This window comes from Ensifer sp. Root1252 (genome assembly GCF_001425885.1).
GTDB classification, from domain to species: Bacteria; Pseudomonadota; Alphaproteobacteria; order Rhizobiales; family Rhizobiaceae; genus Ensifer; species Ensifer canadensis.
This window is the reverse complement of sequence record NZ_LMDT01000007.1, coordinates 1-55,037: the sequence shown is the minus strand read 5'-3', so window position 1 is coordinate 55,037 and position 55,037 is coordinate 1. Positions and strand designations below refer to the sequence as shown.

At 58.5% G+C, this 55,037-nt stretch carries 59 protein-coding genes, 6 pseudogenes and 1 riboswitch (1 of these 66 running past the window's edge); of the genes and pseudogenes, 33 read left to right on the top strand and 32 right to left on the bottom strand.

The window, feature by feature from the left end:
* Positions 1-105: the beginning of a Crp/Fnr family transcriptional regulator gene (locus tag ASD02_RS09500; protein ID WP_082555513.1), read on the bottom strand. 522 nt of this gene lie to the left of the window's left edge; the window shows 105 of its 627 coding nt (coding positions 1-105); its start codon is at positions 103-105; the stop codon falls past the left edge of the window.
* A gap of 403 nt (positions 106-508) precedes the next feature.
* On the opposite strand from ASD02_RS09500, the gene ASD02_RS09495 reads away from it, so the two are divergent.
* From ASD02_RS09495 to ASD02_RS09485, 3 genes are read left to right on the top strand one after another with little or no spacing between them, the layout of a single operon-like run.
* Positions 509-1,294, top strand: a complete 786-nt coding sequence (locus ASD02_RS09495) for a hypothetical protein (RefSeq protein ID WP_057220647.1) — start codon at positions 509-511, stop codon at positions 1,292-1,294.
* 48 nt (positions 1,295-1,342) lie between these two features.
* Positions 1,343-2,368, top strand: a complete 1,026-nt coding sequence (locus tag ASD02_RS09490) for a DUF1214 domain-containing protein (RefSeq protein ID WP_063978334.1) — start codon at positions 1,343-1,345, stop codon at positions 2,366-2,368.
* A complete protein-coding gene (locus tag ASD02_RS09485) occupies positions 2,365-3,720 on the top strand; it encodes a DUF1254 domain-containing protein (protein WP_057220598.1) in 1,356 nt (451 codons plus the stop codon). Before ASD02_RS09490 ends, ASD02_RS09485 begins: the two co-directional genes overlap by 4 nt.
* Before the next feature lie 554 nt (positions 3,721-4,274).
* Here the strand turns inward: ASD02_RS09485 and mgtA are convergent.
* Positions 4,275-6,827: a magnesium-translocating P-type ATPase gene (gene mgtA, locus ASD02_RS09480; protein ID WP_057215059.1), complete on the bottom strand. Its 2,553-nt coding sequence runs from the start codon at positions 6,825-6,827 to the stop codon at positions 4,275-4,277.
* 417 nt (positions 6,828-7,244) lie between these two features.
* Here mgtA and ASD02_RS38085 point away from each other — a divergent pair, with 417 nt between their 5' ends.
* Both ASD02_RS38085 and ASD02_RS38080 read left to right on the top strand, forming a co-directional pair.
* Positions 7,245-7,391, top strand: a complete 147-nt coding sequence (locus ASD02_RS38085) for a hypothetical protein (RefSeq protein ID WP_156407993.1) — start codon at positions 7,245-7,247, stop codon at positions 7,389-7,391.
* Positions 7,392-7,920: 529 nt separating this feature from the next.
* The gene (locus ASD02_RS38080; RefSeq protein WP_156407992.1) at positions 7,921-8,088 is read left to right on the top strand and encodes a hypothetical protein; all 168 of its coding nucleotides are present in this window, start codon (positions 7,921-7,923) and stop codon (positions 8,086-8,088) included.
* A gap of 41 nt (positions 8,089-8,129) precedes the next feature.
* On the opposite strand, the gene ASD02_RS09475 is transcribed toward ASD02_RS38080, so the two are convergent.
* Positions 8,130-10,784, bottom strand: coding sequence for an erythromycin esterase family protein (locus ASD02_RS09475; RefSeq protein ID WP_057220597.1), 2,655 nt, complete (start codon positions 10,782-10,784; stop codon positions 8,130-8,132).
* A 427-nt stretch (positions 10,785-11,211) separates the two neighbouring features.
* On the opposite strand from ASD02_RS09475, the gene ASD02_RS09470 reads away from it, so the two are divergent.
* From ASD02_RS09470 to ASD02_RS09430, 9 genes are all read left to right on the top strand, one after another.
* Positions 11,212-11,532, top strand: coding sequence for a helix-turn-helix transcriptional regulator (locus tag ASD02_RS09470; protein WP_057215054.1), 321 nt, complete (start codon positions 11,212-11,214; stop codon positions 11,530-11,532).
* Entirely contained in the window at positions 11,529-13,550 is a 2,022-nt protein-coding gene (gene hyfB / locus ASD02_RS09465; protein ID WP_057220596.1) for a hydrogenase 4 subunit B, read from the top strand. Before ASD02_RS09470 ends, hyfB begins: the two co-directional genes overlap by 4 nt.
* Positions 13,541-14,497: an NADH-quinone oxidoreductase subunit H gene (locus tag ASD02_RS09460; RefSeq protein ID WP_057215046.1), complete on the top strand. Its 957-nt coding sequence runs from the start codon at positions 13,541-13,543 to the stop codon at positions 14,495-14,497. Before hyfB ends, ASD02_RS09460 begins: the two co-directional genes overlap by 10 nt.
* Positions 14,497-15,162: a hypothetical protein gene (locus ASD02_RS09455; protein ID WP_057215043.1), complete on the top strand. Its 666-nt coding sequence runs from the start codon at positions 14,497-14,499 to the stop codon at positions 15,160-15,162. The genes ASD02_RS09460 and ASD02_RS09455 overlap by 1 nt, the downstream gene beginning before the upstream one ends.
* Positions 15,159-16,622: a hydrogenase 4 subunit F gene (locus tag ASD02_RS09450; RefSeq protein ID WP_057220595.1), complete on the top strand. Its 1,464-nt coding sequence runs from the start codon at positions 15,159-15,161 to the stop codon at positions 16,620-16,622. The genes ASD02_RS09455 and ASD02_RS09450 overlap by 4 nt, the downstream gene beginning before the upstream one ends.
* A 16-nt stretch (positions 16,623-16,638) precedes the next feature.
* Complete coding sequence (locus tag ASD02_RS09445) at positions 16,639-18,153, top strand: NADH-quinone oxidoreductase subunit C (RefSeq protein WP_057220594.1); 1,515 nt, start codon at positions 16,639-16,641, stop codon at positions 18,151-18,153.
* A gap of 12 nt (positions 18,154-18,165) precedes the next feature.
* Positions 18,166-18,699, top strand: coding sequence for an NADH-quinone oxidoreductase subunit B family protein (locus ASD02_RS09440; protein ID WP_057220593.1), 534 nt, complete (start codon positions 18,166-18,168; stop codon positions 18,697-18,699).
* A 12-nt stretch (positions 18,700-18,711) separates the two neighbouring features.
* Entirely contained in the window at positions 18,712-19,758 is a 1,047-nt protein-coding gene (locus ASD02_RS09435) for a DUF4365 domain-containing protein (RefSeq protein ID WP_057220592.1), read from the top strand.
* 333 nt (positions 19,759-20,091) lie between these two features.
* The gene (locus ASD02_RS09430) at positions 20,092-20,586 is read left to right on the top strand and encodes a YbgC/FadM family acyl-CoA thioesterase (protein WP_244494193.1); all 495 of its coding nucleotides are present in this window, start codon (positions 20,092-20,094) and stop codon (positions 20,584-20,586) included.
* Between the two features lie 322 nt (positions 20,587-20,908).
* Here the strand turns inward: ASD02_RS09430 and ASD02_RS09425 are convergent.
* Both ASD02_RS09425 and ASD02_RS09420 read right to left on the bottom strand, forming a co-directional pair.
* Positions 20,909-21,121: pseudogene (locus ASD02_RS09425) on the bottom strand (alkylphosphonate utilization protein).
* Positions 21,118-21,327, bottom strand: a complete 210-nt coding sequence (locus tag ASD02_RS09420; protein WP_156408389.1) for a hypothetical protein — start codon at positions 21,325-21,327, stop codon at positions 21,118-21,120. The pseudogene ASD02_RS09425 and the gene ASD02_RS09420 overlap by 4 nt, the downstream one beginning before the upstream one ends.
* A 104-nt stretch (positions 21,328-21,431) precedes the next feature.
* Between ASD02_RS09420 and ASD02_RS09415 the strand changes: the two genes are divergently transcribed.
* The 4 genes and pseudogenes from ASD02_RS09415 (at position 21,432) to ASD02_RS09405 (ending at position 23,327) form a co-directional block, all read left to right on the top strand.
* On the top strand, positions 21,432-21,704 hold the full coding sequence (locus tag ASD02_RS09415) for a helix-turn-helix domain-containing protein (RefSeq protein WP_057220590.1): 273 nt from the start codon (positions 21,432-21,434) through the stop codon (positions 21,702-21,704).
* A 146-nt stretch (positions 21,705-21,850) separates the two neighbouring features.
* A pseudogene (locus ASD02_RS09410) lies at positions 21,851-22,579 on the top strand (YoaK family protein); the annotation flags it as partial.
* 124 nt (positions 22,580-22,703) lie between these two features.
* Positions 22,704-22,793, top strand: a pseudogene (locus ASD02_RS39650) (IS6 family transposase); the annotation flags it as partial.
* A 330-nt stretch (positions 22,794-23,123) separates the two neighbouring features.
* A complete protein-coding gene (locus ASD02_RS09405; RefSeq protein WP_057220589.1) occupies positions 23,124-23,327 on the top strand; it encodes a cold-shock protein in 204 nt (67 codons plus the stop codon).
* A 463-nt stretch (positions 23,328-23,790) separates the two neighbouring features.
* On the opposite strand, the gene ASD02_RS09400 is transcribed toward ASD02_RS09405, so the two are convergent.
* Positions 23,791-24,330, bottom strand: coding sequence for a nucleotidyl transferase AbiEii/AbiGii toxin family protein (locus ASD02_RS09400; protein ID WP_244494192.1), 540 nt, complete (start codon positions 24,328-24,330; stop codon positions 23,791-23,793).
* A gap of 186 nt (positions 24,331-24,516) precedes the next feature.
* A complete protein-coding gene (locus tag ASD02_RS09395) occupies positions 24,517-24,936 on the bottom strand; it encodes a UPF0158 family protein (protein WP_057215011.1) in 420 nt (139 codons plus the stop codon).
* Here ASD02_RS09395 and ASD02_RS39645 point away from each other — a divergent pair.
* The 3 genes and pseudogenes from ASD02_RS39645 to ASD02_RS09385 form a co-directional block, all read left to right on the top strand.
* A pseudogene (locus tag ASD02_RS39645) lies at positions 24,826-25,161 on the top strand (transposase); the annotation flags it as partial. The gene ASD02_RS09395 and the pseudogene ASD02_RS39645 sit on opposite strands and share 111 nt — an antisense overlap.
* Positions 25,162-25,199: 38 nt before the next feature.
* Positions 25,200-25,432, top strand: a pseudogene (locus ASD02_RS39640) (integrase); the annotation flags it as partial.
* A 215-nt stretch (positions 25,433-25,647) separates the two neighbouring features.
* Complete coding sequence (locus ASD02_RS09385; RefSeq protein WP_057220586.1) at positions 25,648-25,968, top strand: hypothetical protein; 321 nt, start codon at positions 25,648-25,650, stop codon at positions 25,966-25,968.
* Between the two features lie 2 nt (positions 25,969-25,970).
* Here ASD02_RS09385 and ASD02_RS09380 read toward each other — a convergent pair whose 3' ends face one another.
* Positions 25,971-26,447 (bottom strand): transposase, encoded by a 477-nt coding sequence (locus tag ASD02_RS09380; protein ID WP_156408386.1) that lies wholly within the window; start codon positions 26,445-26,447, stop codon positions 25,971-25,973.
* 23 nt (positions 26,448-26,470) lie between these two features.
* Between ASD02_RS09380 and ASD02_RS38940 the strand changes: the two genes are divergently transcribed.
* Positions 26,471-26,641 (top strand): hypothetical protein, encoded by a 171-nt coding sequence (locus ASD02_RS38940; RefSeq protein WP_162250515.1) that lies wholly within the window; start codon positions 26,471-26,473, stop codon positions 26,639-26,641.
* 490 nt (positions 26,642-27,131) lie between these two features.
* Positions 27,132-27,467 carry a hypothetical protein gene (locus ASD02_RS39165; protein WP_057220585.1) on the top strand — a complete coding sequence of 112 codons (336 nt, stop codon included), beginning with the start codon at positions 27,132-27,134 and terminating at the stop codon, positions 27,465-27,467.
* A 167-nt stretch (positions 27,468-27,634) separates the two neighbouring features.
* Here ASD02_RS39165 and ASD02_RS09365 read toward each other — a convergent pair whose 3' ends face one another.
* From ASD02_RS09365 to ASD02_RS09345, 4 genes are all read right to left on the bottom strand, one after another.
* Positions 27,635-28,804: an NnrS family protein gene (locus ASD02_RS09365; protein ID WP_057220644.1), complete on the bottom strand. Its 1,170-nt coding sequence runs from the start codon at positions 28,802-28,804 to the stop codon at positions 27,635-27,637.
* A gap of 291 nt (positions 28,805-29,095) precedes the next feature.
* A complete protein-coding gene (locus tag ASD02_RS09360) occupies positions 29,096-30,244 on the bottom strand; it encodes a cytochrome P450 (protein WP_057220643.1) in 1,149 nt (382 codons plus the stop codon).
* A gap of 586 nt (positions 30,245-30,830) precedes the next feature.
* Positions 30,831-31,115, bottom strand: a complete 285-nt coding sequence (locus ASD02_RS09350; protein WP_057214996.1) for a cytochrome C oxidase subunit IV family protein — start codon at positions 31,113-31,115, stop codon at positions 30,831-30,833.
* Between the two features lie 3 nt (positions 31,116-31,118).
* Positions 31,119-31,658 (bottom strand): cytochrome c oxidase subunit 3, encoded by a 540-nt coding sequence (locus tag ASD02_RS09345; protein ID WP_057220583.1) that lies wholly within the window; start codon positions 31,656-31,658, stop codon positions 31,119-31,121.
* A gap of 344 nt (positions 31,659-32,002) precedes the next feature.
* On the opposite strand from ASD02_RS09345, the gene ASD02_RS09340 reads away from it, so the two are divergent.
* Entirely contained in the window at positions 32,003-32,413 is a 411-nt protein-coding gene (locus tag ASD02_RS09340; protein ID WP_234908049.1) for a pseudoazurin, read from the top strand.
* Positions 32,414-32,534: 121 nt separating this feature from the next.
* Here ASD02_RS09340 and ASD02_RS09335 read toward each other — a convergent pair whose 3' ends face one another.
* The 8 genes from ASD02_RS09335 to ASD02_RS09295 all read right to left on the bottom strand — a co-directional run bounded on the left by ASD02_RS09335 (position 32,535) and on the right by ASD02_RS09295 (position 39,071).
* Positions 32,535-32,720: a hypothetical protein gene (locus ASD02_RS09335; protein WP_057258463.1), complete on the bottom strand. Its 186-nt coding sequence runs from the start codon at positions 32,718-32,720 to the stop codon at positions 32,535-32,537.
* A 124-nt stretch (positions 32,721-32,844) separates the two neighbouring features.
* Positions 32,845-33,207, bottom strand: a complete 363-nt coding sequence (locus ASD02_RS09330; RefSeq protein ID WP_057220582.1) for a YcgJ family protein — start codon at positions 33,205-33,207, stop codon at positions 32,845-32,847.
* A gap of 326 nt (positions 33,208-33,533) precedes the next feature.
* On the bottom strand, positions 33,534-34,301 hold the full coding sequence (locus ASD02_RS09325; protein WP_057220581.1) for an ABC transporter ATP-binding protein: 768 nt from the start codon (positions 34,299-34,301) through the stop codon (positions 33,534-33,536).
* Positions 34,298-35,362 carry an iron ABC transporter permease gene (locus ASD02_RS09320; RefSeq protein WP_057220580.1) on the bottom strand — a complete coding sequence of 355 codons (1,065 nt, stop codon included), beginning with the start codon at positions 35,360-35,362 and terminating at the stop codon, positions 34,298-34,300. Before ASD02_RS09320 ends, ASD02_RS09325 begins: the two co-directional genes overlap by 4 nt.
* A complete protein-coding gene (locus ASD02_RS09315; protein WP_057220579.1) occupies positions 35,359-36,465 on the bottom strand; it encodes an ABC transporter substrate-binding protein in 1,107 nt (368 codons plus the stop codon). Before ASD02_RS09315 ends, ASD02_RS09320 begins: the two co-directional genes overlap by 4 nt.
* 39 nt (positions 36,466-36,504) lie before the next feature.
* Entirely contained in the window at positions 36,505-37,197 is a 693-nt protein-coding gene (locus ASD02_RS09310) for a helix-turn-helix domain-containing protein (RefSeq protein WP_057220578.1), read from the bottom strand.
* A gap of 948 nt (positions 37,198-38,145) precedes the next feature.
* A complete protein-coding gene (locus ASD02_RS38065; protein WP_156408385.1) occupies positions 38,146-38,436 on the bottom strand; it encodes a hypothetical protein in 291 nt (96 codons plus the stop codon).
* Positions 38,437-38,798: 362 nt separating this feature from the next.
* The gene (locus ASD02_RS09295; RefSeq protein ID WP_057220576.1) at positions 38,799-39,071 is read right to left on the bottom strand and encodes a DUF6522 family protein; all 273 of its coding nucleotides are present in this window, start codon (positions 39,069-39,071) and stop codon (positions 38,799-38,801) included.
* A gap of 169 nt (positions 39,072-39,240) precedes the next feature.
* On the opposite strand from ASD02_RS09295, the gene ASD02_RS09290 reads away from it, so the two are divergent.
* Positions 39,241-39,690 (top strand): group III truncated hemoglobin, encoded by a 450-nt coding sequence (locus tag ASD02_RS09290; RefSeq protein ID WP_063978333.1) that lies wholly within the window; start codon positions 39,241-39,243, stop codon positions 39,688-39,690.
* 49 nt (positions 39,691-39,739) lie between these two features.
* Positions 39,740-40,171: an Rrf2 family transcriptional regulator gene (locus ASD02_RS09285; RefSeq protein WP_057215310.1), complete on the top strand. Its 432-nt coding sequence runs from the start codon at positions 39,740-39,742 to the stop codon at positions 40,169-40,171.
* Between the two features lie 152 nt (positions 40,172-40,323).
* On the opposite strand, the gene ASD02_RS36865 is transcribed toward ASD02_RS09285, so the two are convergent.
* The 5 genes from ASD02_RS36865 to ASD02_RS09270 all read right to left on the bottom strand — a co-directional run bounded on the left by ASD02_RS36865 (position 40,324) and on the right by ASD02_RS09270 (position 41,993).
* Positions 40,324-40,467 (bottom strand): hypothetical protein, encoded by a 144-nt coding sequence (locus ASD02_RS36865; RefSeq protein WP_156408384.1) that lies wholly within the window; start codon positions 40,465-40,467, stop codon positions 40,324-40,326.
* A 53-nt stretch (positions 40,468-40,520) separates the two neighbouring features.
* On the bottom strand, positions 40,521-40,856 hold the full coding sequence (gene tnpB, locus ASD02_RS09280; protein ID WP_057220574.1) for an IS66 family insertion sequence element accessory protein TnpB: 336 nt from the start codon (positions 40,854-40,856) through the stop codon (positions 40,521-40,523).
* A complete protein-coding gene (locus ASD02_RS40545) occupies positions 40,837-41,031 on the bottom strand; it encodes a hypothetical protein (protein ID WP_082555499.1) in 195 nt (64 codons plus the stop codon). The genes tnpB and ASD02_RS40545 overlap by 20 nt, the downstream gene beginning before the upstream one ends.
* 143 nt (positions 41,032-41,174) lie before the next feature.
* Positions 41,175-41,387: a hypothetical protein gene (locus ASD02_RS09275; protein WP_057220573.1), complete on the bottom strand. Its 213-nt coding sequence runs from the start codon at positions 41,385-41,387 to the stop codon at positions 41,175-41,177.
* Between the two features lie 144 nt (positions 41,388-41,531).
* Positions 41,532-41,993 carry a hypothetical protein gene (locus tag ASD02_RS09270; RefSeq protein WP_057220572.1) on the bottom strand — a complete coding sequence of 154 codons (462 nt, stop codon included), beginning with the start codon at positions 41,991-41,993 and terminating at the stop codon, positions 41,532-41,534.
* A 543-nt stretch (positions 41,994-42,536) separates the two neighbouring features.
* On the opposite strand from ASD02_RS09270, the gene ASD02_RS09265 reads away from it, so the two are divergent.
* A complete protein-coding gene (locus ASD02_RS09265) occupies positions 42,537-42,833 on the top strand; it encodes a hypothetical protein (RefSeq protein WP_057258462.1) in 297 nt (98 codons plus the stop codon).
* A 29-nt stretch (positions 42,834-42,862) separates the two neighbouring features.
* Here ASD02_RS09265 and ASD02_RS09260 read toward each other — a convergent pair whose 3' ends face one another.
* Both ASD02_RS09260 and ASD02_RS09255 read right to left on the bottom strand, forming a co-directional pair.
* Positions 42,863-43,252, bottom strand: a complete 390-nt coding sequence (locus ASD02_RS09260; protein WP_057220571.1) for a hypothetical protein — start codon at positions 43,250-43,252, stop codon at positions 42,863-42,865.
* A riboswitch (TPP riboswitch) is annotated at positions 43,227-43,398 on the top strand. Its footprint overlaps the gene before it by 26 nt.
* Before the next feature lie 493 nt (positions 43,399-43,891).
* Positions 43,892-44,182, bottom strand: a complete 291-nt coding sequence (locus ASD02_RS09255) for a hypothetical protein (protein WP_057220642.1) — start codon at positions 44,180-44,182, stop codon at positions 43,892-43,894.
* A gap of 885 nt (positions 44,183-45,067) precedes the next feature.
* On the opposite strand from ASD02_RS09255, the gene opgC reads away from it, so the two are divergent.
* Positions 45,068-45,493, top strand: a complete 426-nt coding sequence (opgC, locus tag ASD02_RS09245) for an OpgC domain-containing protein (RefSeq protein WP_057220569.1) — start codon at positions 45,068-45,070, stop codon at positions 45,491-45,493.
* 182 nt (positions 45,494-45,675) lie between these two features.
* Here opgC and ASD02_RS38060 read toward each other — a convergent pair whose 3' ends face one another.
* On the bottom strand, positions 45,676-46,038 hold the full coding sequence (locus tag ASD02_RS38060; protein WP_156408382.1) for a hypothetical protein: 363 nt from the start codon (positions 46,036-46,038) through the stop codon (positions 45,676-45,678).
* 70 nt (positions 46,039-46,108) lie between these two features.
* Between ASD02_RS38060 and ASD02_RS38055 the strand changes: the two genes are divergently transcribed.
* Both ASD02_RS38055 and ASD02_RS09230 read left to right on the top strand, forming a co-directional pair.
* A complete protein-coding gene (locus ASD02_RS38055; protein WP_156408381.1) occupies positions 46,109-46,270 on the top strand; it encodes a hypothetical protein in 162 nt (53 codons plus the stop codon).
* Positions 46,271-47,020: 750 nt separating this feature from the next.
* A complete protein-coding gene (locus ASD02_RS09230; RefSeq protein ID WP_057220565.1) occupies positions 47,021-47,224 on the top strand; it encodes a hypothetical protein in 204 nt (67 codons plus the stop codon).
* Positions 47,225-47,666: 442 nt separating this feature from the next.
* Here ASD02_RS09230 and ASD02_RS36850 read toward each other — a convergent pair.
* Positions 47,667-48,181: pseudogene (locus ASD02_RS36850) on the bottom strand (helix-turn-helix domain-containing protein); the annotation flags it as partial.
* Positions 48,182-48,715: 534 nt separating this feature from the next.
* Between ASD02_RS36850 and ASD02_RS09220 the strand changes: the two are divergent.
* Entirely contained in the window at positions 48,716-49,051 is a 336-nt protein-coding gene (locus ASD02_RS09220; protein ID WP_057220563.1) for a hypothetical protein, read from the top strand.
* Positions 49,052-49,289: 238 nt separating this feature from the next.
* Here ASD02_RS09220 and ASD02_RS09215 read toward each other — a convergent pair whose 3' ends face one another.
* Positions 49,290-49,736: an SMI1/KNR4 family protein gene (locus tag ASD02_RS09215; RefSeq protein WP_156408380.1), complete on the bottom strand. Its 447-nt coding sequence runs from the start codon at positions 49,734-49,736 to the stop codon at positions 49,290-49,292.
* A gap of 366 nt (positions 49,737-50,102) precedes the next feature.
* On the opposite strand from ASD02_RS09215, the gene ASD02_RS09210 reads away from it, so the two are divergent.
* Positions 50,103-50,288: an Rrf2 family transcriptional regulator gene (locus tag ASD02_RS09210; protein ID WP_057220561.1), complete on the top strand. Its 186-nt coding sequence runs from the start codon at positions 50,103-50,105 to the stop codon at positions 50,286-50,288.
* Between the two features lie 258 nt (positions 50,289-50,546).
* Positions 50,547-52,034: an FAD-dependent oxidoreductase gene (locus tag ASD02_RS09205; protein WP_057220560.1), complete on the top strand. Its 1,488-nt coding sequence runs from the start codon at positions 50,547-50,549 to the stop codon at positions 52,032-52,034.
* A gap of 331 nt (positions 52,035-52,365) precedes the next feature.
* Here ASD02_RS09205 and ASD02_RS09200 read toward each other — a convergent pair whose 3' ends face one another.
* Both ASD02_RS09200 and ASD02_RS09195 read right to left on the bottom strand, forming a co-directional pair.
* On the bottom strand, positions 52,366-53,295 hold the full coding sequence (locus tag ASD02_RS09200; RefSeq protein ID WP_057220559.1) for a nucleotidyltransferase and HEPN domain-containing protein: 930 nt from the start codon (positions 53,293-53,295) through the stop codon (positions 52,366-52,368).
* Positions 53,296-53,774: 479 nt separating this feature from the next.
* Positions 53,775-54,860, bottom strand: a complete 1,086-nt coding sequence (locus tag ASD02_RS09195; protein WP_156408379.1) for a TRAP transporter large permease subunit — start codon at positions 54,858-54,860, stop codon at positions 53,775-53,777.
* Between the last annotated feature and the right edge of the window lie 177 nt (positions 54,861-55,037).

The window sequence follows — 55,037 nt, the reverse complement described above, 5'->3', positions numbered from 1 at the left end:
ATACATTCCGCCAGGCGCATCGCCATATCGATAGATGATTTGATCGGGAGCGAACTTCAGCAAATGCGCGTGGCGCAGCAGCTCCGTCCGAAATTGCTCGGTCATACTCGCGAGCCAAGGGCCCTGGCTCAGGACCTGTTCTGCCTTTTCCCGTGTCAACTCCAACTTGGTCCCTCCACATGCCACGATCTGGACAGAACGTCTTTCGCTGATCGAACACAAAATTTCGTAAACTGTCTGGATCCGGACAATCTTTCGTCATCGCATATGCAGAGTGGGCTCATCGCCAACGGTCGACGGGGTTACATACAGCTTGAGCTCTTCAATTGCGTCACACTACCGCAGCAAGGAAATACCGCGCCCTTCCGGTGTCTTCACCATGAGCATTCGACGCGGAGAGCAATCCTACGCCGACCAGCCTCCGGAATGGTTCGCAAATCGGTCGACACTCCTGTTACCGAAAGCGCAAACCAGAGCGCAAGCTATGCTCAATGGCGGAGCCAGGTCGATGAAAGCTTGTCTACTAGCGGCGGCAGTGTTGATCACTGTCATGCAGGCTTCGTCCGCGAACGCTGCGGACCTTCAGCAGCCATTCATTGTCCCCGAAGCCAAGGCGTCAAGTGAGGGCTGGACCTTTGCGGCAAGCCCTTATTTTTGGGGCGCCGGCATCTCTGGTGATATCGGGCAGTTCGGTCTACCCGCAGTTCATCTTGAGTCCGATTTCGGCGACATCCTGAAGGATCTCGACGTCGGGTTCATGGGGATCGGCGAAGCGCGTTACGATCGGTTCAGCGTCTTTGGTGACGTCATCTACACCAAGGTGTCGTCGGAGGCTGCCACTCCGCTCGGTGTCGTCACGAGACGGGTCGACACTACGTCGGAGACATTCGCCGGACTCATCGGTGCGGGTTATGCCGTCTTTCAGGATGGCCGCAGCAACGTCGACGTCGTGACCGGGGTGCGCGTCTGGCATGTGAGTACAGAGCTCTCTTTTTCCGGCGGGCTTCTAGGTGGGATTTCGGGCCGTGACAGCGCCACATGGGTGGACGCCATAGCGGGCATTCGCGGTCGGTATTTCCTGACGGACCACTTCTATTTCAGCGCCTGGGGTCTGGTCGGGGCCGGACAGGCGGATCTTGACTGGGATCTCGCCGCCGGCGTCGGTTACGAGTTCAGCGACAGGATCTCAACCATCGCTGGCTATCGCGCACTCGGCGTCGATTACAACCACGACCGCTTTATCTTCGACGCGGTGCAGCAAGGTCCGATCCTCGGACTGGTCGTGCGCTTCTAACGTTCGTCGGTCAGTCCGCATCTTCAAATTCAACTTTGGTGGGTTTCCATGTCTCTTGCAAAATTGAGCCTCTCGACGATTGCGGCGGCAGCACTGCTTGCTGCGCTTCCGGCTTCTGCCGACCCAATCTTCGTCAACAGCGACAACTTCGTGCGCGCTGAGAGCGACCTGTACTTCTCCGGCATCGCCGCGAACGGTGGCTTCGGGAAGTTCGATCACACGCGCGAAATGGCACCGCTCGACAAGCAGACAATCATCCGTTTGAACCGGGACACTCTTTATTCTTCCGCCGTATTCGATCTCGATGCGGGACCTGTGACGATTGACGTGCCGGATACCGACGGCCGATTCGTGTCGCTTCTGGTGATCGACCAAGACCATTATGCCCATGGCGTATACTATGGGGCTGGCTCGTACACCTTGACGCGCAACGACATAGGTACCCGCTACGTCGTGGCTGCCTTTCGCTTTTTCGCTGATCCTAATAGCGCCGAAGATATGAAGAAGGTTCATGCGCTTCAGGATGCGGTTACGGTCAAGCAACCAGCAGCAGGTAGTTTCGAGATCCCCGAGTGGGACGGCAAAAGCCGGGACAGGACCCGCCGCGCGCTCTTGGATCTCGGCGCGTTGCTCCCGAACACCGCGAAGATGTTTGGATCGCATGACGAAGTAGATCCGGTCCGGCATCTGATTGGAGCAGCACTTGGATGGGGTGGAAACCCGGACAAGGACGCGCTCTATCTCAACGTGACGCCGGAAAAGAACGATGGCAAGGGCATCTATCGGCTGACTGTGAACGATGTTCCCGTAAAGGACTTCTGGTCGGTGACGGTCTACAACAAGGACGGCTTCTTCACGCCTAACGAGTTGAATGCCTACTCGCTGAACAACGTGACCGCGAAGAAGAGCGCCGACGGGTCGATCACGATCCAGTTCGGAGGCTGCGATGGCAAAGTCGCCAACTGCCTGCCGACGCCTGAAGGATGGAACTACATGGTCCGCCTGTATCGGCCCCAGATGCAAGTCCTCGACGGAAGCTGGAAATTCCCGGTTGTGGAGGACGTGAAAAGATGAAGCGCCGCACCTTTTTGCAAGGCACCACTGCACTGATGCTGCTGCCGTCACTTCCGGCTTTCGCGCAGGATGACATCAGGGCGATCGCCCGTGAGGCGTATATTTACACCTATCCGATGGTGAAGAACTACCTCACCATGTATCAATACGCGCTGGAACCGGGCGGCAGCCAATATAAGGGGCCACTCAACACTCTGGTCAGCATCGCCAGGGTCTACACGCCTGAAGATACTGCAATCATCACGCCGAATTCCGACACGCCCTATTCCTTCATCGTCTTCGATCTGAGAGCTGAACCTGTCGTCGTGACGATGCCGCCGATCGAGAAGGACCGCTACTATTCGCTGCAACTCATCGACCTCTACACCAACAACGTTGACTATCCGGGTACCCGGGTCGACGGCAATGGCGGCGGTGATTTTCTGATCACCGGCCCCGGCTGGAAGGGCGATATACCGAAGGGCATCAAGCGCGTGATCGAAATGCCGACCACGCTCGCCATAGGCATCATCAGGACGCAGCTCTTCTCGCCCGACGATCTCGAGAAGGTGAAAGAGATCCAGGCGGGTTACAAGGCCGCGCTGCTGTCAGCCTATGCGGAAACGCCGCCTTCGGTTCCGCCGCCATCCGGTGATTGGGTACCCATCTCGGACGAGTTGATGGTTACAAAATACTGGTCGCTTGCCGCCTTCCTGTTGCAGTTCGCTCCACCTTATTCGGGTGATGAGGCGCAGCGGGCAAACCTTGCCAAGCTTGGTATCCGTGAAAGAGCAGCGTGGCCCGGAGCAGAAACTGTAACGCTCATGAATGGCGTGGCGGTCGCGACGGAAAAGGAGATTCGCGACGAGGCTGCCCGGCTGACGGATTCGTCCAAGATATTCGGTACGCCCGAATTCATGAAGGGCCGGTTCATGGTCCGCGCCGCCGCGGCGCAAGGCGGCATCTACGGTAACTCCGTGCAGGAGGCGCTTTATGTCATCTATGCCTTCGACGCACAGAAGGCGCCACTTGACGGTCGGACAGGAAGATACACTCTGACCTTCACGCCCGAGACGCTTCCACCGGTTGACGCCTTTTGGTCGCTAACCATGTATGACAGGCCCAAGCAATTCCTTGTCGACAACCCCATCGACCGTTACCTGATCAACTCGCCGATGTTTGCCGGACTCAAGAAGAGCGACAACGGCCAGATCGTCCTCTACCTGCAGCACGAAAGCCCAGGACCGGAGCTGGAATCGAACTGGCTCCCCGCCCCGAGCGAAATCTTCTATGCGGTCATGAGGCTCTATCTGCCCAGGGCGGAGGCGTTGGAGGGGCGTTGGACACCGCCCCCGATCGAAGCCCTTGCGTGACAAATGTAGATCAAGGTGACCTTCGATCGCGTGGCCGATCAATCCGCAAACAGGATTGACGAACTCCTTTCCAGGAACCCGCTCCCCTGCGGTCAACCGCGCCACGCTTACGCATCGGCCCAGTCCAGTTGATCCCTTATGCGATCCTAGATCGCACAAATCGGAAACAAGCACAGCACAATGCCCGTGAAGCCTTCCCTTGACGGCAAGAGCAAGCGCCTTCTTTTGCTGGAGATCAGGAGCTGCATCTATTAGCGCCAGACGAATCCGAAAGGCGCGTTCTTCTGGAGTTGCTAGACCTTGAGAACGAAAAGCTGGCTGCGGCGCTTGCGGCACAAGCGAAATTGCTGCCTGCTTCGGCGTAGAGGGTCTAACCAACACTCGCAGGAGGGATGCCGGCTGGAACCACATCCCGGCCCGTGAAAAAAGTGCGACGTGGCAGCATGATAAAGATTACATCTGGTCCTCGCGGGTGCTCGCGAAAAGTTGGAGGATTGGCGTCGACCCCACAACGGGATCGGCCTCATTCGGCGATCGGTTGCGCAGCATCCCGCTCAAGTCGAATTCTCCAACCGGAAGTACCGCGCTTTCACCATTTCTGTGGCCAGGATGTATCCGAGCACGATGACGACAATGGCGGCTAGCTGGGCCGTTGAGAGCGGTACGAACCCGAACACCGACGGCAGGCCTCCAAGGAACGGGATGGCGAAAGTCGCGATGACCACCGCAACGGTCGACCCCAAGAGCAACTGGCTGGGTTTGCTGCGGAAAGCGGGCTTGTGGGTGCGCAAGACGAGCACCACCGCCAGTTCCGTCAGTAGCGAGATCATGAACCACGACGTCTGAAAGGTCGCCTCATTCGCATGAAAAACGAGGAGCAGGACGCCGAAGGTCAAGAGATCGAAGACTGAGCTGATCAGCCCGAAGACGATCATGAATTTCCGAATGTCCTTGATGTTCCAACGCTGCGGACGCAGCACCCGCTCCGGATCGACGTTATCACTGGAGATCGCGATCGAGGGCACGTCGGAGAGGAAATTGTTCAGAAGGATCTGCTTGGCTGCGAGCGGCAGGAACGGCAACAAAGGTGTCGCCAGCGCCATGCTGATCATGTTGCCGAAATTCGCGCTGGTCGTGATCGAAATATATTTCAGCGTGTTGGCGAATGTCTGCCGGCCATCTTCAACGCCGGTGCGGAGGACGTCCAGGTCGCGGCTCAAGAGGATGATGTCGGCGCTCTCGCGCGCAACGTCGACCGCCTCTTCGACGGAGATGCCGACATCGGCCGCATGAAGAGCCGGCGCGTCATTGATCCCGTCGCCGAGATAGCCGACCGAGTGCCCGGTCCGCTGGAGCGCGCGCACGATCCGTTCCTTCTGCTGGGGATCGATCTCGACGAAGAGATCGGTCCGCGGCGCGAGGTGCCATAGCGCCTCGTCTTTCAATGTCGCCAGTTTTTCGCCGGTCAGCATGGACTTGGCGTCCAGTCCGACGGCCTCGGCGAGATGGGCAGTCACGTAGCGATTGTCGCCGCTGATCACTTTGATGCGGATGCCAAGACGGTTGAGGTCATGGATCGTGCGTTTCGCATCCGCCTTGGGAGGGTCATAGAAGACAAGGAAACCGCAAAAGGTCATCTCGCGTTCGTCGTCGCGGTCGTAATCCGCCTTTATTGCGACCCTGCGGGTGGCAAGCGCGAGAACCCGAAATCCTTCGGCGCCGCTGGCTTTGAACAAGGTCTCGAATTCTGCCCGCGCTTTGGCATCCAGCGGAACCTCGACGCCATCGCGATCGAACGAGGAGCAAATGTCGAGCACGTTCGAAAACGCCCCCTTGGTCACGAATAGGTGCTGGGTTGATGTTGCCCTCTCCGCCACGACGATCGTCAGCCGACGCCGCATGAAGTCGTAGGGGATCTCGTCGATCTTGATCAGACCGCTCGTCGTCAGGCCGGCGCTCTCGCCTGCCGCCACAATCGCCGCATCCAGCGGGTTCTTGATCCCGGTCTCGAAAGCCGCATTCAGGAAGGCGAGCCGCCGAACCTCTTCCGAAGGACGGCCGGCAGCGTCCAGCACATCGCTCAGAACGATGGTGCCCTCGGTCAGTGTGCCGGTCTTGTCGGTACACAGGATGTCCATGCTGCCAAGGTTCTCGATAGCGTCGAGCCGCCGCACAATGACGCCACGCTTGCTCATGGCGCGTGCGCCGGCCGAGAGGGTGACGCTGATGATGGCGGGCAAAAGTTCCGGCGACAATCCGACAGCCAAAGCCACGGCGAATAGCAGCGACTCGACTACCGGACGATCGAGCAGCAGGTTCACCGTCAGCACGAACAGGACGATCACGACCATCACGCGGATGAGCAGGTAACCGAACTGCCGCACGCCGCGGGCGAAGTCGGTTTCAGGCTGACGCGCCCGCAACCTGGCGGCAATCGCGCCGAACTCGGTTCGATGGCCTGTCTTGACCGCGAGCACCTTTGCCGTGCCGCTGCGCACCGATGCGCCCAGGAATACCGAATTTGTCCGTTCCGTGATGGGCGCGTCCGGCCTGACGGTCCCCGGGCGCTTCTCGACCGGGAAGGACTCGCCGGTCATGCTTGCCTCGGTGACGAGGAAGTCCGCCGCATCGATCACCACGCCGTCCGCTGGAACGAGATTACCAGCCGACAACAGAATGAGATCACCGGGAACGATCGTGCTGACGGAGACTTGTTGCTCCGCTCCATCGCGAACGACGCGGCAGGTCAGTGAGAGGCGTTTCTTCAGTTCCTCGACTGCGGTGGACGCCCGGTACTCCTGAAAGAAACTCAGCAGCGAGCTTCCCATTACGATGGCCAGAATGATTCCGGCATCGACCCATTGTTTCAGCACCAGAGAGATTGCCGCGGCGAAGGCCAGGATGAGAACAAGAGGGCTTTCGAACTGACGCAGCAGGAGCCGTAGAGCATTCAGATGCACCGCATCCTCGACGCTGTTGGGGCCGACAAGGGCAAGCTCAGCGGCAGCGCCATCGGAGGTGAGACCGACCGGGCCGGATCCGAGAGACGCCGCTAACGCGGTCCGGTCCTGGCTCCAGTAGGGAGCGTCAGCACTTGCCTCGCCCATCCAAAGGTCCGATCATCATGAGCTATTGGTGCAAAGAATTCTCATATTACGCCAATAAAAGCGATGTCGCACCGGCAGAAGTCCGACAACAGTCAAACAGCGAACACGGCTCCGCATCTCGGTTTCGTGGGGCAATTCTGATTCCGTCCATATGTCATGACGAGCGCGAAATTGTCCCAAGCAACTCGCGGCGTCCGCTTTCCCGGAGAAGCGGCTCTTCGTCGATTGATGTTGTTGGGTCAGCAACGGGTCAGAACTACCGGTTCAGGCTGCGCGGCGGAAAGGCAGAGGGGGTCGAACATCCGGCGCGGGATCAACAGCACGGCTGCTAATATTCTTGACGTGCCGTAGCCGGACCATCGCGCCGTTAGCACGGAATTACTAACCCTGCGCGGGCCGCGCGGCATTGGAGGGCGCATGAGCTTGTTGGAACTGGGGCGTGCTCGACTGGACATGGTGCTGCCAGGCCATCGCGAGCAATTGCGGGGTGCAATGGACCATCGCATCCATTTCGAGGCCTACGCATTGGCATCGACGACGCTCGACATCTCGAGCGAGAGATGACGAGACGTGAGGACTTGATACATGAGTACCGTCAGATCTGCCTAGATTTGCAGGCGAAAGTGGTGACGATACTCACGCTGAGAACGGGATAAGTCGTACCGCCGTCGGGGCGGGCACGCCGTCTGCATCGCGCGAGAGACAAGCGCCACAGGCGCATACTGCGTTTGTTTCCTAATTTAAGGAGTGGAATTGCCTGCGTTCTGTTGCAACTGGTTGCGCGTCCCGCTTACCGCGATGCGGGGGGCGCGTAGGGATCTGGGAGAGAGACCGCGAGTGCAGCCTCTCACCCTTGATGGTTCGTTTACAGGGAGATTCGACCGCCGCCCGACTTCCCTTTGACCATCCACGGCGCAACCGCGGGAGCATTCATGAGTATGCCCTTCCTCTTTGCAAATCGGCGGAACCTTTTCGCCGTGGTACCGAGGTAAGCTTGCGGATCGTGCATCGAGGACCGGCATTTCTTTTGAGGCACAGCTCGCCATCGAGGCGGTTTTATGCGCGCTTACTGAGGCCGTGCGATGGGAATTACATGCTCGATCTTGATCAATCGGTTTGCTTCAAAAAGGCGGTGGACTCCGCCCGCGACGCGGGCGCCGAGATTGCGGTACTCACGGCGATCGAACGCGTCAGAATGCTTTCAATTAATCCCGAGCAAGAGCAATGGCGAAAACATCAAACTCACGGTAATCAAGTTTAGGGGCCAGACCCATTTCATATTTTTGGTCAATTTGAATGACATTACAGGCCGAAAGGATAGGTTTCATCCTCCCCGGCGGCCACTTGCGTCGGCAAGGGGATCACGGCGCTAGTCTTGTCGAACCATACGAAAGCATCGTACTGATCGGGCAGTGATGCGTAACTGTAGTGGCTCCAGCGCTCTGTCTCCGGCCGATAGACAACCCCTATGTAACGTTCAAGGCGTGGGTCAGCCATGGCACGGCGAAGGTCGTCGTGCCGCCCAGCGCGAAGGTCGAGCAGGAAGCGGTCAGTGCCGACCTCATGGCATAGAGCCTCGTAACTGTCGGAGCGCGACGGGCGCACCGTCTTTATCTCCATTGGCGCGTCCCATTCCGAAGCTGCGGCGACGGTACCAGTATGCGTGCCAAAGCCTATCAGGGCGGTATCTTCTCCATAGGCCTGTCTGCACAACTGGCCAATGTTCAGCTCGTTTCGCTCCATCCCCATATCTGTGAACCGAGCATCCCCGACGTGGGAGTTGTGTGCCCAGACCACCGCCTTCGCCCTTGAACCTGCCCAGGCGAGGATATTTTGTAGCGTATTGAACATATGCTGGTCACGCTGGTTCCAGGACTCATGGGCACCGTAGTACATGGCTCGATAGTAGCGTTCCGCATCGGCCACAAGGTGGGCATTCTCCATAGCGTCAAAGAACTCCGCGCCATCCTTTTCTGCGTAGTGGAGTTCCTTCTGCAAGAGGTCGACGAGAATGCGTGTCACAGGCCGTTCGCATAATGCGTAGCCCTCGGTCAGCGATGCGCGGCCGTAAGCTGCTGGCTCTCGCGACCATGGCGACAGGCAAGCGTAGCGCGCGCGGGCCACCGCCGCGGCCTCTGGATCGACGCGATCGAGGTAGGCGAGCACCGCGGCGATCGACGCCGTCATGTTGTAGAGATCGAGGCCGTAGAAACCGACCTTATCGTTGGGCAATTTTCTTGCGTTGTGATTGCGCAGGAAGCTGACGAAGGCATCAACATCCTTGTTGCGCCACATCCAGGTCGGGAACCGGGAAAATGGCGTTGAATTCGTCGGCTGATGCGGTCTGCGCCGCACATGGCGGTCTATCGTAGCGGCGTCAGGCCAATCAGCCTCGACCGCAACAATGGTGAAACCATGCTGCTCGATCAACCGGCGCGTAATGGCGGCGCGCGCCCGGTAGAATTCCGACGTGCCGTGAGACGCTTCACCAAGCAACACGACACGGGCATTGGCAAATCGGTCGAAGGCAGTGGCGAAATCTGGGTCATCCAGCGAGGGTAGCGGCTCGGCGGCCGCCCGTATGATGGCCACCGTCGGGATATGCTGTGCTGGCGGCGTCCGCGCTGGCGCAGGCATTCGCCCGGATGCCGGCAGCGTCAGATAATGCGCGAACCAGACGCTGGCCATGTCGGTCACGGTCGCCAATGCGCCAGTCTCCTCAAACAGATGTGTGGCGTTGGGAACGATTCTCAGCAGTTTGTCACATCTTAAGACGGCCAGTGCCTTGCGGTTCAGTTCAAGAACCTGCCGGTCGTCGCCGCCGACGATAAACAGGGTCGGCGCCTCAACCTCGGCCAGTCGTGGTCCTGCAAGATCGGGGCGGCCACCGCGTGACACCACCGCTGCTACGCGGTCGCGCAGTTCGGCGGCCGCCAGCATTGCCGCGCCGGCGCCAGTGCTTGCGCCGAACAGACCCAGTGGCAAGTCTGCAATATCTGGCTCGGCTCCGATCCAGATCGCAGCTTCGAGCAGGCGCTCCGCGAGCAAAGGTATCTCGAAGACGTTCCGGCGATCTTCGGCCTCGTCCGCAGTCAGCAAATCGAGAAGAAGAGTGGCAAAACCCTCGGCGTTCAGCCTGTCGGCGACCGCAGTGTTTCGCGGACTAAGGCGGCTTGAACCGCTACCGTGGGCGAACAGGATGATGCCTCGCGGGTCCGCTGGCACGCTTAGATCACCAAGCAGGCCGAGCGGTGGTACCGAGACCTGGCGCTTCATGGGGCTCGTGGCAGCTTGATCAAACTCAGCCCATCCCTGACGCAGCAGTCCGATCGTTTCTTCATCAGTTAGCTGGTGAAAGTCCTGGTAGAATGATCCCACTCCCTGGAAGTTCTTGGAAGGAAGAAGGCACACCACAACGTCGGCGTGCTGACGCATCTCGGCGAGCGTTTCTTCGGGTGCGACCGGAATGGCGAGGATGACGTTGACAGCTCCTCGCGTTTTAGCCGCGATGAGCGCTGCCTTTGCCGTGGCCCCGGTGGCGAGACCGTCATCGACAATGATGGCAGTGTGTCCGGTCGGATCCACTGGCGCGCGATTACCGAGGTATAGCGTGCGGCGGCGCTCGAGTTCGGCAAGTTCGCGCAGTTTTGCGCGCTCCAGATAGATGTCGTCGGCCCCGATCGGCCTGCGAATGTCCTCGTTGATGACGGTCGCAGGGCTTGCACCGTCCACAATAGCACCAAGCGCCACCTCGGGTGCTCCGGGCACACCGATCTTGCGCACGAGAATAAGATCTAGAGGTGCGTGCAGCGCACGCGCGATTTCTAGTGCGACCGGCACGCCGCCGCGAGGAAGCGCGTAAATGACGGGGTGGATCAGGTCGAGGTCGGCCAGGCTGGCCGCCAATTGACGTCCTGCATCGGATCGATCCGAGAACTGGAAAGAAGATCGTATCATAGGAACACCATATTCTTTGGACGCCGAGCTGCATTGACCAGGATCAAGGCGTTTGCTGTCGCTCCTTGGTTTGCCAGTGCTGTTTTTCTCTTCTCGACTGGAGCCTGGGAGCGGGCTGGCTGCGCTCAATCTTCATTGTCGCGGTAAATTTGCCCCAATTGATCCAGCGCAAGCAAAGTCGGCGCGACATTCGGCATCTTAGCCATCACTAAAGGATGGAGACTACGATGAATGACAACGCTGGCAGCACTGGCTGACGCTCGTGGGACGGTCCGATGGGCGGGACAATTGAGCTTACATTCATTGCTTTTGCGGTGCGCCGGGCGCGCGTGATCTTCGTGACCTCGCAATATTAATTTGAAACATCAATAAGGAGGCCGTAAGCTTCAAACATCAGAGCCTGAGTAACATAAGCGATGGTTGAATCGTGATTACTGCCGCTCAGTTACGGGCCGCCAGGGCCCTTCTCGGCATCGACCAGCGCCATCTGGCCGACTTGGCCGGGGTTTCGGTGCCGACCATCCAGCGCATGGAAGCAAGCGCGCATGTCGTTCGCGGCAATGTAGATACGCTGATGCGGCTGCTTGCAGCCTTGGATGCCGCTGGCATAGAGGTGATCAACGAGGGAGCGGTCAGCGAAGGTAGCGGACGCGGGGTGCGGCTGAAAGCAAACGCCAACGTCAAGCCCTTGCCGCGGAAACCCTCCAAACTACCGGGAACAGTGCGTGGACCGAGGGCGCGCTCATGACGCCGGCGGTCGTCATGCTGCTATGCGCGACGGCTTTTTTGGGAACGGCGATCCTGGCGATCCTGGCTGCGCGGTCCGACCGGGCGACACAGGTGATCTACGGTGCAAGCCTTGTTGTTTCGTGTATCGCCTTTACGACCGCGCTCATCCAACTTGCTGCGGCTGTCTCTCCCACCTCGGCATCGACGCTCACTCTCCCCCTCGGGTTGCCTTGGTTGGGAGCCCATTTCCGGCTCGACGCGCTTGCCGCCTTCTTCCTTGTGGTCGTCGATCTCGGGGGCGCCCTCGCCAGTCTCTATGGCCTCGGCTACGGCCGTCACGAACATGCGCCGCAACGGGTGCTGCCGTTTTTCCCAGCCTTTCTCGCTGGCATGAACCTCGTGGTTCTGGCGGACGATGCCTTTACCTTCCTGCTTTCGTGGGAATTCATGTCGCTGGCTTCGTGGGCATTGGTGATGGCGCACCATCGGGCCGCCGGCAACCGGAACGCAGGTTACCTCTATATCGTCATGGCGAGCTTCGGCACGCTGGCCCTGCTCCTCGCATTCGGCCTGCTTGCCGGTCCCGAAGGCAGTTACGATTTCGCCGTTATGCGCGCTACCGAGCACACGTCGTCTACAGCCGGTATCGTGCTCGTTCTCCTGTTGCTCGGCGCCGGCTCCAAGGCAGGGCTGGTGCCATTGCATGTCTGGTTGCCGCTGGCACATCCGGCCGCGCCGAGCCACGTTTCGGCACTCATGAGCGGTGTCATGACCAAGGTCGCCGTCTACGGCTTCATCCGGGTTGTCTTCGACCTGCTCGGCACACCGACGGCCTGGTCAAGCGCTGTCGTGCTAATCTTCGGCGGCGCGACCGCGGTCCTCGGCATCCTGCACGCGCTGATGGAGAAAGATCTCAAGCGCCTACTTGCCTACAGCACCATCGAGAATATCGGCGTTATCTTCGTCAGCCTCGGGCTTGCACTCGCCTTTGCCGCCAATGGCATGGGATTGGCGGCGGCATTGGCGCTCACCGCTGCCCTGTTCCACGTTCTCAACCACTCGTTCTTCAAGAGCCTGCTCTTCTTCGGCGCCGGCGCCGTGCTGGTGGCGACCGGCGAACGGGACATGGAGAAACTGGGCGGTCTCATCCATCGCATGCCGTTCACCAGTTTTGCGTTTCTTGTCGGCTGTATGGCAATCTCGGCTCTGCCGCCGCTCAATGGTTTTGTTTCGGAATGGCTGGCCTTCCAGGCCATCCTTCAAAGCCCCGATCTGCCGCAATGGGGGCTCAAGATCATCATACCGGCTATCGGTGGCTTGCTGGCATTGTCGGCAGCGCTCGCAGCTGCCTGTTTCGTCAAGGCATTCGGCGTGACCTTCCTTGGGCGCCCACGTACGCTCGTCGCCGGGCAAGCACGGGAGGTCGACCGCCTCTCGCTTGCCGCCATGTTGGTGCTGGCTGCATTGTGCCTTCTCGCGGGCATTCTGCCTGGGATCGTCATGGACCGTCTCGCACCGGTGACGCTCTCTCTGATCGGCGCCCGGATGCCGGTGCAGATGGGGGTCCCATGGCTTTCGATCGTACCAATCACTGAGACCCGCAGTTCCTATAATGGCCTGCTCGTTTTCCTGTTCACCGCATTCTCGGCGTCGCTTACGGCCTATCTCGTCCACCGCTTCGCCTCGCGGGCTCTGCGGCGCGCCCCCGCCTGGGACTGCGGCTTTCCCGAGGCCGACCCTGCAACGCAATATACCGCCGGCAGCTTCGCCCAGCCCATCAGGCGGGTTTTCGGGACGCTCGCGTTCCAAGCCCGCGAACGGGTTGACATGCCGGCGCCAGGCGATCTGCGGCCGGCGCGTCTTGCCGTCGTATCACGTGATCTGATCTGGGACGGGCTTTACGTACCGATCGCCGGCGCCGTCGGATTTATCGCAGACAAGCTCAATCACCTGCAATTTCTCACCATCAGGCGCTATCTAAGCCTGGTCTTCCTGGCGCTCGTCGTCCTGCTCCTGGTGCTGGCGCTATGGTCGTGATCTCCGCCCTCCTCGTCCAGGCAGTCCAGATGGTAACGGTCGTGTTGCTGGCACCGCTGCTGACCGGTTTCATCCGCAAGGTCAAGGCGCGATTGCTGCGCAGGCAGGGGCCGCCCGTTATCCAGCCCTACCGCGACATCTTGCGGCTTCTGCGCAAGGAAGTGGTACTGGCAGAGAATGCGTCCTGGCTGTTCCGGGTGACCCCTTATGTGATTTTCGCCGTCACCTGGGTTGCGGCGGCGATCATCCCCACGTTCGCTACGGGCCTTATGTTCAGCTGGACCGCAGACCTGATCGCCATCATTGCCCTGCTTGGCAGCGGGCGCTTCTTTCTGGCACTTGCCGGCATGGATGTCGGCACCAGCTTCGGCGGCCTCGGATCGAGCCGCGAGGTGATGATCGCGACACTTGCCGAGCCTGCAATGCTGCTCATCATCTTTACGCTTGCCCTTGTCGCGGGCTCGACCCAGCTTTCCACCATCGCCGCCTTCATGACCTCTCCGCAGGTGGGGTTGCGCGTTTCGCTCGGGATCGCCCTGATCGCTCTGATCATGGTGGCGATTGCCGAGAATGCCCGCATCCCGGTCGACAACCCGGCGACACACCTCGAACTCACCATGGTGCATGAGGCCATGGTACTTGAATATTCCGGGCGCCATCTCGCGATGATCGAACTGGCCGCCTCTCTCAAGCTGCTGCTCTACATCTCCCTGATCGCCTGCATGTTCGTCCCCTGGAAACTTGCGGTCCTGGAGGCCGGTCCCGCCGTCTACCTGGTGGGGCTACTCGCCTACCTCGCCAAGCTTGCGGTCGGCGGCACGCTGCTTGCCCTGTTCGAAACCGCCACCGCCAAGATGAGGATCTTCCGGGTGCCGGAGTTCCTCGGTGCGGCACTGATGCTTGGCCTGCTCGCCACCCTCCTGCTGTTCGTCTCGAGGAGCCTGTGATGAGCGGCCTTGTTTTCGATATTGCGCACATGCTTGCCGGTGGCCTGGTCCTGGTCAGTATGATGATGCTGTATCAGGATCGCCTTTATGCGCTGCTCAACGTCTTTGCGCTGCATTCGCTGGTGCTGACGCTGTCGGTGGCCTGGCAGGCTTTCGTCCAGGATGCTCCGCATCTCTATGTGACGGCAGCGATTGCGCTCGTCTTCAAGGCCGTCATCATCCCCGTTGCGCTCCACCGCATGATCCGGCAACTCGGCATCCACCGTGAGATCGAGACCGTCGTCGGTATCGGCCCGACGATGCTGGCCGGTATCGGACTTGTCGCACTGGCGATGGTGGTCATGCTGCGCGTCACGCCTGAAGCCAATCCTTTGGCGCGCGAAGATCTTGCCTTCGCGCTGTCGGTTCTGCTTCTCGGGCTCCTGGTGATGGTCACGCGCCGCAACGCCGTCAGCCAGGTCGTCGGGTTCATGTCGCTCGAGAACGGGCTCGTGCTCGCCGCGACCGGCGCAAAGGGCATGCCGCTGGTCGTCGAGATCAGCGTCGCCTTCTCGATCTTGATCGCCTTCATTGTGATCGGTGTTTTCCTGTTTCGCATCCGCGAGAGGTTTGACACCGTCGATGTTCGTGCGCTCGATGATTTCAAGGGGAGAAGGCGGAAATGAACGCACTCCTCCCCCTCTTGGCTTTCGATGCAGTCACCGCCGTTCTCCTGATACCGGTCGCCGCCGCTGCCCTGCTGGCGCTCCTGCCCGGCTATCGGCTGACGGCTCGGCTGAACGTCGTCGCGAGCCTGCTGACCCTGCTTGCCGCTCTTTCGCTGCTCGTGACCGCAAGGCCGATACCGGGACTGTATCTCCTCGTCGACGATCTCAACATCGTCTTCATCGTCCTCAACGCCTTCGTCGGTTTCACCACCAGCATCTTCAGCGCCAGCTACATCGCACATGAATTGGAAACCGGCCGGCTGACGCCCGCAAACCTTCGCTTCTACCACGCCATGTATCAGATCATGATGTTCGGCATGAATCTCGCATTCGTGTCGAACAATATCGGCCTGATGTGGGTCGCCGTCGAGCTTGCGACGCTGACGACCGTGCTGATGGTCGGCATCTATCGCACGCATGAAGCGCTCGAAGCCGCGTGGAAATATTTCATTCTGGGAAGCGTCGGCATCGCGTTTGCGCTGTTCGGCACCATCCTCGTCTATATGGCCGCGCAGCCTGTCGTCGGCGAAGGCTATGATGCGATGGTCTGGACCCTCCTGATTACGCACGCTGCCGCCTTCGACCCGGCTCTCCTCAATGTCGCCTTCGTGTTTCTGCTGCTCGGCTATGGCACCAAGGTCGGGCTTGCGCCCTTGCATGCCTGGCTGCCCGACGCGCACGCCGAGGGGCCGACACCGATCTCGGCGGTGCTCTCGGGCCTCCTGCTGAATGTCGCGCTCTATGCCGTCCTGCGCTTCAAGATCCTGCTTGCCGCCAGTCCCGAGGCGATCGCCCCTGGGCCGTTGATGATGACGATGGGGCTCATATCACTCGTCTTCGCCGCGTTCATGCTCTACCGCCGCCGTGACATCAAACGCCTGTTCGCCTATTCCTCCATCGAGCACATGGGCATCATCGTCTTTGCCTTCGGCATGGGCGGGCCGATCGCCAATTTTGCCGGACTGCTGCACATGGTCATGCACTCGCTCACCAAATCGGCGATCTTCTTTGCCGTCGGCCACATTGCGCAGATCAAGGGAACGCAAAGGCTTTCCAGCATCCGCGGCCTCACCGAAACGCATCCGGGGCTCGGTTGGGGCCTGGTGATCGGCGTCGTTGCCATTGCCGGCCTGCCGCCGCTGGGGATTTTCATGAGCGAGTTCCTGGTCGTGAGCTCCACCTTCGCCCGGCAGCCCCTGCTTGCCATTCCGCTCGTCTTCGGCCTTCTGATCGCCTTTGGCGCGTTGTTGCTGCGGCTCACCGGGGTTGCCTTCGGACAGCCGCGCGGCAGCACGGCACCAGCCGAGGCTTCCTACATACCGATGTACTCCCACCTGGCGCTCGTACTGGGCGCAGGCATTTACCTGCCGCCGCCGCTGGTCGCCTGGTTCCAGCATATAGCCACCCTTCTTCGATGATAGGGAGAGCCGTTCGATGCAAGCCCTGGCCGATCTCATTCTGGAAGGCCGTCCGGTTCAACACCATCGCCCCTGGCCGCGGACGATTGTCGATCCAATGGTCTGGACATCGGCAACTGTGGCCCTTGCGGAGGGCCACTGGACCCTGCTTGGGCTTTGGGGCGAGGCCGATGCGGTTCACATGGCGCTGCTCGAAGAACCAACGGGCATGATCGGCGTCATCACTTTGGAAGGACTGGAAGGCGGCTATCCCTCTGTCGCGCAATACCATCCACCGGCCCTCCGTCCAGAGCGCGCCATCCACGATTTGGTCGGGCTGGTCCCGCAGGATTTGCCCGATCCGCGCCCATGGCTCGATCACGGCCGCTGGGGCCTGCGGTTTCCCCTGGGCGACCGCCTGCCCCCTCCACCCGAAACCGCTCCCTACGCGTTCCTGCGTGCAGAAGGTGACAGCCTGCACCAGATTCCTGTCGGCCCGGTACATGCCGGCATCATCGAGCCCGGGCATTTCCGCTTCACGGCCAACGGCGAGACGATCGTCCGTCTCGAAGAGCGGCTCGGATATGTCCACAAGGGGATCGAGGCGTTCATGGCTGGAGCAAGCCTGGACCGCGCGGTGCAACTTGCCGGACGAACGTCCGGCGACAGCACGGTCGCCTATGCTTACGCCTTTTCGCGGGCGATCGAGGCCGCCCTACAGCTCGAGGTGCCACCGCGCGCCATATGGCTGCGCGCGCTGATGGCCGAGCTCGAACGGCTCGCCAACCATCTCGGCGACATCGGCGCGATCTGCAACGACGCCGCCTTTCCACTCATGCATACGCATTGCGGCGTGCTTCGCGAGCGCGTGCTGCGCGCTGCAGACACCGCGTTTGGCCATCGCCTGATGCGCGACCGCATCAAGCCCGGCGGCGTCATCGCCGATCTGGATCATGAGGGAGCGACTGCTCTGCAGGCTGTGGCCACCGAGATCAGGCGGACGTTCCCGGCATTGGTCGAACTTTACGACAATACCGCCTCGCTCCAGGACCGAACGGTTGGCACCGGTATGCTCAGGTCGGAACTTGCCCACCAGTACGGTGCTGGCGGCTATATCGGGCGGGCCTCCGGGCGCGGTTTCGACGCCCGGCGCGCAATTGGCTACCCGCCCTATAACGGCCTCCTCTTTGAGGTCCCGGTCCTGAATGAGAGCGATGTCAATGCCCGGGTCTGGATCCGCATCCGCGAGGTTGAACAGTGCCTGTCGCTGATCGCGCAGATCCTGAATCAACTGCCGGCTGGTCCGGTATGCATCGATATTCCGGACACTGGTGAGACACGCGAGGGTCTGGCCCTTGTTGAAGGTTTTCGTGGCGATGTGCTGGTCTGGCTGCGCCTCGCCGAAAACGGCAGAATCGACCGATGCCATCTGCGCGATCCGTCCTGGTTCCAATGGCCGCTTCTGGAAGCCGCGATCGAGGACAATATCGTCGCCGATTTTCCTCTCTGCAACAAATCGTTCAACTGCTCCTATTCCGGTCACGATCTCTAAAGGCAGGCCAACATGCGCAAGCTCCTCTTCGAAAGCCTGATCCGGATGCCCCTGACCGAACGCGGTCCGTCCCGTTCGGATGCCGCGGTGGAGGAACTTGCCTCGGCTGTCGACAATGCTGCCCGCCGGCATCTCGGCCGCAGCCTGTCGATCCGCGCCGTCGATGCCGGTTCCTGTAACGGCTGCGAACTGGAGATGCACGCACTCAGCAATGCTTTCTACGATATTGAGCGCTTCGGGATCCGCTTTGTTGCCTCGCCGCGGCATGCCGACGTGCTCATGGTTACCGGGCCGGTGACGAAGAACATGCGAGAGGCTTTGGAACGGACATATAACGCCACGCCCGGTCCAAAATGGGTTGTCGCGCTCGGCGGCTGCGCGCGCGACGGCGGCTGTTTTGCGGGTAGCTACGCTGTCGTGGGCGGGGTTTCGGCCGTCATACCGGTCGATCTCCATATTCCAGGTTGCCCGCCATCACCGACAGACATCCTCAATGGTTTGCTCGCACTGCTCGAGCATGTGACTTCGGGAACCCGCGCTTCGTGAAGGCAATCTTCAATGGTTGGACGTTTCCAGGCTAGACTTATCGCGATAAGCGCTCGGTTCGTCGCCGTTGCAATGACAGCCCTTGCGGCTGTTCGACACCGGATCAATCCACCAACTGCATCACGTCGGTCGCACAAGAACAGGCCTCATATCTCTGAGGAAGATTTTACTGCGTGCCAAGGTATAGACGCGGTCGAAAAACTTTTCCGTGGTGATCCAAGGTGGTTTTTCCGCAAACGGTACGAGCCGGATATCGGCATCGATGCGCAAGCGGAAATCCTAAACGCCGGCAACCCGACAGGAAGGTTTATAGCGCTGCAAATCAGGTTCGGGCAGTCTTGGTTCAAGACGAGTGACGGCGACTATATCTTTCACGGAGAAAGCAAGCACCTGGAATACTGGACCAAACATTCGTTGCCGGTTTGCGTGGTCATCGTCACCCGCGAAACTGGTCTTGTGCTGTGGCGGCGGGTTGAAGAACAGCTTTGTCAGGCAACCGGAACGGGATGGTCGATTATCATTCCTGCGACGAACGTGCTGGATGCCTCTGCCAGGCTTTCTTTCGATGAGGCCATATCCTCGGATCCTGAGTCATTGATACGCTCTGCATTTGCACTCGACCGTGCCCTTATGGAGGAGATGCAGGATCAGACGACGTTTTTTGTGTGGGACGAATGGCTGAACCAGAACCTGTCGTTCCGCAATCTTCGTATTTACATCGGCGAGGACGAAGAGCAGGAGCTGGTTGCAACAATTGACTACCATCTGCGCGCGCCTAGTCTCCATGAGATCATGACCAAGCTTTTCCCTTGGGCGACCTACTCATACGCTGAACCAATTTCGGAATATTCCGGGGTAGTCGCAGTGCATATTTTGGATGTCGAGCTCAGACCTGCAGCTCACGCGTACCTAGAGGCCGAGAGTTTCTTTGAGGCCGGCTATCCGGAGAATGACGAACCATTCCCTCCGGAATCCGAGGACTTCGTAACGGAGAAAGAGGAACAAGAATTCTGGCGCAGCCGGCGAGGGTCTCGCGATCCGCATGATAGGGAAGGTTAATTCGTTTCACGAAGCGGGTTCACACAGATATCGCGGAATAGAACGCAGCCGTGTTGTCAGCTTGCTTGATGTATCTCGGCGTGAAAGCGTTACGAGCGAATTTGAGGCGGGTCTTGTGGTCACGGCTTTTCATTGCGGCACGGCGCGTTGGCGGTGAACATGGATGGCAAATGCTGAGCGTATGGAATGGGACGGAACGAAGAGATTTCCGAAGGCGAGACGATCGACACAAAGTGTTGCCGTGCCGGTGCAGCCTCGACCGCTTGGCCATCGATGATAAGCATTGGCATGACATGTTCTGTTACTACCCACACGCCGCGATGAGGGATTTTGATGCCGTCGGTAACTAACGAAATGGAGGAGCCAGACGGTTTGGCGACCGGTGAAACTGCTACGCTCGCTGGAGCTCTAACCGAGACAGGTCACTTGCTTGAAGCACGCGTCTATTATGCAGATACGGATTTGTCTGGCTCTGTTTATCACGCACGTTATCTGGAGTTCCTTGAGCGCGGGCGCATCGAGTATTTGCGGCTAGTGGGCGCACACCGCGCTAACCTTACCGAACGAAAACAAGGTGATGGAGTCGTTTGGATCATCCGGCGACTGGAAATTGAGTACCGGCAACCGGCACGATTGGACGATACGCTGACCATAGAAACAAAGACCGCCGATATTTCTGGGGCCAGGGTGTTTGTGGTACAGACGATCACGCGAAGCGGCAAAATTCTGGTCAATGCGCAGATTGAATGCGCACTCGTTGATCAATACGGCCGCCCTCAGCGTTTCCCAAAAGAATGGAAGCGGCTTTTCCGCCCGCAAAATATGTAGTGCCTACCTTGCTTCACCGACAATCTGGGCATCTTGCAAATCTCAAGGATTTCCATTCGAAATCGCAGTAAAATACAGCGAATGGAATGGAGGGCTAGACGATGAGATCCTCTCATATAAATACGAGAACCCAGTACTGGCGAAATGTTAGCGCAGACGCACTGCTGACGCTATGCGTCGCCGTGCCCGTTGCAATGCTGGTCTTCGTCATGTTGGGAATGTAGAGGGAGACTGAAGCGATGGTCGCCACGGCACATGGACGAGACCTCTCGGCATGAGAGGGAGTCCGTTTGTGCTCATTGCGCTGGCGCGCGGCGTCAGTTCAGGCTTTCTTCAGGAATTCTGTCCGCAGCACCAGATTCTTCACCTTCTCTGCCCGGCACTCGATCTCCTCCTCATTGCCGGTGAGGGTGATGTTCTAGATCAACGTTCCCCGCTTAAGGGTGATGGAGGTGCTCTTCACCTTCAGGTCCTTGATGCGCGTGACCGAGTCACCGTCACTGAGCGGCGTGCCGTTGCTGTCTTTAACGTTCATGCTCTTGTTTCCTGCTTCTGTGCATCCAGCCTACTAAAGAGTTCGGCAAACTCCTCAGCGTCCTGCTGGTTCATACCGATGACGGTGCGGCTGCCCATTTCGGCGGGCCGCTCGGTGCGAGCATCGACGACGGTCCATGTCCCGTCCAGTTCCTTAAAGGCTTTGTAGCATGGGGTCATACGGGCAACAGTAATCGCCGACGTCATTCATGCCAAGTGTCGATCAACATTTTATTGTTTTATTTTGATGTTTTTTACATCAATAATAATGCTATTAATTCCATTCCTCATATGCAAACACGGACGCCTCGTTGATCACCGCCGCCCAACTTCGTGCCGCCCGCGCACTCCTCGATATCGACCAGAAAACCATGGCCGAGATGGCTGGGGTCTCCCTGCCAACGATCCAACGAATGGAAGCCAGTCTTGGCAACGTGCGAGGCATCGTCGATAGCCTGATGAAAGTCATCGAAGCGCTCAACCGCGCCGGCATCGAACTGCTTGGCGAACATACGCATAGCAACGGCTGCGGACGGGGCGTCCGGTTCCGGCATGCAGAGGCGCCCTTGGGCAGGCTGAACTAGATCAAACGGTCCACCAGCACTCGGCGTTCACATCCATCATTGTCCTGTTTCTCTTTCTCTAGGTTTCGGAATCTAATGATGAGGCTATCCTCGCACCTCTTCTTCTCTTCTTTGCGTGTGTTGGCGTTGAACGGCAGCGTTCGCTCATGATTGTCTATCTGCGCCGGCTGACCGGAAAAGAGCGAGACGAAGAGGCCAATCGGCACCTCGCACTTTTTCTGACTTTTATTGCAGGAGCGGCCAATGCCGGCGGCTTTCTTGCCGTCCAGCAGTACACGTCCCACATGTCCGGCATCGTGTCATCCATGGCCGACAATATAGCCCTCGGCGATGTCGTGCTGGTGCTTTCCGGATTTGGCGCTGTGCTGTCATTCGTCGCCGGCGCTGCTTGTTCTGCGGTTCTGGTCAATTGGGGCCGGCGTCAGCATCTGCAGAGCGAGTACGCGTTTCCACTCGGTTTGGAAGCTGTCCTGCTGATTTGCTTTGGTCTGCTCGGTGGTCACCTTGCGCGTCATGCAGGGTTGTTTGTGCCGATGACCGTCATGCTGTTGTGCTTCATCATGGGCTTGCAGAACGCCATCATAACCAAACTGTCGGAAGCCAGAATTCGGACGACGCATGTCACCGGGATGGTCACAGACATCGGTATCGAGCTTGGCAAACTGTTCTACTGGAACGCATCACGGGAAAACTCGGAGAAGCCGTTCGTGCGAGCGGATCGTCAGAAGCTGAAGCTGCTGGCGGTCCTCGTCACATTATTCTTCACCGGTGGCATCATCGGGGCGGTGGGTTTCAAGCACTTCGGCTTTGCTACGACACTGTTTCTGGCGGCCATTCTCCTAGTGCTGGCGGCCGTGCCCATCGTCGACGACATGTCAGCTCACCTTAGGCGACTCTGGCGATCGCTCTGATGAAGGCATTGTAAAGTTAACGGAACTTGCAACTCGTTGTGCGATGACGGGTTCTGACGATCCGTCACCCCTCTATCACCGCCATCGCTTTCCCTGGCGTGCCGTGGATCAAGACGGCCTTGTTCTAGAAGTTCTCGAGCAAAGCCGCCGAAATGCCAAAGCCGCCAAGCGCCTGATGCCGGCCTCCCCATGGGTCGCCATCCTGGCAACGACGGACCATTCCTCCCCTCACTTGCCCGGCCAACGGGCCGTTGCACGGGCGGCTCGTGAAGAACGACTCTCTTCGCCCCAATCCTGATCGTCCCACTTCGCCAAAGAAAATCAGGAAAGAGTGCGGAAACTGCCGTATGGCGCGCCCGTCGGAACGGCGTGATTGCGGCAAGGAGGGGGCGTCGCCCCGCCTATGCGCAGTCGCAGCGAGGCTCACTTCCACCGGTGTAGCAACCTTGCCGTGCTCAGCAATGATCGCTAAAGCGTTGGCCAGCGCTAAGCAGTCAAGGAGGACACTATGGCAACTGGCACGGTAAAATTCTTCGCCCAAGACAAAGGTTTTGGTTTCATCACCCCGGACAATGGCGGTCCTGATGTGTTCGTTCATATCTCGGCCGTCGGCTTTGGTGGCTCGCTTCAGGATGGCCAGAAGGTCAGCTACGAGGTAGGGCAGGACCGCAAGACCGGAAAGTCCAAAGCCGAGAACGTCAGCGTTCTCTAAGTTGGATTACTCGGCCCGTTCCTGTTAGGCGGGCCGAGAACGATCCGTGGAGAAACGATTTAAGACCACCTCTGTGAAAAGGAAGTCCAGCATTTCAGGGTGCGTGTCTTCCTCCCCGTCCCCATTATCTTCGTCGTCAGCTCGGTCATCGTCAAAGTCGTGGGAACCAGTATTTACCTTCTTTGACCAAGCGTACTTCGCGGCAAGCAGGTCGTCTCGCCCTACTCTTGAAAGTCCTTCCTCAAGCAATATTGCCGAATTTATTCGCGAAAACCTGCCCAAACAGATCGCGTGATGTGACCAGCTTGGCCACGTCACACCGAAACAGCGCCGCCCTCTGTGAAATTTCTTCCAAGCTATATCCCGCCATCGCAGCGGCGGGTGCGTGTGATTGCGCGGTCTGCCGGCAGCCGGTACAGGCCGATGCCGGACTTTATATCGTGCGCCCGAAGGACCTGCCCCGCTATCGCCGGGTCTTATGGGCTAGGTAGTCGTCCGCGCCGATGAAGGCTTGCACGTCCGGTTGGTCCAGCAGGCAGTAGACGTCGTAATAGTGCCGCAGGAAATTGACGGGGAACTGTCCGGTTTCCTGCTGTTTGCGATATTTGGTGGAAATGGTCTGGAGCTTCTCCACCAAGGTGTAGCCGAGTTCATAGCAGGGCACGGCCAGCGATGACGCGAAATCGTAAGCCCAGGAACTGATGTCCTTGTCGATGTTGGGGGCAACCGTATCGAATCCGGCCTCGAGCAGCACGCCGTCTTTGAGTACCGATTTCGTGCCGGTCGTCTCGGGATAATAGAGGCGGATGCCCCCGCTGCGATAGCTTCGTTGTCGAATTCCAGATCGCGCTCGATGCTTTGAATGCCGTTGATCGTTATCGTCGTAGCTTGGCAAGCCGCGCCGAAAGGCTCCAGTCGCGAGAGCCCGCCGATGCCTCATGGCCGGCAAGGGTATCGACATCTTCGACAGGCAGGCGGTCCGTGTGCTCGCGGAAGCAGGCATCTGGGGATCCATTCGCCATCACGGTTGTGGCTTTTGCTTCCGGATTTCAAACGGGGAATTGTCATATCTCCGTTGGCTTTGAGCGGCATCGGTCGACCGAATTGTTGCTAAGAATTTCAACCGACCACGGTTCCTTGCGAGCCAGTCATCAGACGATTCTGAAACCAGTCACTTGATGCCTCAACGTCAGCCGCTGACCTCGATGTGGTTGTCCTCGCACCAGGTCCTCAACGCGTCTTCCGTGGCTTTTTGCTCGAAGGCGTACCACCGATCGATGGCGTGCCTGTGCTCCAACAGGTCCTTGAAGCGGACATAGGCACCCGCCCGGCTAAACATCCCGCAAACCTTATCGTAATCGTCGGGCAGGTGGTGGCGCGCGAACTTCAGCACCAGCGGCTTGCCGAGATCGAGTTCCCTCTTCTCCGGAATTGGGACGTATTTCTCGCCGTCCTCGACGTCGTGAGGCAGTTCTTCGACATCGTCCGCCCAGCCCGAATGCCAGTAGATCTTGCCGGTCTCCTTGCACAGATAAGCCGTGTTTTCGCCGCTTCCGACGGAACTCACGAATTCCAACGCATCCAGAAGCTCGCTGAAGTCCACCGCCATTCCCGTCCTGCGCTCATGAGCCTATCGTCGCCGTATACAACTCGGCCTGAAATCGGGCGCAAATATGGGAGTCACCTGCAACTTACAAAGGAGACTGCTGCTTCGTCCATCGACGACATGCTCAAGCGCTGGAGCGACTTCGCTCGTTTCGCCGAGGACGGCCGGATCTGCTGGACGAACACCGCGGCCGAACGCGCCCTGAGGGGCCTGGCTCTGGGCAGGCGCATGGCGCCGCTCCGACCGCGGCGTCGAACGGGAAAGACGCGGTACCAGACTGCCTCAGCGACAGGCACGTCGCCCGCGTCGTCAACACGGCCGCGCTTGCCGCCGGTGTTCGTGCGCACCTCGGAGGGAGCGCGCTCAAACACTCAGGTCATTCGCCGCGCGCCGGGCCTGCCTCCTCGGGCTCGGCCGTGCCAGCAGGGAAATGACCCGCAAATATCAGCGCCGCCGCGACCGCTTCCGGATCAATCTCACCAAGGCATCCGGGCTTTGAAGGGCCTCTCCGCTGCCCCGCGCTGAAAGCGCAAGGTCACAATCGATGGGCGAAATTTCAGCTTATCGCTTCAATTGAAATCGGGCAGTAAAGTACGTGGGGCAGAAAGGGTGGCGGCGCCGAAACTCAGTTGGTTGATGATGTTGTGGGTAGCCGATGATCCGCATTGCATTGGTCCAATTTCGGAGTGACGATTGCACCGGATGGAGACCAGCATGCAGAAGATCGACCTTGACGCCTTGAGTGAAGCAGAGCTGATCGAATTGCACGATGCGGTCGTCGATCGGCTCCACTTTCTGTATCAGCAGAAGACGGCGCATGCCTTGCTTGAACTGGCGATCGGCGCGCGCGTGATGTTCGAAGACAATAACGGCCAGACGCAGGCCGGAATCGTTATCCGTCGCAACCGCAAAACGGTGACTGTGCACGGCGACAACGCCCGCCAATGGAATGTCTCACCGCAGTTGCTGCGAAAGGAAAAGCGGCCTGACGAGGGGCAGAGGGGCAAGCTGGTGCCGTTTTCGAGAAAGGCCTGACTTTAACTCGCCATCATGACGAGTTGCGACAAAGGTGGAATTAGCCGTCCTGCGCTTCCCAACCCGAGACGATCCCCCAGGAAATGAAAGAAGGAGATGCCGAGCTTTTGGCAGGTCTTCATCAGCCCGAGCATGACGTCGCGGGCAATGCGACCGTCGACGCTTATGGTGCCGCCGGAGATCTTGCGCCTAGTGACGAAGGAACGAATATCGTTTTCCGACGCGTTGGTGTGCAGGGGAATATACGGGTGCTCGAGAACTTTGAGCAGTTCGACCTTTCGTCTGTGGAGGCGCAAGAGCAACTTGTCGAGCTCGGTATAACCGGTACGTCGCGCGATGATTTTGTCGAACCTGCGCCGAAACCCGGTGATCAACTGCGGTGAAGGCTGTTGTTTCCAGACCTTCAGCGCCTTGTAAAAGCGCCAGACAAGGTCACGGATCGTCGTGACCAGCCGTTCTTGTTTCGGTGTCGTGGGCATCAGTTTCAGCAGCAGCGTTCCGCATGGATCCAGCACAAGGCGTGGTTGGCGACACGGAACTGACCCGCATCGTCCGAAACGATCACCGTGCCGCCGAGCAGGCCGTGATGGCGGATGGCGCCCCAGATCGCCGCCTCCGCAACAGGACGCAGAAGCTGTCGGTCGAGGATATCGATGCCCTTGCTGCCAAATGATCGAGGAACGCAACCTGATCGGTGAATACTGCTGGGGGATTGGTCTTGAGCCTGGCCATAAGCGCGTGCTCGACGCCCTGCGCCTTCAGCCACTTCATCGCTTCGTCATTGAGAACATAGTCCTGATGACCCGCCCGCAAGGCGGACAGGAAATTGAGCCGCGATTTGGAGAAGCTTGCGAAAGGTGGAAAAACGCTCGCCGCCAATCTGGGTGTCGGCCGCACCCGCTCATTCCCAGAAATGTCGCCATTCGTTCCCGAAGCGGCCGGCTCTACCTGCGGCCGGACCGTCCCTTCAACACCCCTCCTCCCCTGCCACCCAAGGCAGAGAGATTGAATCGGCCTTTGGGCTCCGTTCGGCTCCCCTTGGCCGGATGAGCTATAGCCGCGATTGCTATCGCTCATTATTTTGGGCAAAAATGAGTTATAGAAAGGAATTCTATAGCTCATGAAATGGAACTGGACACAGCAAGGCTGGCCCGAATTCAGACTTGACGCTTCCCGGCTTGAGCCGCTTGAACGGCAATTCCAGGCTGATCTGCTTCGCGCAGACCATCCTGGAAGCGCAACAGACGACATTGCGTCGGGTCGCCTTTTACCTCGACAAGGCGCAATTCTATGATCGGTTCCGCGGGCAGTTCAACGAGCGGCAGGAAAAGGCGTCGCCCGCGGCCAGGATACTCGACAGGACCTTATCAGCCAGCTGGAACGTGATGTTCGCGAACATCCGTAGCCGTGAACTATCCGTAGCTCCGGACATCAATACCGTTGCGAAGGACTTCCGCAACGCTACATTCATCAACGGGGCCGTAGTCAGGCCCCGTTGATTAAGGCATTTGCGCGCGTTTACACGCGTTTGCTTGTGAGGAGCAATTTGTAAGGTATGCGCTCGTCGACAGCACAGAGTTGCCGGCATGTTGTGTTCCTTAGGCCTTGTTAATTGGCCGAACTCACCGCGCACCGGTCTGCCGTGTTCTGCAAATATGGTCGAACGTCACTTTCCCGTTTTGCCGTAAGCCTGATTGCGGCTGGCCGCACTAAAGACCGGTCTGGGCACAGGACGGCTCATCGCCTGAACAAAGGCCATCATGACGAGAGCCCACGCGGCCATCCAGCAGATCGCCGCGGCAACAACGGGTTCGAAATACGCGTCACTCATGCCGTCGCCGAAAACACGCAGCAAAGCGGAGACCGATAGTAGCGAGAACGCGCAGGCCTTGGGCCTGCCGAGGATCAGCCTCTCACCGTCACGAACCGAGGCCGACCGCATCATGAAGGCGGCGATCATCGTTCCCATAGCTCCCATCGTCATTGCATGCAGGGCGGCGATCGGTGGGAACTGGGCGGGGAAGATAATAGCAAGGCCGTTCAGGATGAGCGCCGCCGGCATCCAGGCGAAGGCGATATGCAGGATAAACAGTGCCGGATACCGCGCGGCCTTGAGGCTTTGCCAACTCGCCATTTGCAACAACAACGCAGCGCCTGAAAGCATCAACAGGTAGCCGGATATGTTATGGCTGGCGCCTCGAAGACAAATGGCGGCCAGAATACCCAGGATCGCCAGGTGCGAAAATGCCGGCCGATCGCGAAAGGGGGTCTGTGTCCCGGTCCGGACGAGCCAATGCCGCGTGAAGGCAGGCACGGCGCGTCCACCAATTACGATGATCAACAGGCTATAAATCCCGCACGGCGAACCCATCGAGTTCAAGCCATCAAACGTGGAGAGCACGGCGCGAATTCCAAGTACGGCCGCTCCGAATGGTGCCCACAGGCGATGCCACGCCCCGGCCTTTAACAACGCAACCGCCAGGACAGCCGCCAAGAACACGAAATATGCAGATGCCCCGATGACAGACGCAAGATGCGACAAATGCGTAGAAAATGCTGCCGTGAGCCGGGCAGTACACCAAAGGGAAGAAGCAATTATTGTGACGGCGGGTGGGACGGGACCTCTCTTCGTCCACGCGGGCAAGACCGTAAGGAGATAGCCCCCTACCGCAGCACCGGCCATGCCGAACAAAAGCTCGCTACTATGCCAACTGACTCTCTCCAACGCGATTTCTTGCGGGAGGATCCAGACAAGGGGTACGACGAGCGCCCAAAGTCCGGCGAGAAAAAACAGCGGTCGGTAGGGTGCCTGCCAAATAGACTTCGAATTGACCACCGCTGATATCAAATGCCCCTCTCGGATTGAGCCCCAAAGCGCGCAAGCCGTTCTGCGTTCTCAAAATGCATATGCATCACCCGATCGTCAGTTGAGTTGCACCGTCCTGTATCGAACGCGGTGCAAACGCCATCGTGGTGAGAAAATTCCGCGACACCCGGCAATTTTGCCGAGATCGGAGCTGCCGTCTTGCCGAGCCATTGTTCCGGTCTTGGTCTGTTCCCAAACCTGCACTACCGACAACGATGGTGTTCGCTCGTGCGGAGGGCAGACTGCAGCCCAACGGAAGCATCAATTGATTTGCAGGTTAAATGATGCGTACCCGCCTGCAGGGTAGAGCGCACGGATAGCCTCGGTACCGAGAGGAAGGACAAAGTTCCCGATGCCGCTAAGCAGTTCGTCCAAGACGACCCTCAGTTGCATCCTTGCCAATGCTGCGCCGGGGCAGATATGGATCCCCGCACCGTAGAGCAGATTTTGCGACTGATCCCGATCGGGACGGAACTGGTCCGCATCCTTAAACACTGCACCGTCACGGTTTGCTGATGCCCAGATCACTGTCATCCTTTCCCCTGCTTTGATCGTCCGCTCACCGATTGCCACAGATCGAGAAGCAACGCGCCGATTGGAAATCAATGGTCCATGGAGACGAAGTATTTCGTCCACGGCTTGCGGAAGGAAAGCCCTGTCACGGCGTAGCTGTGATTGAACTTCGGGATGTTCCGCAAGGAAATGGACAATGATACCGACGCAGGCGGAGATGGTACCCAGTTCGCCCACGGTCCAGTTGCGCAAGATACTAACGATCTCCGCATGTCGGAGCAGCCGTCCATCAACGGCCTGCCGCACCAAGCTGGTGGTGATATCGTCCGGTGCAGCAGCGCCGGCCTGCTGGCGTATTTCCAGCTGTGATCGGATATAGCCATCGAATTCGAGCGCTATGGACGCAAGGGCGTTCGTATCGCGGGCCAGCGTCGCCTCGCGGTTCTTCCGGACCCACTGCCGCAATGGTTCATGCAATGATCGGGGCCAGCCCAAGAAGCCACACTGGATTCGTATGGCATATGGTTCAGCAAATCCCATCATGAATTCGCTGGACGGGTCTTTCTTGAGTGAGGCGACCAGATCGCGAGCAATTCGGCGGCATGCCGGCTCGAAGGCCTCAATCCGTTCCACCGCGAAGTAGGGCTCGATCATCTGCCGGTAGTGTGTATGTCCAGGCGGATCCATTCCGTTGGGAACTGACGGGTGGCGTGAAACAACGTTGCTGTAGGTTTCGTGATCGTTCAGTACCTGCACGACATCCGTATGGCGGAAAAGCGACCATCCAAGGTAGTCGCTATAGGCCACCGGACACGCCTCGCGCATATGGTCGTAGGCCTGGATCTGATTGGCTAGAACCTCGTGACTGCGAGGATCCCAAACGGAGACTGCCTCCATAGAAGATTTGTGCTGGTTGGAAGCCTCTCCCGCTGCCGATTCCATTCATGCGCCCTTTCCGCCAATATGTGCCCATATGTGCATCAGCGGCAGGCGCGTTCTTTGTCGTCACTCAAACAGTCTGCGCACGCTCCCGTATTTTGAAGCCCAATTTTTGCTCGATATGAGTTCCTCCATTACGGCTCCGACCACCCGGGGTGGAGAAGACCGGATGGTAGCAAGCTTCGTTGGCGTGAATTGGATCTTGAAGTCTCCGCCCTCGAGTTCGAAAGCCCGATGCGAGAACCCCTCTCGCTCCATGATATTCCCTCGAATTGAGATCCGGCCGCGCCAACTATTCGAGACTGTCGTCTGGGCAGCAAAAATTCAAACGCGAAGCACAACCTGGCGAAGCTTCCCCGCTGCCGTGACAAGTCCCGATCGTTAGCCAATTGTTTGGAAGCATAGTCGACCCTGCACCAGATATCGATCGGGATTCAGGCACGGACCGCCCGCCCTTGACTTGGCATCTGATACCAGATCGCCCTTCCCGGCATGTCTGGCACGGCGTGAGTGTGGACTTCTTTCACCCGTCCATGGCCCCTACTCAGGAGCCATATGTCGCGAGTAGCGCCTTTGTGCCTGCGGCGACCGCGAAGAATGCGGACCACCCGACGAGTGCCATCGATAATCGAGGGCGCAGATCACGCAGCCCCATAAAGTAGACCACCACCCAGCGCGATTTGATGACGGTTAGGATCAGAATGACGCCGAAAGCTGTGAACGGGACAGCTTCGTGCTTCCATTGAGCCGAGATAAGAGCGGCGATGATTGCAAGTAACAGTAGTTTTGCGGCACTACCAAGCAGCCATATGGAATTGTTCGTTTGCATCGTCTACCCCAGATAGATGACTGGAAAAATTACCAGCCAGACGATGTCAATCACGTGCCAGACAGTAGTAACCAACACCACATTGGATCGCTCCATCCTTCGTGCGATCAGCAACATGAGCAGGCTCAGGAATACGACATGCGCGAGATGGAAACCTGTGATCATGAAGTAGAGTTCGAAGAAGGCATTGAATGTCGCGTCACCGATGAACCGTAACTCGCCTTGGTATTCAACGACCTTGGTCGCTGCGAACAAAAATCCAAGCATCGCTGATGCGACCAAGGCGAACCTTCGCTTCTGGTATGTCGCCGCACGCACCGCCTCCGCCGCCAACCATCCACTTGCGATCAATATGAGCGTGTTGAGACTAGCGAGCCGCCCATTCAAATGAATTTTGGCAAGCGAAAAGCTGTCCGGGTGAAGGTACGACATCACCATGAACCCGCCAAGCAAGACGCCGAACGCAAACAATTCGCTCCAAACGAGAATCCAGAGGACCAGATCATCACTCGGTTCGTCGCTTTGCGCCAGTTCAACTGCCATGAACTCGAAATCTCCACTTTATGCACTCGTGCTACAAAACACCGCGGCGTTCTTTGTGCTTGCACAAAGAACGTTCCGAGTGCGCTTTTCGCGACGCTGATCGCCAATGGTTGGAGACGCGCGGTCTCTAGGGGCGTCTTCGCGCCAGGGAAACTCCCTGTCGAGGATATGAGAGCGACTACGGCAACGCATTGCGTGAGCGATTTTCGCGAACGTCGAGTTATTTGCGTTTAGTCAAAGTTCACGGCGCCTTCTCCGGTAGATCAGCGTCAACGAAGCCAAGCGGCTTCAAGAACAGGAGAAGAGCAATGAAACGACTGGCAAACCTCACGATTGGAACGGCAATGGCTTTGGCGGTAATGACTACCGTATCGCAGGCAGCCGACTACGAAGTCCACATGCTGAACAAAGGCAAAGACGGTGTGATGGTGTTCGAGCCGGGACTTACTCGAGTGGCCCCGGGAGACACCGTAACATTCATACCGACCGATAAGTCTCACAATGCCGAATCAATCGCCAACCTCATCCCGGAAGGTGCGCAGCCTTTCAAAGGGAAAATGAACGAAACGGTGAAAATCACTTTCGATGTTAAGGGCGCGTACGCCATCAAATGCGCTCCCCACATGAGCATGGGTATGGTCGCTCTTGTCGTCGTCGGCGACGCTCCGGACAACCTCGAAACCGTGAAGACTGCCAAGCTCCCGAAGAAGGCGCGGGATCGTCTCGACGCCGACATTGCAGCGGGAGCGATGTAACAACGCCGCAACGATCTGAACGCCCACGTCCCCAAAACGTGGGCGTTTTCATATGGTCCTATCGACTGCCGGCGCGCGAGGAAGGACGATACAATGCGGATCGAACATCTTCCGGAAGAGATCAAGGCATCGGTTCGAAGGCACAGGCAAGGCTGTGCCAGCGATACCGTCGGCTCTCTGCGGCCTGCAAACCGCAACCGAGAACTGGCAGGTTTTGTGCGGAATGTGAGCCGACATATCCAACCGGTTCGACGAGGAAATAGACCCACGGGAGTTCTGCAACCGGCATGCCGCGAAATCCAGGCATGATGGAAAATCCTCGAGACACCTTGGGCGAGCTTCCAGCTTATGCCCGTGCTTAGAGCGAGGAAGGCCTGTGCCGGTCATGAGAGCGTGTCATTTCGACCTTAGCCGGAACCGACCCGTTTTGGTCATTCGCCAAACAGCGCCTTGGTGTATTTCTTGGAGACGGTCCCGCTGCGCTGTCCGTTGGCGCCATAGTACCGATCTTCACGGCACAGCCGCTCCTTCGCGTCGCAGAAAATCCCGTTGGCAAACGTGAACTCGGTCAGGTCAACATCACTGGTCGTGAACAGCTTGTTCGCGGCGGCCTTCTTACCGAGATATTTTTTCGTCAGCTCGTGGGAGATCCCCTTTTCATTGGCGCACACGTAGCGGTCGCAGAGCACGCCCGACGCTGGCGATTGGATCGTGGCCCGCTGCTTTGCGTGAGCGGGCATCACGCCCAGGGCCAACAACAAGGCCAGAGAAATCGATAGGTACGGTTTGTTCATAGTTGGACCTCGCTTAGGGGTGATTCTTCTTCAAAGAATAAAAGACAAACGGACGAAAACATGTTTGCGTGCCGATTGGGTGGAAATGGGATCAAGGGCGGGACCGGAGGCCGCATGCGGGCACGGAGCGCAGCGAGTGCCGAACGGGTGAGGATGCTGGCGAAGCCGCGGCCGTGACGACTTGCCATAGCAGTATCCTCGCCAGATCATCACGTGATGGCCGACACCTTGCTTGGGCAACGTCCCTTACCCATTGTGCCATAGACGATGTTGCCGTCGTCGCTAGGCACCGAACAAGCAGCCGGAGCTGTTCGGGAATTCGCAACCTAGGCGGCATGGGATCGCCGCGCCGCGATCGGTATGACGAAGGGAACGTCCTGTCCCGCAGCGACAACCTCCACATCAACTCCATAGACCGAACCTAGTCTCGAGGCGGTCAGGACAGCCGCTGGCTCTCCGGAAGCGGCAACCCTGCCTTTGTGTAGCAGAAGCAGCCGGTCGGTGGTCCGAGCCGCGAGATTGAGATCATGAACCGCCATGAGGATGAGTGCGCCCGATCGGCAAACATAGTCCCGCAACAGAGCAAGGACCGTCAATTGATGGCGCAGATCCAGTGCGCAGGTCGCTTCGTCGAGGATAAGCAGCCGCGGCTGGCGCATGAGCCGCTGCCCGAGCAGGACCAACTGCTGTTGACCGCCCGACAACGTGTTGATCCGGCGATTGGCAAGATGCTCCAGTCCTAATTCGCAAAGCATCGTCAAGGCTCTCGTGATCTCAGGTTCGCCTATTCGCCATCCCAACTGCTCATGGCGGGCGAGCAGAAGGGTTTGCAGCACAGAGAGATCTGCGTTTACAGAGCAATGTTGCGGCATGAAGCCGACAGTTCTGCAGTCGATTGGGCCGCTCTCCCATAGGATCGTGCCCGAATGCGCAACACTCCCGGCAATGGCGCCGAGCAAGGTGGATTTGCCAGCACCGTTCGGGCCAACCAGGGCGACGATCTGGCCAGGCGCGAGCGTCAGCGAGAAGCAGTCAATCGTGCGGGTTCGCCGGTGGTCTACGCAAACGTTCGTCAAAGTCAGACCCTCGGTCACTGTTTCTCTCCTTTGCCACGCCGCGCTATGACGACAAACAACATGGGAACGCCAGCAACAGCCGTGATTATGCCAACGGGGATGACGGCGGCCGGGGACAGCAGCTTTCCGAAAACCGATGCACCGATCAGGATGATCCCGCCGACCGTTGCACTCATTGGCAGCGCAAAGCGGTGATCCTCACCAACGGCCGCGCGCGCCACATGTGGAGCAATCAGGCCGACGAAACCGATCGTCCCCACGAAACAGACGGCCGCGGCCGTCAAAAGCGAGACGAGTACGAAGCTGCGTCTGCGCAGCGCATCAACCGACAAGCCCATGCTGGCGGCATTGACGTCACCCAATCTCAGTAGCGTCAGCTTCCAGCTGTCGCGTATGACGAAGGGAAGGCATGCGGTCAGGATCGCCGCGGTGACGGCAACAGTGGTCCAGCTTGCTTTCAGCAGGCTGCCGAACAGCCAGAAGACGATCTGTTGGAGAACTTCGGGTGCGGCCATGAATTGCAGCAGGGATTGCATGGACTGAAAAAGAAACAGGACCGCAATGCCGGCCAGCACGAGAATTTCGGGGGTCGTTCCCCGCAAGGCCGCAACGCAGTAGACGAGGCCGCATGCAAGGAGCGTCATGACGAAGGCTGATGCCGGAACCAGAATGAAACCCGGCAAAGGCAGGAACCCACCAAACATGATTGCCAGCGCCGCACCGAACCCTGCGGCAGCGGAAAATCCGAGCGTGAACGGGCTTGCCAAAGGATTGGAAAGTATCGTCTGCATCTGCAATCCGGCAACCCCGAGGCAGACGCCGACGAGCACGCCCATCGCCGTCTGGGGCATGCGCAACTGCCACAAGATCGTCGCCGCCATTCGATCTGCGCCATGAGGGCCAGCCCAAAGCGTCGCCCAGACATTGGCAAGTGCCATGCCCGACGGCCCCTTTGCCAGGTCAACCAGCACCAGAAATGCAAGCGCCAGCATCGTGGCTGCAAGTGCCGCAAGACGAAGGGAAACGTCGCGGCGATAGTGCGAGCGAAAGATATCGAGTTTAAGGGCCGCGTCGCTCATTGGCCGTCGGCCCGATAGGGGAGCACAAAAACGCCATCTGCTTTTATCGGCATCCAGGTGTCGTAGTAGCGTTTAATCTCGACTGCCGGGTCTACGTCGCTGAAAGCATCCGGGTAGAGCTGCTTGGCTATATATTGCGCGTAGACATAGTCAGACAAAGTTCGCGCACCACCGTGGTAGATCGCATGCAAGGCGGAGTTTCTAACCGCCGGCAGCCCGTCCCAACCCGGTCGGGCGATATAGGCCTTCATGCGGTCGCGTGCGATTTCCTCTGAGGCGCCGAACCCGACCGTGACCGCCTGTGGCTTGTCCAACCATTCAGAGCCGGCGAGAAAGATGATATCGGGTTCCTGTGCAAGAACGTATTCCGGGCTGAGCGGCCCCCAGTTTTCCAACTGCCCCTTGGCGATATTGGTCCCGCCAAGTCTGTCGATGAGCGACCCCCACATACCGTTGCCGTAGCTGTTTCCGACTTCGGACGGGCCTTTTTGAGCCAGCTCGACATAGACCTTCTTGTTCGTCGGTTTCGCGTTGGCGATGCGCCTGTCGATATCCTGCATTGCTGCCTCATATTTGGAAGCAAGTCTTTGCGCACGGTCACGCGATCCCATGACCGCCCCCAGAACAAGCGTCGACTGGACATGTTTTTCGACCGTCTGGGCGTTATAGTCGAGCACGACCACAGGTATGCCGGCCGTCTCCATCTGTTTGACGGCCTCGCCAAGCGCGTCGAAAGACCAGGCGGATAAAATGACGAGGTCCGGTTTCACCGACAGCACCTTCTCAATTGAAAACGTGCCGTTTTCCGTATCGCCGACATCCGGCAGTGCTGCAAGGAAGGGAATTGCGTCGAGATAGGCCGCAAACTGGTTCGGCCGCCAGTCCTTCCAGGTGGAAAGTGACAACGCGACCACCTTGTCCATGGCGCCTGGACCAACGACTGCGATGAAATCCTCATAATAGAAGTTCAGGACGACCCGTTGCGCGGGAGCAGCCAACGTGACGTGACGGCCCTTGACATCGGTGACATTGATTTCCGCGCGGCCCTGTCCGGCAAAGACCAGGACAAAAGTGGTGATGATAAGTGCAAGTGTCTTTTTCATGGGAATGATCCATTTCCAGTATCTTGTGTGAAGTCCGGTTCAGGCTCGACGTTTGCGGACCTCGCCGCGTCCCCCTGCGGCCATCGCCTGCAGCCTGTCCGTGTCCAGCACCCTCACGATTTCCGGGTGTGAGAAATCGATGACCTTGTCCCGCTTGAGCTGGTTGAGGCATCGGCTGACTGTTTCAATCGTCAAGCCGAGCCAGTCGCCGAGATCGGCGCGGGTCAAATACAGATTGAACGTCGGTGCACCGCGTTGAGGGTTGCGCGATGCGCGCTTGAACTGTTGGGCAAGATCAAACACGGCCGAGCTCACGCGCTCCATCGCTGTCTTGCGTCCAAGCAGGGTTGCAAGGCTGTGAGCCCGGTTCAGCATCTGCACCAGAGCCTGGTCGAGAATGCCTTGGTCGACCGTTCGACCAAGGCTTTCGACTTGACTGAACGTCAATGCCTGGGCGCCGCAATGGTTGTCTTCGTGAAAGACGAGACCGAACAAGCGACCCGGACCAATGATGTCGAGGATCTGTCGGCGACCGTCTCTGAGTGAATGTGTGAGCGCGACACAACCATCCACCAGTCGGTAGATGGAGACAGCGGTCTCATCCTGGTCGTAAATCGTCGTTCGGGGTGAAAACAGCCGGCGACGGCCGACAAATGATGGAGAAAACGGCAAGCCTGCGAAATTCGGCGGCAGCGCAAGCGCTGCCTCCACAGGCATCGAGATGTTAAGCATGGATTTTTTCCGGCGTTCGGCCGCGGGCTTGCTCGTGCAAGTGCGATGCAGCCGCCAAGATTGCTATCCGCCGGCGCAAGGCGCGGCGGTACGATCAACCCGTGACGCTGGCGGGAGGCGCTCGTGGCGACGCGTTGGCGGTTCGCACAGGTCGCCGGTCTGTGTTCGGGCGTGCGGAAAAACCGTGCTCTCGAATTGAGCTTACCGGCACCCCGACCGTGTCTGTCGGCGACGGAAGCAGCAGCAAGGCACTGAGGCGGCACGCTTCGCAGGTTCCCGCTGCGCCATACCCCTCTTCACCGTCATGGACGCCGGCAAGGCATAAGTCCGGCGCCGTGCCATCTGGAAGAGCAAACGCGGAAACGTCAGAGCTGATAGCTACGAACGCGGTAGCTGGAGCCCTATGGGCAAATGATATGGACAACAGGGCAATCGCGCACAGCAAGCGCAGATAGGTCGCCCATTTTCCATAAGCCCGTGACAAATGAAACCTCCCGATTTGACACTCTATTGATACCCGTTGCTGGGCGAGCGACCTTGCTCCAGATCAAGCTTCAGTGACATTCCCGAAGACTTGCCTCGGCGATGGTCGCGGCTTGCAGAAACCGCCCCGAAAAACGATCCATGATTGCGTTGCTGTAGAATCCGAGGGCGCCGCGGTGAGCGACAAAACGTCCAAGTGGCACCGATCGGTGCGGCCAGGCGACCAGAGCGCCAACCTGTCTTGCCGTGAAATCGTGGCGACAGTCGACAACCTGTCATTGTTTTGATTTAATCTGACTTCCTCAGCCGGAGGATTGCAACACGATGAATGGTTGGAACAAGGACGGGCGCGGCAGCGTCAGAGTATCACCGGTCGTCGGCTGGAAGGCCGCAACGCTGATCAACAACGAAGCCGACGTCTTCCTTAGGCTCGAGTTCAGCGTCAATCCTGATAACACCGACGTATCAGCACTCCAATTTGCACTGACTGAGCATCAGGCTCGCGAAATCAGTACCAAACTGAGAGCCCTTGCAGACACGATATCGTCTTACGCCCTCCAGCCCATTTGATGGCCGATCGTGTTCGGCTCGCTCGATCTGATCGATCGACGAATGCCCGATGAAATGGCCGACCTGCACCGTTACTTGTTGCTGGCGATCGTCGATAGCAAAGCGGATTGGCGCGTATGTCGTGGAACTTTCACCGATTACATCACGAACGAACTTTCTTTCTGGCTCCTGGGTCAATACCTTCACGAATACCTTCTATCCCCCATGAGCTTCCGAACATGAACGGAGGCAATTCGGGGTGGAAAGTTCCAGTGGAACTGAGGGACAAGACCGGCCAATCCCGGATGGGCGATCTCAATCGTTTGGAGGGATACCTCGCCAACAGCTCTGTCAAATCGCTTCGCTTACACGAACATCATAACGACCATGTAGCCCAAAATAACGAGCAATAAGCCACCGACCAGCATTGGCACGAGTGTACTTCCCGATTGACGATCGTTCATGTTGCTATTCCGCCTATTTGTTGGTTTCGTTTCTTGGCTAACTGACTTTGGTCGGGCCCTGCCGAGCGCTTTCTGCGGGACGACGAGGATGGTCGACGAACGCAGCTAGCCTCCCAAGGTCGAAGGTCGCCTGAGGTCAATGGACTCCTCGCTGACAATGCAGTTGTCGGCGTCGACAATGCCCCGCCAGACCGAGTTGCCGTTGCGCACAGTGAGGCGCTTGCGGCCTTCGTCGCTGTCGACGCCGCGCTCCACTATGCTGGTCACGAGGCCAAGACGCATTCGGCGCCGAAGTTCACTCGCGTCCATCGAAAGCCGCACCGCCAGGAATGCCGGGTCCAGAACATAATCTCCGGTCTGGTCAAGCTCGAGCCTCATCTGGTCCCTCATCGAATGTACGCCGCCGGTATGGCATAAAGATATATTGACGATATATGTTTTGACCCGCATAGTGAAGCGTATTCTCATTACACACCCATCGTCGTTGGACGACAAAGGGCCGCATCGGCCTGACTGAGGGCTGAATCCAGGCATGAGCAAAGGCGCAATGGACAAACCAACCGTCGTTATCGACGGCCGGGTGCTACCCGAGCAGTTAGACGAGCAGATGATCCACGATGTGGTTCACGGCTTCTACGACGAGATCCGCAAGGATGCCCTGCTCGGGCCGCTGTTCAACAGCGCCATCGCGCGGCATGACTGGCCACAGCATCTGACGAAAATGTGCGACTTCTGGTCGTCTTTGATGCTTCGCAGCGGCCGCTATGACGGCCGCCCGCTGCCGCCGCATCTGGCGCTTCCTGGTCTTGGCGAACAGCATTTCCGCCAATGGCTGGGTTTGTTTCGCGCTACAGTCCAAAAACGCTGCCCGCCGGAGATTGCGGCGCTGTTCATGGAACGGGCATTGCGCATTGCGCATTCCTTCCGCCTTGCACTGGCCTACAATCGCGGTGAAAACACGTTGTCCATCGAGCCGATCACGGCCGACAGCCTATGACCTTCCGGGGGCAGCCGGCAGGATCGGCATGCGCAAAGGTTGGAGCGAAATGAGGCTGACGAACTTTTCCGACTACACGCTGCGCATGCTGATGTTCGCGGCGTCCGCTGGGGACCGGCTGTTTACGATCGAGGAAACGGCGCGCGCCTTCGGCGTGTCGAAGGCGCATCTCAACAAGGTCGCCAACACGCTGACCCGCGCCGGGTACCTGACGGCGGTTCGCGGCAGATCGGGTGGGCTGACGCTCGGACGTCGTCCGGAAGACATCCGCATAGGTGACGTGATCCGGTTGACCGAGCCGGACTTCGCCCTGGTCGAATGCTTTGCCACCGGCAACCAGTGCACGATCACGCGTTGCTGCAAGCTTTCCGGCATGCTGCGCGACGCGCTGTCGTCGTTCCAGAACACCCTCGACCGTTACACGCTTGCCGACATCGCACTGACGCGCCAGGATTTCCTGGTTGATACGCCCCGCACCTAGCGACTGCCCCGGCGCGGGAACGACCGCGCTTGGCTCCGATTAGGCATATCGCAAAGATTGCACGCATTGCCTGTTGGGTAGGTAAGCCCAGCGTCGCAGTGGACGATACCGGCAGCTGCCCTTCGACGGAGGAGAAGATGGCCGCTAACCATTCAGACCCGACCGGACCCGACCTTGCCCTCGGCATTGCGCTTACTGACCTTCCCGATGGCGGCAACCTGGGCGGCGATTTCGGCAGCATGTGCCGCCAACTGCGCCTTCAACTCTGCAACATCAGGTTCGCCGGTTCGATTCATCGTAGTTTTGAATCTGAACCGCCCCGCCGCGTCAACCGCTCAACTCGCGGCCGTCAGCCAGCCACCGTGTATTGCCGCACCGGATGACGGACCATCGCATCGATATCAATGCCGTCAAGAACCCAGTGGAACTGCTCGGTCGTCAGCGTGACGACCGGCACCTCACGGCACGGCCATCGGAACTTGTCCTCGGTCACAAAGCCCGATCGGTCGAAGAAAAGGAGCTTCATCCGGTCGCGACGGCGGTTGCAGAACGCAAAAACTGCAGGAGCAAATGGATCGAGTTCCATCGTCTCCTGAACCAGGACCGCAAGGCTGTTGATGCCAGCCCGAAAGTCAATCGGTTCACGATGCAGGTAGACCTTGAGGTCAGCGCCTAGCTTGAACATGACCCAACGCTCCGATTATTGCCGCTAACGCGTCCACATCATTGCATTCCACCGATACTGATGCGCGAGGTTCAAGGCAGGCCGCGATAAGTCGGTCTTTCGATGCCGGATCGAACCGGCCTCGTCCATTCCGACCTACGAGCCGCACGACAAGTTTTTGACCTTCTTCCATCATTTGGTGTCCACCTCTTTTAGGTGGACACCTCATGCCGAAGCTCACTCAATCACAGAAGGTGCGGGGAAATTCGCGCTTACCTTCAAAGCGAAAAGGGCGCTAGATTTGAGCTGCTCTGTGTAAGCGGCGTGGGGAGAGGTCCCTCAATTGTTGCGACGAGCAACGAGTGCGCTTGCGAATTGCTCGAATTGATCGAGATGCACGTCTTGAGCAGCACTCAACGTTTCAGCGGCCCGAGACAACCAAAAGTCCATCTGCTCAAGCTCGAGCAGAAACGCCAATGCCGCGCCCCTTATCCAACGCTTCACGCGTAGCGCAGAGTTCAAATTGGCCACTTTGTCATCGCGTTGAAGCATAGAATACGCGGATTCCGGAGTGCGATACATCTCGAAGTAGGGCAACGCTAGATCATGGTCGAGCAGCTATGCCATTCGGCTTCACCCTCACAGATCCGGGCGGGCGGATTTCCCGCACCCGGCTCTTCCCGAGGGTAACCCGCGTCATCTCCTGGCCTGCGCCCAAGTTCGAGTAATACGCGGGACTGGCAGCGCGAAGCGTGCGGTGAGGATTTCAAATTCCAACCAACTCATTCGCCGGCTTTTCTGACTTCGCCGCCTCAGGCAGCGGAACCATATGCGGCGTGTTTGCTGATAGAAACCGTTGAGCGCGGGATAGTTATGCAGCCTGCCGTAGTAGCCGTAGTGTCCACGCAGCACAGCGGCAAGCCACTTGTGCTGGGTAGCCAACGCCATGTGCATGTGCCGCCATGTTCCCTCGCGCAACGCCTTCAGCTTTCGCGTCAGGCGTTTCCCTTCCGTCTTGTGCTTTACGATAAACCTGCCATCACGGGTCACTCCACAATAGTGAATGAAGCCCAGGAAGGCGAAGGTCTCGGGCTTTCGCTCGCCACGCCGTTGCCGAGCCAAAGCCGCGAACCGGCCAATCTCGAGATCGTCATCCATCTCTCCTCGCTTCAGAACGAGGGGGGCAATTCTTCGTTTCGCCAAAGGGCTTCAAGCGCTGTCCAGAAGTCGGTCCGTCCCAGCAGCTCGTCGCCGATCGAACCGTCCCTGCGCAACAACAGGCCCCGCTAAGATCCCCATAGCGAGCCCCGCACACGCAGATGTCGTGAATGCTCGACGCGAAATATTCATGTTTCCCTCCGAACCGTGATGGCGTGTATTAGCGACCAGATGCTAACTCGCTGCGGGAACAAAATCGAATTCAAAACTTATCGTAGAAAACGACCTGGACCCGGCCGCGGGATGCAAACAACTGCGCGTCGTTTTCCCACCAAATTCCCGAGCTTCACCGTTGGCCACTTCCAAAACGTGATAGCAGCAGCGCGATCATGAGGGAGGTGAGGTTGCTTGCATTGACCGGCCCTTTCGCTTTGCTGCACAGATACAGATATGGCGCTCATTCGGATTTTCCTTTTTACTAGTGATGTTGGCCAATTACCGACCGGGCGTTGCACCGAGAACCACTCGAGACGGGGGACTCTGATGGATGCGGTACGGCGATCTACCGAAGAGAAATGGTCGAACTGCATGCGCACGTTTATTACCGTGGCTCTCATCGCCTCGGGCGCGCCCGCTCAGGCGGACACGACGGTGTGTTTGGGAAATGCGTGTACTGTCACTTCCAGGGACGGCACCAACCATGAAAGGTCTTTGAGCGACATCAATGAAGAAGCGAGAAAAGAATCGCTTGAGAACATTCGCGACATTGATTGCAGTGTTGCAGATGATGCCTCCACATGCCTGAGAGCAAAGCTCACGCTGCAGCGCCTGTTCTACTAGACGCCATGCTCCTTGATGCCTTCCCACCGTTAGACGAGCGCGAGGCCCGCCGCATTGATGCGTCGGTTCGTGTTCATGTTGCTACTTTCTGTTTTGTCGGAGAAAATCCCTCCGAGCCGGCAGGCTGGGAGCGCAATGGACTTTGAAAAGATCGGGCGAGCCCGCATGATGATGCGGCTGCCAAGGCACCGGAGACAGATCTCCGATGCCAACTTCCTCGCGATGACACATTGCTTGAGGCTTAGGGCGAGGCAGCAATGAAGCGCAAGAATGAAATCATCGCCACCGGTGAACCGGACTTCAGCCATGCCTGGCGTTTCCAAGTCGTTTTCCGCGTAGGCCGCCAAATTGACCTTTCCTGCGAATGAACCGTCGCGATGATCGTTGCAGGCGAAATGAATCGTGGCGTGCTTCTTCACGCTTCACCTCCCTGCTCGCGAAGCGTCCCCGTTGGGAATAAGGGGCTGAGATATTGCTGGGCGGATCGGCTCTTTCGACCGCAGCGCAATGACCCGTTGAACCTGATCCAGTTCATGCTGGCGTAGGGACGGTGGGAACGACGGCATTTGCGACAGCTCCTTTGCGATCGCCTGGACGTGTCTCTATCTTTCCAGCTCCAAGATCTGGGTCTCCAAACGTCAAAGTTGGAGGAGGCGGCCGCCATCGCGGCCAGAGCCCGTTCGCGCGCGGCTTGACCGGTTAAAAGGGTCGCCGCAGGAGGTTCAGCGCAAGCGCCGGCCGCAGGCCGGGAACCGGGACCGACTACCCCCGGCAAGCCGCTCCGCTTTCTCGAGCGCCAGACCGGTTGAATGGCGCCAGCAGAGCCATTCCGAGCCGCAGCCAGGGAGACACCGCGCTCACATTGGCCGATACCAACGCTGTACCGGCCGGCGAGACCACCATTCTCTGGCAGTGCAAAACTAAAAACAACTGGGCTCCGATCACAATGAACACCGAGTGCATACTCGGGCCGGTCCGCCCGCGTGGTACGGCCGTCAACGGCCCCCACAGCAAACCTCCCACGCAGTCCACGGTGAAAGGGAGCGGAGGCTATGGACCTATGTTGTCGGCTTGTGATCGTGGCGTAAGTGCGAGTGAACCTGCGCAACAAGCTCATCGACCGTTGAGTGTCTGCCAGTCGAGCGCAGGTACGCGATAATCGCAAGCTTCAGGTGGTCACGTGGCCCGTACTGCCGCTGAATTCGGTCGAGTTCCGGGGCGATCCGCTCGAAGTTTTCCACCGGCAGATCGGAATCGCCAAAAATGTACATGTCATCACCAACTGCCCAGATGTTGCAACCGATTGCGATGACGTCCGCGACGAACGCAGGAATATGATGTTCATGCATGTTGGCCCCCTTGGAAAGGGCCAACGATAGCGGCACGCACACATTATTCTACCCCGCAAATGTGCGGGTCAGAAGCATCTCAAGGGTCGTCTAGGCGACCAAAAAAAATGGCTGTCGGATATCGCCTCGCGGTCGCCATCAACCTGACTGTCAGGTCCATCGGATTATGAAGAACGCTCATGACACCAAGATCGCGTTGTCCAGTGGTGGAGGCAGCCACGGGAAGTCTGGCATCGATAGCCCGCGCCACCTGATGCTGATTCATGTCTATGTCATTTCCTTTTTGGACGGATTTGGCACGCAACCCTCACGAAAGCTCGAGGGCCTACGCTTGGTTGAATTCAACTGAGGCGCATTATGGTTCCAGACGACATAGCACAGGCAGCGTGGAGCGTTTCGGCTCGCCACCTCTCGCGTGGTCAGCGTGACCCTTTAAAGATGGTCGCAGAGGCTATGATGCTAGAGAGGCAACGTTGCCTGGCAATCGTGATCGAAAGCTGCGGCAAACAATGCGAAGCAGTTCGATTGATAAGCGACCCGACAACATGAGAGTTGCCAAGCTGGCCTACTCCAGACGCGCCCGCGTTGATCGGCTTTTCCTCGTTGTTGGGGCATGGCCGATCATCACACTAACGGCATGAGCCCGGCGGAGCAGGCAGATGGGCTATGATTGAGATGGCGCGGCAGAGCGTGCGGCGATTTCATTAAAAATGAACCGGTTGGCGCCCATCAGAAAATAACGATTCTGCCCGAACTGGGCGCAAGAAGACCGCCATTGGTATTTCGACCCGTTTTCGTGGCAGTTTCTCTTTGTGATCGGGATCGTGATTGGCAGCAGAATGAAGCGGTCGGAACCTGTGCTACGCTACAATCGTTCAGTGTTCTTTGCAGCCCGTTTTTTTTGCGCTGGCGGCCATCCCAACAAACCTGGCCGTATATCTTGGTCATGTAGATCCGCCGCTCGGTGAACTGTACCATCAGTTGGTCTCCAAAACGAACAGTGGCCCGCTGCGCATCTTAAATGTGCTGGCGATCCTGTATCTCGCATGGAACCTCCGCATCGTTCCCTTCCAAATGGTCTGTGCAGCCGGCAGGCATAGCCTTCCTGTTTTTTCCATCGGCACCCTTCCGGTCTGCATTGCCAAGGCACTAATGCAAGCCAAGACAAACATTGCGCTGCCGATTCAAGGAATAACATTCGTCGTTGGCTGCCTGGTACGGTTGGCGGTAGCATCGTGGCTTGAAAGACGCCGCCAGCAGCCCCTTCGGACGCCGAGGCTCCAGAAAATGCGTACGATGGCCGGACTTTGAAGCCGCTCTGACGGTTCGCTTGTCTAGCGTCGCAACGCATGTGGAAACGAAAAGGCCCCCTCTCCTGCAAGCAAGAGAAAGGGGCCCCGTCTGAGCGTTCGAATTCACAGACGCTACGATGTTGCTCAATTCAAACCTGATCGCAATAGCGCAACGACACAACTCACCAACTTTTCTGCTACTCAGCGCACGCCGCGGCCGCTAAGGTGCGCTGAGAGGACGGGATCATTGTCGAGCAGTTCCCGCCAATCGGTTTCCGGGATCAAGCCCAATTGATATTGTTTCAGCATGAACTTTCGCTCTTCATCGAGAGCTTGCAGTTCGGAGGACTCTGTCGATCCGAACATCGCGACATCGATTATCTTACGCAGTAGGTCCGCCATCCCTTTAGTATGCGCGCCGTAGTTGCCCGAAATCAAGCGATAGTCGCATAGGCTTGAGTTATGCCGCGCTCCTGTCCGGGCTATCGAGAGCGGCGGGCGCTGCCACGCCGTGGTGGGATCATTGGGTGTTTGTCCTTGGTTAGCACTCATGAACCAGTACAAATTGACATAATCCTGAGTTGAAAATTCTCCCTCAATGTGTTCAAAGCTGGCCTAATGCAAGGAGAGGTAGATGAAAAAGGACGCCAACGAACGGCGCGAGCAGAAGAGGTCGGATCAGCAGGCTGACGCCCCGCTGTTTGGCGAAGGCAGCGATGTCTGCTTCTTCAACCCTTGGGATCAGCGGTTCAAGGAAGACCTGGGGCTCAAGCGAGACAGTTTCGATCTCAACTGATTATAATTTCCGCCCGGAGCCTAATATGCACAGTCAAGAAATGAAAGAATTGAAAGCAGCGCTATCTGCGCACCGAGAAGTTCTTTCCAACATTTTCTCCGAATATCGCATGAGCTATGCCCCCCTCGGACCTCTCCAGGGTTGATGCCGAGCTGTTGAGGATAAGCAAGAAATTCAACGCTCCAGATGATTGCTTTAGTTGCGCGCGCAACAGGCGTTCTTCGAAATTCAGCGAAAGCGTGTCCAGAAGCCTGGTGTGGTGCGTAACCAGCCGGTCGTGGAACAGTCCGCGCATGCTCCCAGTTGAGCGTCGCCATGGCACTTGCTTGCGGCGTGTTGTCGTCCAAGGGCCGGGATTGCCCCGAATCCGTTCAGCCCAGGCAACGATCTCGCTGATTCCGCCGTCAGCCTTTCGACTTCTAGCCGGAAAGCGCGAATGTGATTATCCTGCAGGTTGAAGAAACGTCCGAGGCTCTCGACCGGCAGCAAGGCCTTGTGGGCATCGCAGCCAACCTCATTTCAACACCGCCCCAAAAGCTAGCCGCCTCGGTCTCAAGACTTTCCGACGGCCCGTCCAGTGTGAGCGGAGGCACCAGTCGGCTTGACGGCTTATCGAGGTTCGTTGCTGCAGATGACGCCGGGGTACTATCGATCTTGATAAGCAAGCGTCGCTTTGGTCACAGTTTCAACCATGTTTGACGCAATTGGGATTGGGGATGCAGAGGAATCAAGAACCGGAGAAACGTAAGCGTGAGCGACACCGATAGGTCACATACATCGACGGTAGTACTGTTTGCGAGGAACTATTTGGCTCAAAGGGACAGCATCGCTAAGCAGATCCAGGACGCAATTGCCAATGGCCGCACCAGAGATGCCGACAAGCTAATGGTTAAGCTAACCGCACATGAAAAATACATCGCCGACAACCGCTTGGAACGGTTCAGGAAGTTTTAGGCAACTGACAACCGCATGATCCTCATTTTCTCTTGCTCGGGAAGGGAGTAGAGGGCTCGATCATGCTCCACCCTCACACGGCGGTTTGAGCGCCCTGAAACGACGGCCCAGATGTCCCGGCCTGCAAGGTCCGAGCGAATCGCGTCGGCATCGTAGCCTTCTCCGCAATCAAGCCCTTGGCGCGCTCGGGCAGGTCGATCAAAGATCAAAGCATCATAAGGCTTGCAATCGGCAGCCCCGCCGCCACGTCCACGCGGTCCGCCACCGAAAAAGCCCAATTCTCCATGGCGCCCACGTCGGCATATTTGGGGAATTTTACTTCCGCAATTTTGGGGAAATTTCAGCCGGTATCGACACGGCCAAGAGCTCGTTGATGAGTCCTCCCTTTCCGCGCGCCGAGACGTGGGCGCGAACCGTGGTGCTGTCGATGCTGTAGTGGTTACAGCCGCTCACCCCTGGTGCATCTTCCATGAGTGCGGGCCATGTTGGTCGCGGTCCATGTTTCGTCGATGAACACGAGCCGCGACGGATCAAGATCGAGTTGCTCGTCGAACCACCGCTGACGGAGTTCCAAGACGTCTGGGCGTGCTTGCTCTATCGCGTGGCCAGTCTTTTTTTGCGCGTCTGATTGTGCCGGACAAGGAAACGGTGCAGCGCCGACTTGCTGATGGCGATGCCCTGAGCTGCAAGGGCATCCCGAAGTTCGAACAAGGTGCCGTCCTGGTGTTCCTCAAGCCACGACTTGATCGCGTCGGCGTTGGCTTCGGTTTTGTGCGAATGACGGTCTCCACCCAGCGGACCGGGTCGAACATGGCCCTGACGGACTTGCAGGTTTCGCCACCGGCTCACGCTGGCCGCGCTGACGCCAAAGCGCTCGGCAGCCTCCCGGTGCGACGCTCCGGCAGAGACGGCGGCAAGAACACGTGCGCGAAGATCAACGGAAAGGGCTTTCGACATTATCTGCCGACCTCCATCGGCAGATAGTTTGAATCAGAACCCATCTGATTTGCAAAGCCCAAATGATTCAATCAGTCAGGGAAACGCTCTAAGTCGTCCACGCCGCCTAAATGCCAGCGCGACAAATCCTTGTGTTGTTTTATGCCGTAGAAGAATGCAATGGTCATCAGTAACCATTTTCCTCTTCAGCTTCTTTCAGGCTACAGGTTGAGGGGAAACAATCAGCCCGCAGACTGAGTGAAGTCTGCCACCAGAGCATCTTGGTGGACGTAAGATTGGTGATTGTTCAATCATGTTTTTTGTACTAGGGGCTGCAGCAACATCCCACGCGCAGTGAACGAAGCGATATATGCCCAAGTACGATAGAGAATTGCTGCTGATTGTCTTCACGACGGTCGGTGCTTTAGCGGTTGTCGCTGGCGCTCTGTTGCTAATTTCTCTCTCAACGCCAGGCGTTTGAATCCTCTGAATTTGCAACAACAGCTGGCGGCGGTCTCCACTAGAATTTTGCCTTTCAATGTGCTTTGACGCGGCATGGAACTTAGTTGGCAGTACATCCACAACAACTACGACTGGCTGGGACATATCGTCGAAGCCGTTTGCATCGCCACGGTGGTTACAGTGCTGGGGTCTGCGTTTTTCAAACGAAGAGATGCTGCGATCATCGGCTTGGCGTTTGCTGCAGGGCACTTTCACGGTCGTGAGAAACGCGACTTTGAAATGAGTGTCCACATGCCACCGCCACATTTGGACGCTTATAAGTTTTGGCTTTGGAGTTGGGACCAAAGCACCGATTTCTGGCCGGTCGCGGCTGTCGTATTCGCGCTGCTTCTGCTGATTATCAAGAGCAAAAGCGGCCAACAAAAGTAGAACTAAAGCTCTCGGGTATGCGGTATAAGAATGCCTCCCCTCCAACCTGCACCTTGGGCTCTCGAAGGAAGAAGACGCCGATCTGCGAGTTGCCGATGTGGAAGGTTCATCGGGTCGGTTGCCGTCGCCCGCTTCGGTCTTGCGTAACAAGTGCCACCGATGAGGCTGATGGACCGAAGCGGCCGTGCCACCGCTATCGATTTGCTGCAGCTTGCAATACCCTGAGAAGGGTTTGGACTTAGTTCACACACACGGTGTTTGCCACAAAAGATAAAAAGTCGTCAGCCTCCGGCTCGAATGTGGGACCAGCCATGTCGAGACAATAGACCCCCTCGCCGAGAGAGGGGCAAAGGTAGTACCTCCAAGAGGCACCGCTGTCCGCAATAGCGACCGCATCGGCGGGGATATGCCCTTCGGGACGTGGGCCTGACAGTGCACGGTAGGAGGCAGACTGGTAAAGCTGAAAGGAGGGATGCTGTTCGACGGAGGACGCGGGCTCGGGCTCGTAGATATAGAAATCTCGCGTAGTTGAGCCCAACCCAACCGCACGAATGAACTCAAGGTATTGTTTGGAAATGCTGGGGTAGCGCGTTGCGATCCTCACAGCGACGATTTCAGACACCGGCTGCAGCGACGACAATTCATTTGCGCGATCTAGGTCGAGCAACTGCGCGATTTCACTCATCATAGGGTTTTCAACCTCTTTCCCCTTTCTTGCCGCACTTTGCAGCCTCGGCGCCAGACAATCACGTGATGGCCGACACCTTGCTTGGACAAGATCCCTTACCCATTGTGCCATAGACAATGTTGCCGTCGTCGTGATGCGTGACCAAGCCCTCGGAAAACTTTTGAAGACCAACGCAAAGAGCCCTTCCATGATCGGCTGGCACCGCAGGACCCTGAAGACGGCAGATGCGCCTCCTCCCTCCATCCCATTCCACTTCTGCCTCTTACACGTGTCATAACGGTCTTTCAGGCCATAGGCTGATTTCACACGGATTGTATCAGTCTATGGGCTGTTAGCGGCACTTTGCAGTTCAGGCTATAGGATGTGCTGACGCTCGGGCGTCGTCCGGAAGACATCCGCATTGGTGACGTGATCCAGCTGACCGAGCCGGACTTCGCCCGGGTCGAATGCTTTGCCACCGGCAACCAGTGCACGATCACGCGTTGCTGCAAGCTTTCCGACATGCTGAGCGACGCGCTGTCGTCGTTCCAGAACACGCTCGATCGTTAGATCGTTACACGCTTGCCGACATTGCACTGACGCGCCAGGATTTCCTGGGTGATACGTCCCGGGCCTAGCGACTGAGCGCCCGCCGTGGGAACGACCGCGCTTGGCTCCGATTAGGCATATCGCAAACATTGCACGCAACTTCAGGTCAATTGCCTGTTGGGTAGGTAAGCCCAGCGTCGCAGTGGACGATACCGGCAGCTGCCCTTCGACGGAGGAGAAGATGGCCGCTAACCATTCAGACCCGACCTCGCCCTCGGCATTGCGCTCACCGATCTTCCCGATGGCGGCAAGCTGGTCGGTCATCGCGATGGTGAGCCGGTGCTTCTGTTGCGCCGCGGATCCGAGATATTCGCGATAGCCGCCAACTGCTCGCATTACGGTGGGCCGCTGGCCGATGGCCTCGTCGCCGACGACACCGTCCGCTGCCCCTGGCATCACGCTTGCTTTGACCTGCGCACCGGAGAGGCCCTGCGTGCTCCGGCGTTATCGCCGCTCGCATGCTGGTCGGTTGAACAGCGCGGCGACAAAGTAATCGTTGGCGAGAAGCGCAAGAAGCAGACGCCTGTCCCACGCGAAGTCGATGCCGGGGCGGCTCCCGAAAAGGTCGTCATCGTCGGTGGCGGCGCCGCCGGCTTTGCCGCCGCCGAGAGGCTGCGGCGCGAACAATTTCAGGGCGCCATCGTCATGATCAGCGATGACGAGGCGCTGCCCGTCGACCGCCCTAACCTTTCGAAGGACTATCTCGCCGGTAAGGCTCCGGAGGACTGGATCCCGCTGCGCAAGGAGGGCTTCTATGCCAAGAACGGCATCGACTTGCGCCTCGGCACCAGGGTTGCCGGCATCGATGTCCGCGCCAGCGAAATCTTGCTCGCCGATGGGGCTCGGGTCGCCTTCGACAGACTGTTGCTGGCAACAGGCGCCGAACCGGTTCGCCTGACCATCCCCGGCGCCGACCAGGCTCATGTCCACACGCTGCGCTCGCTTGCCGACAGTCGGAAGATCATCGCGCAAGCAGGTACCGCACGCAGCGCCGTCGTCCTAGGCGCCAGCTTCATCGGCCTCGAAGTTGCCGCCGCCCTTCGGACCTGCGGCGTCGAAGTGCATGTGGTGGCGCCCGACGAACGGCCGATGGAACGGATATTAGGGCCGCAGATCGGCGATTTCATCCGCGCCCTGCATGAAAAAAATGGCGTCATCTTCCACCTTGGGGATACCGTGACGAGCATCGGTGCAACGGAGATCCAGCTGAGCAGCAGCAGCATCCTAGCCGCAGACATGGTCGTTGCCGGTATCGGCGTGCGGCCGCGGGTCGGTCTCGCCGAAGCGGCCGGGCTCGCAACCGATCGGGGCGTTCTGGTCGATGCGTATCTTGAGACCAGTGTGCCGGGCATATTTGCGGCCGGCGATATTGCCAGGTGGCCCGATCCTCACAGTGGCGAAAACATCAGGGTGGAGCACTGGGTGGTGGCGCAGCGGCAAGGTGCTGCGGCCGCTCTCAACATGCTCGGACACCGGAAGAAGTTCACGGATGTGCCGTTCTTTTGGAGCCAACATTACGACGTCCCGATCAACTATGTCGGCCATGCCGAGGGATGGGACGAGATTGAGGTCGAGGGCGACATTCCCGCCAGGGACTGCCTCCTGCGCTTCAGGCGCGGCGGACGTGTGCTGGCGGTCGCCACGATCTTCCGCGACACCGAGAGCCTCGAGGCAGAACTGGCGATGGAGCGGGGCGGGGCCTGGTAGGGACGAAATATGATCTAAGATCCGGCCCTCTATTCCTGGACGAGGCCAGTTCAGCGCGCCGTCAAGCTCGTCTTTTCCGATGCGCAGGACGGCCTCAAAGCGGCCCTCACCAAGGTTCTGTGCGCGACATGGCACAAAGGCACCGGGTGCATTTAACCGAGTGCGCTGGGGCGTCGTCAACGCGGCCGCCGCATCGTCTCTGCCTTCTGCTACCACCTTCGCCCAGGAGACGCCGCAAGCCGCGAGCACACAATGGTTCGATCCGGATCCGTTGGCGCCCCATCACATAAACCGATACATCAAGATACCGCCAGACACCTGGTATCGTGCTTTATTCGCTTGGTTCTTTGGGGCTTCCAGTTTCTGATTTGAGCGATTCAAGGTGGGTGCGGCAGACTTTTTCGACGAGAGCGATGAGTGCCTCGGTCCGGCTCAGGAGCCACAACAGGGCTTCCTCGGTTACTTCAAAGTGCCGGGAATAACGCGCTTTTACATAGGCTTCGTTGACAATGTTAAACCACGCAGCGAAGCGTTGCTGATCGCGCGGCCAGATCTCCGCAAGCTCGCGATGCTGCTCTTCGGCGCGACCACGCAGGAAGTTCAGATTATGGGAGGCTGGGCTGTAGTTGGTCAGCACCAGAAGAAGCGTGGCGTAGGCTTGTTCGATCGACTGGTGCAGGAGGAAGGCAGCTTCCTTGAACTTCCTTCCACCAACAAAGAATGTCGCCCCTTCGGAAAAAGTCTTTGCATGCGGCAGACGGTCTTCGAAGTACTCCGTCGCAATCCGCAATGCGTCCACTTTTGAAAGAGGCCTGGCGACTGCTAAAGGCTCATCATCGAGTTCGTAGAGCACAATGCCATCGCGCCGAATATCGACAAAGAAATAGCGACCATCATAAAGCGCGGTATTCACTTCACGGCGCGAGTGGACAATCAAACTAGTGGGTGTTTCAATTCCGGAGTGACGCAGCAAGCGGTCCTGTGCCTTCGACCAATAGCGCGCGAAGTCAGTCAGCTTGCTGTTGTTCACAACGACAAGGATATCGTAGTCCGAGCGATAGCCTTTCGTGGTATGCGGCTCATCCACCCAGTTTCCGCGTGCGTAGGAGCCGAACAGAATTACCTTCAGTATTCGACCACGTTTTTTGAAGTCGGCAGTACCGTCCTTTAGCGCATCTTCGAACTCCTCGTGCAACACTTCGACAACGCGCGCGAGCTCACGCTGCTTACGCTCAGGAAGATAAGCAATACTCGACTTCATCGGCGCGTGACCATGTTGTGGGCCCTGCATTCGTCAACCTGTGGCATATGATTCGCGGCAATGTAGACTGATGCTAGGGCAGCGAGAACCCTCTTATGACCGTGGTCAAGGGTGATATGCGAACTTATGCGCCGCATGTCTTTGACACCCATTTGTTACCGTTGATGGGGCACCGCGGGGGCGGGTTGGGCCTTCAGACGACGGTTGATCCAGCTCTTATCCGCGGGTCGGTTACCGTACGTTCGTAATTCGCCTTGGCCATCCCTGTCTAGTAGTCGGGCGTTGGATTCTGATGTCCAGCCACATAGGGTCGCCGGGAATTCCCCATCGCGGCCCATCCCGTCTCCGTGCTGCCCCTGATGTCCGCCGAGGCTCCGGTGCGGGCAAAGCCCCTCAATGAGGCGGCGCCCGCGCTGGGGGGCAGCTGGCTGCAACTTGGACCTTTAAGTGGACCTTTAAGGTAGCAGCGCACCGCATCGTCAGCGCACCGGTTCGACCTGGTGGCCGATGGCCCACAGGAACGCTGCCATCTCGCGCGCGATCGCCGCAACGACGATGATGCCGAGACCGAAGGCGGGCAGCGCCCGAACGCCAAGTCGTCGGCACTCTCCGGCGGATACCCTGTCGGCGCTCGCTGTCGTCGCGCCGTTCAGATGGATGGCAACGGCAAGCGTTGCCGCCATGACCAGGCCTGCGACAAAGCCCCCGGTCAGGAGCTTGCCGGTCGATAGATCCGCGGCAGCAGCAAGGATCAGAAAGGCGATCGATGGCGGGATGATGTTGTCGAGCACCGACACGGCGGCGATCAGCGCCCCGGCGCGCTCACGCGGCGTGCCACGCGCCGTCAGTTGCTGCATGAAAGCGGCGGTGCCGAACGCCGCATTGGCGATCGACGATCCGGAGGCACCGGAAAAAAGCACGCCGGTCAGCAGCACCGTTTGTCCGAGCCCGGCGCGACGATGGCCGACAAGCGCGGCGGCAAACCGAACCAGGACGCTCGCAATCCCGGACGCGGTCAAAAGCGCGCCTGCGAGCAGAAAGAATGGAATAGCGGTCAACAGATAACGCGACATGCCGGACAAGGTGGCTGCCGCCATCGCCTCCTCCGGCATCGGTGCGCCGAACGCCACTGCAACATAGGCTGCGGCAATGAAGGCATGGGGTAGCGGCGTTCCGCCAAGAATTGCCGCAAGCGCAAGACAGCAAAGCATGACACTGGGCGATGCTAGGCCCAGTGCCGGCGCGACACCGACCGCCCAATGCAATCCGGCGGCAGCCACCAGCATCGAAACGAATGCGACGAGGCGACCCTCTGCGAGGTGGCGGAGCAGAATCGCAACGATCGCCAGCACGCCCCCGGCACTCAACATGGCCGGCCGCAGTCCTTCGGCCAGACCGAGCGACGGCGAAACGCCGCCAAGATCAAGAGCCGCTTTGCCGCTGCCCGATATCAGGATGATGCAAGCAAGCAGGGTGATGGCGCCGGAGAGCAGCGCCCGCAGATGCCGGGGAGCGAGGCGTCTTAGCCGGAACGACGGTTTTGCGCCCTCCCCGACAATCTGCAACGAGCCGTGCACAGTTTGCGCATGGTCGCGGCTATGACGAGACGCCGCTCCCCCCTCGAACAGATCGATCCGCAATCCGCTAGTACCGCGCCACAGAGATTATGACGGTTTGTCTTATCGTAGAATGGGCAGGGCTTCTGGTGGGATGAGAAGCTGGATGCTTCGTGCGGCGCCTGG

What these genes read in the sequence shown, in the direction of transcription:
- ASD02_RS09495 (WP_057220647.1), top strand. Translation starts at nt 509, where the DNA reads ATGAAAGCTTGTCTACTAGCGGCGGCAGTGTTGATCACTGTCATGCAG.
- ASD02_RS09490 (WP_063978334.1), top strand. Translation starts at nt 1,343, where the DNA reads ATGTCTCTTGCAAAATTGAGCCTCTCGACGATTGCGGCGGCAGCACTG.
- ASD02_RS09485 (WP_057220598.1), top strand. Translation starts at nt 2,365, where the DNA reads ATGAAGCGCCGCACCTTTTTGCAAGGCACCACTGCACTGATGCTGCTG.
- mgtA (WP_057215059.1), bottom strand. Translation starts at nt 6,827, where the DNA reads ATGGGCGAGGCAAGTGCTGACGCTCCCTACTGGAGCCAGGACCGGACC.
- ASD02_RS38085 (WP_156407993.1), top strand. Translation starts at nt 7,245, where the DNA reads ATGAGCTTGTTGGAACTGGGGCGTGCTCGACTGGACATGGTGCTGCCA.
- ASD02_RS38080 (WP_156407992.1), top strand. Translation starts at nt 7,921, where the DNA reads ATGCTCGATCTTGATCAATCGGTTTGCTTCAAAAAGGCGGTGGACTCC.
- ASD02_RS09475 (WP_057220597.1), bottom strand. Translation starts at nt 10,784, where the DNA reads ATGATACGATCTTCTTTCCAGTTCTCGGATCGATCCGATGCAGGACGT.
- hyfB (WP_057220596.1), top strand. Translation starts at nt 11,529, where the DNA reads ATGACGCCGGCGGTCGTCATGCTGCTATGCGCGACGGCTTTTTTGGGA.
- ASD02_RS09460 (WP_057215046.1), top strand. Translation starts at nt 13,541, where the DNA reads ATGGTCGTGATCTCCGCCCTCCTCGTCCAGGCAGTCCAGATGGTAACG.
- ASD02_RS09455 (WP_057215043.1), top strand. Translation starts at nt 14,497, where the DNA reads ATGAGCGGCCTTGTTTTCGATATTGCGCACATGCTTGCCGGTGGCCTG.
- ASD02_RS09450 (WP_057220595.1), top strand. Translation starts at nt 15,159, where the DNA reads ATGAACGCACTCCTCCCCCTCTTGGCTTTCGATGCAGTCACCGCCGTT.
- ASD02_RS09445 (WP_057220594.1), top strand. Translation starts at nt 16,639, where the DNA reads ATGCAAGCCCTGGCCGATCTCATTCTGGAAGGCCGTCCGGTTCAACAC.
- ASD02_RS09440 (WP_057220593.1), top strand. Translation starts at nt 18,166, where the DNA reads ATGCGCAAGCTCCTCTTCGAAAGCCTGATCCGGATGCCCCTGACCGAA.
- ASD02_RS09435 (WP_057220592.1), top strand. Translation starts at nt 18,712, where the DNA reads ATGGTTGGACGTTTCCAGGCTAGACTTATCGCGATAAGCGCTCGGTTC.
- ASD02_RS09430 (WP_244494193.1), top strand. Translation starts at nt 20,092, where the DNA reads ATGCCGTCGGTAACTAACGAAATGGAGGAGCCAGACGGTTTGGCGACC.
- ASD02_RS09420 (WP_156408389.1), bottom strand. Translation starts at nt 21,327, where the DNA reads ATGACGTCGGCGATTACTGTTGCCCGTATGACCCCATGCTACAAAGCC.
- ASD02_RS09405 (WP_057220589.1), top strand. Translation starts at nt 23,124, where the DNA reads ATGGCAACTGGCACGGTAAAATTCTTCGCCCAAGACAAAGGTTTTGGT.
- ASD02_RS09400 (WP_244494192.1), bottom strand. Translation starts at nt 24,330, where the DNA reads ATGCCTGCTTCCGCGAGCACACGGACCGCCTGCCTGTCGAAGATGTCG.
- ASD02_RS09395 (WP_057215011.1), bottom strand. Translation starts at nt 24,936, where the DNA reads ATGGCGGTGGACTTCAGCGAGCTTCTGGATGCGTTGGAATTCGTGAGT.
- ASD02_RS09385 (WP_057220586.1), top strand. Translation starts at nt 25,648, where the DNA reads ATGCAGAAGATCGACCTTGACGCCTTGAGTGAAGCAGAGCTGATCGAA.
- ASD02_RS09380 (WP_156408386.1), bottom strand. Translation starts at nt 26,447, where the DNA reads ATGCCCACGACACCGAAACAAGAACGGCTGGTCACGACGATCCGTGAC.
- ASD02_RS38940 (WP_162250515.1), top strand. Translation starts at nt 26,471, where the DNA reads ATGGATCCAGCACAAGGCGTGGTTGGCGACACGGAACTGACCCGCATC.
- ASD02_RS09360 (WP_057220643.1), bottom strand. Translation starts at nt 30,244, where the DNA reads ATGGAGGCAGTCTCCGTTTGGGATCCTCGCAGTCACGAGGTTCTAGCC.
- ASD02_RS09350 (WP_057214996.1), bottom strand. Translation starts at nt 31,115, where the DNA reads ATGCAAACGAACAATTCCATATGGCTGCTTGGTAGTGCCGCAAAACTA.
- ASD02_RS09345 (WP_057220583.1), bottom strand. Translation starts at nt 31,658, where the DNA reads ATGGCAGTTGAACTGGCGCAAAGCGACGAACCGAGTGATGATCTGGTC.
- ASD02_RS09340 (WP_234908049.1), top strand. Translation starts at nt 32,003, where the DNA reads ATGGCTTTGGCGGTAATGACTACCGTATCGCAGGCAGCCGACTACGAA.
- ASD02_RS09335 (WP_057258463.1), bottom strand. Translation starts at nt 32,720, where the DNA reads ATGCCTGGATTTCGCGGCATGCCGGTTGCAGAACTCCCGTGGGTCTAT.
- ASD02_RS09330 (WP_057220582.1), bottom strand. Translation starts at nt 33,207, where the DNA reads ATGAACAAACCGTACCTATCGATTTCTCTGGCCTTGTTGTTGGCCCTG.
- ASD02_RS09320 (WP_057220580.1), bottom strand. Translation starts at nt 35,362, where the DNA reads ATGAGCGACGCGGCCCTTAAACTCGATATCTTTCGCTCGCACTATCGC.
- ASD02_RS09315 (WP_057220579.1), bottom strand. Translation starts at nt 36,465, where the DNA reads ATGAAAAAGACACTTGCACTTATCATCACCACTTTTGTCCTGGTCTTT.
- ASD02_RS09310 (WP_057220578.1), bottom strand. Translation starts at nt 37,197, where the DNA reads ATGCTTAACATCTCGATGCCTGTGGAGGCAGCGCTTGCGCTGCCGCCG.
- ASD02_RS09295 (WP_057220576.1), bottom strand. Translation starts at nt 39,071, where the DNA reads ATGAGGCTCGAGCTTGACCAGACCGGAGATTATGTTCTGGACCCGGCA.
- ASD02_RS09290 (WP_063978333.1), top strand. Translation starts at nt 39,241, where the DNA reads ATGGACAAACCAACCGTCGTTATCGACGGCCGGGTGCTACCCGAGCAG.
- ASD02_RS09285 (WP_057215310.1), top strand. Translation starts at nt 39,740, where the DNA reads ATGAGGCTGACGAACTTTTCCGACTACACGCTGCGCATGCTGATGTTC.
- ASD02_RS36865 (WP_156408384.1), bottom strand. Translation starts at nt 40,467, where the DNA reads ATGAATCGAACCGGCGAACCTGATGTTGCAGAGTTGAAGGCGCAGTTG.
- tnpB (WP_057220574.1), bottom strand. Translation starts at nt 40,856, where the DNA reads ATGTTCAAGCTAGGCGCTGACCTCAAGGTCTACCTGCATCGTGAACCG.
- ASD02_RS40545 (WP_082555499.1), bottom strand. Translation starts at nt 41,031, where the DNA reads ATGATGGAAGAAGGTCAAAAACTTGTCGTGCGGCTCGTAGGTCGGAAT.
- ASD02_RS09275 (WP_057220573.1), bottom strand. Translation starts at nt 41,387, where the DNA reads ATGCTTCAACGCGATGACAAAGTGGCCAATTTGAACTCTGCGCTACGC.
- ASD02_RS09270 (WP_057220572.1), bottom strand. Translation starts at nt 41,993, where the DNA reads ATGGATGACGATCTCGAGATTGGCCGGTTCGCGGCTTTGGCTCGGCAA.
- ASD02_RS09265 (WP_057258462.1), top strand. Translation starts at nt 42,537, where the DNA reads ATGGATGCGGTACGGCGATCTACCGAAGAGAAATGGTCGAACTGCATG.
- ASD02_RS09255 (WP_057220642.1), bottom strand. Translation starts at nt 44,182, where the DNA reads ATGCATGAACATCATATTCCTGCGTTCGTCGCGGACGTCATCGCAATC.
- ASD02_RS38055 (WP_156408381.1), top strand. Translation starts at nt 46,109, where the DNA reads ATGAAAAAGGACGCCAACGAACGGCGCGAGCAGAAGAGGTCGGATCAG.
- ASD02_RS09220 (WP_057220563.1), top strand. Translation starts at nt 48,716, where the DNA reads ATGGAACTTAGTTGGCAGTACATCCACAACAACTACGACTGGCTGGGA.
- ASD02_RS09215 (WP_156408380.1), bottom strand. Translation starts at nt 49,736, where the DNA reads ATGAGTGAAATCGCGCAGTTGCTCGACCTAGATCGCGCAAATGAATTG.
- ASD02_RS09200 (WP_057220559.1), bottom strand. Translation starts at nt 53,295, where the DNA reads ATGAAGTCGAGTATTGCTTATCTTCCTGAGCGTAAGCAGCGTGAGCTC.